The organism is Leifsonia sp. TF02-11 (genome assembly GCF_017565305.1).
Classification (GTDB): domain Bacteria; phylum Actinomycetota; class Actinomycetes; order Actinomycetales; family Microbacteriaceae; genus Leifsonia.
Map to the genome: position 1 here is coordinate 55068 of NZ_JAGEKP010000022.1, position 55688 is coordinate 110755.

A 55688-nucleotide genomic window follows, 5' to 3' on the forward strand; every position below is an offset into this window, starting at 1 on the left:
CGCTCGCGGCGACCAGGTGGCCGTGATGGATCGGGTCGAAGGTCCCGCCCATCACGCCGATGCGCGGGCGGCTCTTCTCGGTCAGCTCCATGCCGGGAGGCGGCTCAGTGCCCCTGGGTCTGGTGACCGGTGCCGTGGTGCGTGGCGCCCGGCGCACCCGCGTGCGACGCGGCGTCGGCCGCGGAGCGGTGACTGTGGCGGTTCGCCACGTCGCGGTAGCTCATGAGGACGACGAGCAGCGCCAGGAAGATGACGATGGCGATCACGCCGTAGGCCCAGGTGGGCATGGGCAGCTCGACGTGGGTCTCCGCTGCGGCGAGGATGTTCGTCACGTGGGACATCGGTGGTGTTCCTTTCGGGCGCTGTGATGAAGGCGCTGTGGCGCGTGGCCGTTGTTCAGTCTAGTGGTCGGTCACCCGCGGATCTGCCCGGACCCGCGGACGATCCACTTGGTGCTCGTCAGCTCCGGCAACCCCATCGGACCGCGTGCGTGAAGTTTCTGTGTGGAGATGCCGACCTCAGCGCCGAACCCGAACTCCCCGCCGTCGGTGAACCGCGTCGATGCATTGACCATCACGACCGCCGAATCGACCTCGGCGAGGAAGCGCTCGGCGTTGCCGAGATCGTTGGTGATGATCGCTTCGGTGTGCTGCGTGGAGTAGCGGCGGATGTGCGCGATCGCGTCGTCGAGGTCGTCGACGACGCGCACGGAGATGTCGAGGCTCATGTGCTCGGTGGCGTAGTCCTCGTCCGTCACGGGCACGCCTCCCGGTGCGTACGGCAAGGCGGTCTCGTCAGCATGGATGGTGACCCCGGCGGCCGCGAGCGAGCCGAGCACGGCGGGAAGCAGCCGCTCGGCCGCGGCCCGGTGCACGAGCAGCGTCTCGACCGCGTTGCACACGCTCGGGCGCTGGACCTTCGCATTGCGGACGATGTCCACTGCCCAGTCTTCGCGCGCGCTCTCGTCGAGGACGATGTGCACGACGCCTGCGCCGGTCTCGATGACCGGAACGCTCGACTGCGAGACGACCGCCTGGATCAGCTCGGCGCTCCCCCGCGGGATCAGGACGTCGACCAGCCCGCGCGCCCGCATCAGCTCGTTCGCGCCGTCGCGCCCGAACTCGTCGATGGTCTGCGCCGCGTCGGCCGGCAGACCGACGCTTACGAGGGCCTCCCGGACGACGTCCACGAGCACCCGGTTCGTGTTGAGAGCCGCCGTGCCGCCGCGCAGGACGACGGAGTTGCCGCTCTTGATCGCGAGCGAGGCGATGTCGATCGTCACGTTGGGCCGCGCCTCGTAGATGGCGCCGACGACGCCGAACGGCACGCGCGTCTGGGCGATCTTGACGCCGTTCGGGAGGTCGCCGCCGCGCACCACCTGTCCGACCGGGTCGGTCAGCCCGACGACCTCGTTCACCGCGTCGGCGAGCCCCTGGAGCCGCGCCGGCGTGAGCGTCAGCCGGTCGAGGAGTCCCGTCGAGAGGCCGTTCTCACGGCCGTTCGCCAGGTCGAGTTCGTTGGCGGCGAGGATGCTCTGCTGGGCGGCCAGGACGCCGGCGGCGATGGCGCGCAGGGCCGTGTTCTTCTGCTCCGTGGTCGCCGTGGCCAGCGCCAGAGAGGAGGCCTTGGCCGCGGTGAGGCGATCGGCGAGCGAGACCGGGACGGCTGTGGTCGAAGACATGGGTCAAGTCTAGGCCGTGGCGTCGGCGACGACCTCGGCGTCGTCACCGGCATCGTCCGTGCTCGGCGCCGGCGCGAACCACGTGCCGACGGTCTCGCCGCGCAGTGCGTCGGCGACGAGCGCCGTGGCCGTGAGGATGACGGCCGTGCCTCGCTCGGCCGCCTGGCGCGCGGCGGACACCTTGGTGAGCGCGCCGCCGGTGCCGACGCCGGAGAGGCCGGTCGAACCGATCTCCACCCCGGCGAGCTCGTCGCCCCAGCCGACCACGCCGATGCGCTCTGCGCCCTCCTCCTGCGGCGGCTTCGTGTAGAGCGCGTCGACGTCGGAGAGGAGCACGAGCAGGTCGGCCTCCACCAGCAGCGCCACGAGCGCCGCGAGCCGGTCGTTGTCGCCGAAACGGATCTCGTGCGTCGCGACGGTGTCGTTCTCGTTCACGATGGGAAGGATGCGCAGGTCGAGCAGCCGCTCCATCGCCCGCTTCGCATTGCTGCGGTGGGTCGGGTTCTCCATGTCCCCCGCCGTCAGGAGCACCTGCCCCGCCACGATCTCGTAGCGGTCGAGGCTGTCCTGGTAGCGGTAGATGAGGACGTTTTGGCCGACGGCCGCCGCGGCCTGCTGGGTCGCCAGGTCGGTCGGGCGACCGTCGAGCGCCAGGTACGGGATGCCGGTCGCGATGGCCCCCGACGACACCAGGATGACCTGCGTGCCGCGGCCGTGCGCCTCGGCGAGGGCGTCGACGAGCGGGCCGATCTGCCCGGCGTTCTCTCCGCTGATCGAGGAGGAGCCGACCTTGACGACGATCCGTCGGGCGGTCGGGACCTGGGCGCGCTCGTCGATCGTCATTCCCTGCCCGTCTCGCCTTCCACCTGGCTCCGCGCCGCGGAGTCCTGACCGTCGTAGTCGTCGTAGTCGTCGTAGTCGTCGTCCTGCCAGAGGCCGGCCTCCTTCTCGCGGAGCAGCTCGGCGCGGGCCTCGGCCTTGCCGTCCATCCGGTCGAAGTAGTCCTCGCGGCGCTGCGCCCTGGTGGGGCGGTGGCTCGCGTCGATGCGGGCGTCCGTGCCGCGCGGCGAGGTCATCAGCTCGGCGGTCGAGGTCAGCGTCGGCTCCCAGTCGAAGACGACGCCGTTCTCTCGGCCGATCACGACCGTGGAGCCGGCGACGGCGCCCGCCGTGAACAGGCGGTCCTCGACACCGAGCTTGGCGAGTCGGTCGGCGAGGTAGCCGACGGCTTCGTCGTTGGCGAAGTCGGTCTGCGCCACCCAGCGTTCGGGCTTCGCTCCGAGGATGCGGTAGACGGGACCGTCGGAGCCGCCCTCGACCTTCACCGTGAAGCCGGCGTCGTCGACGGCCTTGGGCCGGATCACGATGCGCGGGCGTACCTCCGCCTGCGCCGCCTCCGCCTTCCTGGCGTCCTCGACCAGCTCGCCGAGGGCGAACGACAGCGCGCGGAGGCCCTCGTGGCTGACCGTGGAGATCTCGAACACGCGATAGCCGCGCGCCTCCAGGTCCGGGCGGACGAAGTCGGCGAGCTCGCGGGCGTCCGGCACGTCGATCTTGTTCAGGGCGATGAGCTGAGGGCGGTCGAGCAGCGGGACCTGCCCCTCGGGAACCGGGTACGCCGCGAGTTCGCCGAGGATCACTTCGAGATCGCTGAGCGGGTCGCGTCCGGGCTCCAGCGTCGCGCAGTCGAGCACGTGCAGCAGGGCGGAGCAGCGCTCGACGTGCCGGAGGAACTCCAGCCCGAGGCCGCGGCCTTCGCTGGCGCCCTCGATGAGCCCGGGCACGTCGGCGACGGTGTACCGCACATCGCCCGCCTGCACGACCCCGAGGTTGGGGTGCAACGTGGTGAAGGGATAGTCGGCGATCTTCGGCTTCGCGGCGGAGAGCGCGGCGATGAGACTCGACTTGCCCGCGGAGGGGTAGCCGACGAGTGCGACGTCGGCGACGGTCTTCAGCTCGAGGAGGACGTCGCCCTCCCAGCCCGGGGTGCCCAGCAGCGCGAAGCCGGGCGCCTTGCGCTTCGGCGTCGCCAGGGCCGCGTTGCCGAGGCCGCCGAGGCCGCCGGCGGCCGCGACGAAACGCATGCCCGGTTCGGTCAGGTCCACGAGCTCTTCGCCGTCGGCGGACTTGACGACGGTGCCGACGGGCACGGGCAGCTCCAGCTCGCCTCCGGTGTGACCGCTGCGGTGGTCGCCCATCCCGAAGCCACCGTTCTCGCTGGAGCGGTGCGGGTGGCGGTGGTAGCCCAGCAGGGTCGTGACCTGCGGGTCGGCGACGAGCACGATGTCTCCGCCGTTGCCGCCGTTGCCGCCGTCGGGACCGGCGAGCGGTTTGAACTTCTCACGACGGACCGAGACACACCCGTTCCCGCCGTTGCCCGCGCGCAGGTGAAGCGTCACGCGGTCGACGAACGTTGCCATGGGTGCTCCTCAAATCGGGTGAAACGACGGATGGGCGGGCCGAAGCCCGCCCATCCGTGAAGTGCAGTCGTGGGTGAGGCTCAGGCCTCGACGGCCACGATGTTGACGACCTTGCGGCCGCCCTTGTTGCCGAACTCCACCGAGCCCGCCGCGAGGGCGAACAGGGTGTCGTCGCCACCGCGGCCGACGTTGACGCCCGGGTGGAAGTGCGTGCCGCGCTGGCGGACCAGGATCTCGCCGGCGTTGACGGTCTGGCCGCCGAAGCGCTTCACGCCGAGGCGCTGCGCGTTCGAGTCACGACCGTTGCGAGTGGAGCTCGCGCCCTTTTTGTGTGCCATGTCTTCTTCTCCTCGAGAGGTTCGCTGTCGGCTACTTGATGCCGGTGATCTTGACGCGCGTGAGCTCCTGGCGGTGGCCCTGGCGCTTCTTGTAGCCGGTCTTGTTCTTGAACTTCTGGATGACGATCTTCGGGCCGCGCAGGTCGCCGAGGACCTCGGCGGTCACCTTCACCTTGGCGAGGGACTTCGCGTCAGAGGTGATCTTGTCACCGTCGACGAGCAGGACGGCGGCCAGCTCGACGTTGCCGTCCTTGTCGGCCTTGATGCGGTCCATCGTCACGATGGTGCCGACCTCGACCTTCTCCTGCCGGCCACCGGCGCGCACAACTGCGTAAACCACTTTCACGTACCTTTTCGTCGGGGATCAGTTCCCGACCGACGCCGTGGACCTGTCCTGCTCTTGTTTGTTCAGGGAGTTACTGGTGAGCTCGCGCCCGCCGATGGCGGCGGGTGGCTCTCAGAAAACCGCGAGAGTGTACCGGCCTACCGGCACACACCAACGGTCAACTTTACCCGACGCCGCACGACCCGTCAATTCAGCGAGGGGGCATCGAGACCGTCCGGCACCGTGGTCGGGGCCGGTTCCTACAATCATTCTATGACGGTCCTGATCGATCCCCCGGCATGGCCCGCCCACGGCATGTTGTGGTCGCACCTGGTCAGCGATTCCTCACTCGACGAGCTGCACGCCTTCGCCGCCGCGGCGGACGTGCCCGCACGCGCTTTCGACCTCGACCACTACGACGTCCCCGACCGCCGCTACGACGAGCTCGTCGCCGCGGGAGCGGTGCCGGTCGACGGCAAGGAGCTGGTGACCCGGCTCATCGCGAGCGGGCTCCGCGTGCGCGCCCGCGACAGGGGCCGCCGCCACTAGACCGCGCCCGCCGCCACCGGAGTGGCGAACGGACGCGGTCGTGTGGGGAACTCAGGCGTCGCGCTGCTCGCCCGCGAGCTCGCCGCCGGTGATGACCGCGGTGCTGGCACGACGGCCGCGGCTGCGGCCCTGGCCGGCGGCCTTCGGATGCGGGAGGGCGTCGAGCACGGAGTCGAGCAGGAGCTCGGTCTCCACGGCGGACGGCGCGGGCGTCTGCGCGCGCTGCTCGGCCGGTGCGGGCAGGTCGATCAGCGGGAGGTCGACGTGCACGGCCGGCTCGGGCTCTGCGGCGGTGTCCGCAGCCACGGGCGGCTCGGAAGCGTCCACGGGCGCGTCCTGCGCCTCCTGGGCGCCGGTGCGCTGCTCGTCGCGCTGGCTTTTGCTCTTGCGCCGACGCTTCTTGGGTGCCGTCTCGGCCGCGGGGGCAGCCTGCGCGCCCTCTGCGGCTTCGGCGGCGGCGGGCTGCGTCTCACCAGCAGCCGCGCCGTCGCCCTCGTGGTGCAGATGCAGCGTGGACGCCGCGATCTGCGCGAGCGCGTTCTTGGCGTCGTCGGTGATCGCGTGCGTACCGTTGCCCGTGTGCGGAGCGCTCGACGCAGGCTGGCCTCCGCCGTTGCCGCCGCGACCGCGGCGGCGCTCGTTCTGCGGCTGCTGCTGCTGCGGCTGCCGGTGCTTCACGACCGGGTCGTGGTGCACGATGACTCCGCGTCCCGCGCACACCTCGCAGGCCTCGCTGAAGGTCTCCAGGAGGCCGAGGCCGAGCTTCTTGCGGGTCATCTGCACGAGACCGAGCGAGGTGACCTCGGCGACCTGGTGCTTGGTCCGGTCGCGGCTCAGGCACTCGATGAGCCGGCGCAGCACCAGGTCGCGGTTGGACTCCAGCACCATGTCGATGAAGTCGACCACGATGATGCCGCCGATGTCGCGCAGCCGGAGCTGGCGGACGATCTCCTCGGCGGCCTCCAGGTTGTTCTTGGTGACGGTCTCCTCGAGGTTGCCGCCGGAGCCCACGAACTTGCCCGTGTTCACGTCGACGACGGTCATCGCCTCGGTACGGTCGATCACGAGGGAACCGCCGGAGGGCAGCCAGACCTTGCGCTCCAGCGCCTTCTCGATCTGCTCGGTGATGCGGAACTCGTCGAAGGCGTCGCGGTCGCCGGTGTAGGCCTCGACGCGGTCGATCAGGTCGGGGGCGACCTGGCGCAGGTAGCTCTCGATCGTCTGGCGCGCGTCGTCTCCGGCGATGACCAGCTTCTGGAAGTCCTCGTTGAAGACGTCGCGGATGATCTTGATGAGCAGGTCCGGCTCGCTGTGCAGGAGCGCGGGCGCCTGCTGCGTCTCGACCTGGCGGCTGATGTCCGCCCACTGCGCCGTCAACCTGGTGACATCGAGGGTGAGCTGCTCCTCGGTCGCGCCCTCCGCCGCCGTGCGCACGATGACGCCGGCGTTCTCGGGGAGCACCTCCTTGAGGATCTTCTTGAGCCGCGAACGCTCGGTGTCGGGCAGCTTGCGACTGATTCCGTTCATCGAGCCGTTGGGCACGTAGACCAGGTAGCGGCCGGGCAGCGAGATCTGGCTCGTCAGCCGAGCGCCCTTGTGGCCGACCGGGTCCTTGGTGACCTGCACCAGCACGCGGTCGCCCGCCTTGAGCGCCAGCTCGATGCGACGCGGCTGGTTGCCGGTCTCGACCGCGTCCCAGTCGACTTCACCGGAGTACAGCACGGCGTTGCGGCCGCGCCCGATGTCGACGAAGGCGGCCTCCATGCTCGGGAGCACGTTCTGCACGCGACCGAGGTAGACGTTGCCGATGAGCGAGGCCTCCTGCGAGCGGGCCACGTAGTGCTCGACCAGCACCTTGTCTTCGAGGACGCCGATCTGGATGCGGCCGCTCTTCGAACGGACGACCATCTGGCGGTCGACCGACTCGCGGCGGGCGAGGAACTCGGCCTCGGTGATGACCGGGCGGCGACGCCCGGCATCGCGGCCGTCGCGGCGGCGCTGCTTCTTGGCCTCCAGCCGGGTGGAGCCCTTGACCTTCTGCGGTTCGGTGATCAGTTCCGGCTCGCGCGGGGTGCGCACCTTGACCACGGTGTTCGCGGGGTCGTTCGCCTCGTTGCGGCCGTTCTCGCCCGCACGACGCCGCGAACGGCGGCGGACAGACCCGGTCGGCTCATCGTCGGGAAGCGGCGGCAGCGGCAGGATGTCGGGCGCCTGGAACAGCAGCGTGGTCGGCGGGAGGCCGGGGACGTACGCCGGTGCGGCCTCCGCCTGCTCGCCGTGGCGCTCGGGTAGAGCGGGGGGCTCATGGCCGTCGGTTGACGCGGTAGCCGCGTCGACCGGCACGGCCGTCGTGGCAGCGCCGTCCTCCCGTACCTCCTCGGTCGGCCCGGCGACCTCCGCCTGGACGTCGACGCCGGCCGCGGCCTGCTCGACGGCGACGTGCTCCGCAGCGACCTCGCGCTCCTCGGCGAACACCGGCGTCTCCGCCGTGTCGGCGGGTCGGCTGACGCGTCTGCCGCCGAAGATGCTGCGGCGTCTGCGTCCTCCTGAGCCCTGATCGTTGCTGTTCGTGTTGTCGATATTCTCGTTTTCCACCATCGCTGGTGCACTCCTCGACCGGCGGCGGCAACCCGCTCGCCGGGTACTCTCCGTCGGAGGTGCCGCGTGCGGCCCCCTCCGTAATCCTTGATCGGGCGGCGGATGCTCGTGGCACCGTCCGTCCGGCTTTCACTTGTCTTGTGCCTGTCGTGAGCGACCGGCTGTTTCATTCGGGCGCACCTGGCGCCCTCAAGCCTTCTGTTGGAGCCGACCGACATGCTGTCGGGACGACTTATCCAATGATTATCGCATGTCGACGGCCAGAGGCCGGCGCGACCCGCGTTCACAGAAGTGCCGCGTCGCGCCATGCCATAATCCGACTGTGCCTGCCTCGAAGACTGCGCCCACTGCTCCGACGACCGACCTCGCACCCGCGCCCTACCGCCGGCCGACCGCACTCGCGATCTTCCTGATCGTCGCCGGCGCCATCGGACTGTGGGCGGCCTGGATGCTCACGCTCGACAAGATCTCGCTCCTGGAGAACGCGAACGCGCAGCTCTCCTGCAACTTCAACGTCCTCGTCGGTTGCGGCAAGAACCTCAATTCGTGGCAGGGCTCCCTGCTCGGGTTCCCGAACCCGATCCTCGGGCTCGGCGGCTGGACGGCCACCATCGCGGTCGGCGTCGGCCTGTTCGCCGCCGGACGCTTCGCTCGCTGGTACTGGATCGCCTTCAACGTCGGCGTCGTCCTCGCGCTCGCGCTCGTCATCTTCCTGATCACCCAGTCGATCACCGTGCTCAACGTGCTCTGCCCGTGGTGCATGGTCACCTGGGTCGTCACCATCCCCACGTTCTGGGCTGTCACGCTCTACAACCTGAAAGAGGGGAACATCCCGGTGCCGGAGCGCGCACGGAAGCTCTTCGGAACCCTCTACGGCTGGGTGCCGCTGATCACGATCGTCTGTTACGCCATCGTGGCGATCCTGGCGCAGATCCAGCTCGACTGGATCCACCGCGCGTTCGTCTGATCCGCCACACAGAAGGGGAAGGGCTCCCGACCGCTGGTCGGGAGCCCCTCTCTCTGTCTGCCTGCGCTCAGTCGAACCAGAGCGCGAGCTCGCGCTGCGCCGACTCGGGCGAGTCGGAGCCGTGCACCAGGTTCTGCTGCACCTTGAGGCCCCAGTCACGGGCCAGGTCGCCGCGGATCGTACCCGGGGCGGCCGTGGTCGGATCCGTCGCGCCGGCGAGCGACCGGAAGCCCTCGATGACGCGGTTGCCCGCGACCCGAAGGGCCACGATCGGCCCGGACTCCATGAACTCGACGAGGGGCTCGTAGAACGGCTTGCCCTCGTGCTCGGCGTAGTGCTTCGCGAGGAGGTCGCGGTCGGCCTGCAGCATGCGCACGTCGACGAGCGAGTACCCCTTGGCCTCGATGCGGCGCAGGATCTCGCCCGTGAGGTTGCGGGCGACTCCGTCGGGCTTGACGAGGACGAGGGTCTCTTCGACAGCGGTGGTCATCTGGTCTCCGTTCGGTTGTTCCGGTCGATGCGGGAGGCGGCGATCATGCAGTAGGTCCACATGGCCGTGAAGATCGCCCCCACGATGAAGAAGGCGGGCACGAGGAATCCGGCTGCGACGACGACGAGCTGAACGATCCAGCCCAGGACGACGCCGGCGCGGTTCCGCATCAGCCCGATGGCGGCGATCATCAGGAGGACGACCACCGCTCCCCCGCCCAGCGCGATCCACGCGGGCAGGCTCTTGAGCCCGAAGAGCACGAGGGCCCCCAGGAAGACGACGATGAGCTCGAAGCCCAGCACGATCGAGCCGAGACTCTCGCGGAGCGTCCGTCGGCGCCGGGCGCGCGGAGGGGTCGCGGGCTCGTCGGCCGCCCCGGGGGTCTGGTCGCTCACGCCGTCGCGTCCTTCCAGCCCTGCTCCTCGGCGTACGCCATGGCGGCACCGACGAGCACGATCGAGCCGGTGACGACCACAGCGCGACGCGGTTCCTCGCCCGCCCACTCGCGCGCCGCCTCCAGGGCGTCGAGCGCGTCCGTGTAGACGATGGTCGCCTCGTCACCGGCTTCGTCTCGAACGATGTCGCCGAGCTCCTCGGCCGACAGCGCACGATCGGACGCCGGCTCGGTCACGAAGAACTGCGTGGCGACCGGAACGAGCGCCCGGACGACGCCGCGCGCGTCCTTGTCGCCGAGGCTTCCGAACACGAAGGTCAGCTCGTCGAAGTCGAAGTACCGGCGCATCGCGTCGGCGAGCGTGGCCGCCCCCGCGGGATTGTGCGCCGCGTCGACCAGCACGGTCGGCTCGACGCCGATCAGTTGCAGCCGACCGGGCGAGGTCGCCGTTGCGAAGCCCTCTTCGACCAGGTCGGTCTTGAGCGGCTGGCTGCCGCGCCCCAGGAACGTCTCGACCGCCGCGACGGCCACAGCGGCGTTCTGCGCCTGGTGATCGCCGTACAGCGGGAGGAAGACGTCTTCGTAGGTCGCCGCGCGACCGCGCACCGTCACGAGCTGGCCTCCGACGGCGACGCGGGTGTCGACGACGTCGAAGTCCCGCGGCGCGGCGGCTAGCGTGGACTCGGTCAGCCGCGCCGCCTCCTCCAGCTCGGCCATGGCCTCCGGCACCTGGGCGGAGCTGACCACGTCGGCGGACGGCTTGATGATCCCCGACTTGGTGCGCGCGATTTCGCGGACCGTGTCGCCGAGCTGTCGGGTGTGGTCGAGCGAGATCGGCGTGAACACAGCGACCTGGCCGTCGCCGACGTTGGTCGAGTCCCACTCGCCGCCCATGCCGACCTCGATCACCGCGACGTCGACGGGGGCGTCGGCGAACGCGGCGAAGGCGAGAGCCGTCAACGCCTCGAAGAAGGTCAGCGGCGCGGCGCCCCGCTCCTCCAGCTCCGCATCGACGATCTCGAGGTAGGGACGCACGTCCTCCCAGTTGCGCACGAGCGCCTCGTCGGAGATCGGCTGGCCGTCGATCATGATCCGCTCGTTGAACCGCACGAGGTGCGGGCTGGTGAGCAGGCCGGTGCGCAGGCCGTACGCCCGCAGGATGCTCTCGGCGATGCGGCTGGTCGACGTCTTGCCGTTGGTGCCGGTGATGTGGATGATCGGGTAGGCCCGCTGCGGATCGCCCAACAGCTCGACCGCCCGCCGCGTGGCGTCCAGCCGGTGCTCGGGGGCACCCTCGCCGATGCGGGAGAGCAGCGCCTGATAGACGGCCTCAGCCTCGTCGTGCAGCTCGTCGGCGTCGGTCATCGCGCGTCCTCCACCTTCGTCACACCGACCGTGAACCGGCCGGCGTTCGCGAACTGTCCCGCGCCGAACTCCTTGACGAAGCCGTCGGAGTCGTCATCGAGGGCATCAGCCGTCGACACGAACGCGAATTCGAGCGCCAGCGTCTCGGCCGCGATGTCCACGGCGTCGCCCGCGAGTGCGATGGCCCGCACGTCGTCGTCGTGCTCGAAGGCGACGTTCAGCTCGATCCGGTCGCTCACGTCGAGGCCCGCCGCCTTGCGGGTGTCCTGCACGGCGCGGATCACGTCGCGGGCCAGGCCCTCGGCCTCCAGCTCGGGCGTGGTGGCGGTGTCGAGCAGCACGAAGCCGCCGCCCGGGAGCAGCGCCAGCGCCGACGAGGCCTCCTCGTCGGTCTGCGCGGTCTCCAGGACCAGCTCGTACTCGCCCTCGACCAGCTCCACGCCGCCCACGGTAACGACTCCGTCGTGCTCCGACCAGTCACCGGCGCGTGCAGCCTGGATGACCAGCTGCACCTGCTTGCCGAGCCGCGGGCCGGCCGCCCGCGCGTTGACGGTGAGCCGGCTGGTGATGCCGTAGGAGGCCGCGCTGTCGTCGGCGAGCTCGACCAGCTCGACGGCCTTGACATTGAGCTCGTCGCGCAGGATCGCCTCGAACGGACGCAGCGCCTCCGCGTCGGCGGCGACCACCGTCAGCGAGGCGAGCGGCAGCCGGACCCGGCGCCCCGACTGCTTGCGCAGCGAGAGCGTGGTCGAGCTGATCGCACGGATGCGGTCCATGGCGTCGACCAGCGCGTCGTCCGCGGGGAAGACGTCGGCCTCCGGCCAGTCGGTCAAGTGGACGCTGCGTCCACCGGTCAGGTCCTTCCAGATGCGCTCGCTGATCAGCGGCAGCAGCGGGGCGGCGACCCGCGTCACGGTCTCCAGGACCGTGTAGAGGGTGTCGAACGCCTCGGTCCCCGTGCCGTCGTCCGTCACGCCGGTCCAGAACCGGTCGCGGGAACGGCGCACGTACCAGTTGGTCAGCACGTCGGCGAAGTCCCGGAGCTTCGCGGAGGCGAGGGTCGAGTCGAGACCCTCGAGGTCGGCGGTCACCGCCTCCACCAGATCGCGGGTCTTCGCCAGCAGATAGCGGTCGAGGACGTCGGTCGAGTCCGTCGAGTGCTTCGCCTCGTAGCCTGTGGCGTTGGCGTACAGCGAGAAGAAGTACCAGGTGCTCCACAGCGGCAGCAGCACCTGGCGGACTCCCTCGCGGATGCCCTCCTCCGTCACGACCAGGTTGCCGCCTCGCAGCACAGGGCTCGACATCAGGAACCAGCGCATCGCGTCCGAGCCGTCGCGGTCGAAGACCTCGTTGACGTCGGGGTAGTTGCGCAGCGACTTCGACATCTTCTGGCCGTCGCTGCCGAGCACGATGCCGTGCGAGATCACGTTCGTGAACGCGGGCCGGTCGAACAGCGCCGTGCCGAGCGTGTGCAGCAGGTAGAACCAGCCGCGCGTCTGGCCGATGTACTCGACGATGAAGTCCGCCGGGTTGTGGCTGTCGAACCAGTCGTGGTTCTCGAACGGGTAGTGCACCTGGGCGAACGGCATCGACCCCGAGTCGAACCACACGTCGAGCACATCCGGGATGCGTCGCATCGTCGAACGGCCGGACGGGTCGTCGGGGTTCGGGCGGGTCAGCTCGTCGATGAACGGCCGGTGGAGGTCCGGGCCGCCCGCGGCGTTGACCGGCAGCCGCCCGAAGTCGCGCTCGAGCTCCTCCAGCGAACCGTAGACATCGACACGCGGGTACGCGGGATCGTCGCTCTTCCACACCGGGATCGGCGAGCCGAAGTAGCGGTTGCGCGACACGGACCAGTCGCGGGCGCCCGCGAGCCACTTTCCGAACTGGCCGTCCTTGACGTTCTCCGGCACCCAGTTGATGCCCTGGTTGAGCTCCACCATGCGGTCGCGGAACTCGGTGACACGCACGAACCAGCTCGAGACGGCCTTGTAGATCAGCGGGTTGCGGCAGCGCCAGCAGTGCGGGTACGAGTGCTCGTAGCTCGCCTGGCGCAGCAGCCGGCCCTCCTCGCGCAGCAGCGTGGTGAGCGGCTTGTTCGCCTCGAAGACCTGCAGGCCGGCCACGTCCTGCACCTCGGGGAGGAAACGCGCTCCGTCGTCGACCGAGATGATCACGGGGATGCCGGCGGCTTCACAGACCCGCTGGTCGTCCTCGCCGTAGGCGGGAGCCTGGTGGACGATGCCGGTGCCGTCTTCGGTGGTGACGTAGTCGTCGACCAGGATCTGCCAGGCGTTCTGCGTGCCGTACTTCTCGGTGTCGGCGTAGTAGTCCCAGAGCCGGTCGTAGGTCACGCCCTCCAGGTCGCGGCCGACGACGGTTCGGCTGATCGCCTCGCGGGCCGCCTCCGGCGACTCGTAACCGAGGTCCTTGGCGTAGTTGCCGACGAGGTCGACGGCCAGCAGGTACTCGCCGCTCAGCGAGTCCTCCTCCGCGAGTCCGGCGCTGTGCCGGCCACCCGTGCGTCCGTGCACGTCAGCCGCGCCGTTCGGGCCGGCGGGAACGACCGCGTACCGGATGTCGGGGCCGACCACCAGTGCGAGGTTGGTCGGCAGCGTCCACGGCGTGGTCGTCCAGGCGAGCGCGCGCACGCCCGTGAGCCCGAGAGCCTCCGCCTTCGCGCCGGTGAGCGGGAAGGTCACCGTGACCGTCTGGTCCTGGCGCATCTTGTAGACGTCGTCGTCCATGCGCAGCTCGTGGTTCGACAGCGGGGTCTGGTCGCGCCAGCAGTACGGCAGCACGCGGTGGCCCTCGTAGGCGAGGCCCTTGTCGTAGAGCTGCTTGAACGCCCAGATCACGGACTCCATGTAGGAGGTGTCCAACGTCTTGTAGTCGTTGTCGAAGTCTACCCACCGCGCCTGGCGGGTAACGTACTCCTGCCACTCGCGGGTGTAGCGAAGCACGGAGTCCTTCGCGGCCTGGTTGAAGGCCGCGAGCCCCATCTCCTCGATCTGGCTCTTGTCGGTGATGCCGAGCTGCCGCTCCGCCTCCAGCTCAGCCGGGAGGCCGTGGGTGTCCCAGCCGAAGCGCCGCTCCACCTTCTTGCCGCGCATGGTCTGGAAGCGCGGGAAGACGTCCTTCGCGTAGCCGGTGAGCAGGTGGCCGTAGTGCGGGAGGCCGTTCGCGAACGGCGGGCCGTCGTAGAAGACCCACTCGGGAGCGCCCTCGCGGTTGTCGACCGACGCGCGGAACGTGCCGTCTTCGGCCCAGAACGCCAGCACATCGGTCTCGATCTCCGGGAACACCGGCGACGGCGTGACGTCCTGACGCGGCTCGCGCCCGGGCTCGGCGGCTTCGTCCGGCGCTGATCCGTCCGGCGCTGACTTGGGGTACGGCATCTCTCTCCTGGCAGTTTTCGACTCTGCACGAGGACGCCGGATGTTCGCACACCCGCCGCGGTACCACCCCGCTTGCCCCCAGCGGCTGCGTCGCCGAAGGGAACCTCTCGTCTGCGGCTGTGACGGGCCTGCCCCGTTCGGTTCTACTGAGCGGGCGAGTGCCCGCCGTTCTTCCGAAGACTCACCGGTGATAGCCGGGTCGACGTCGTTCGCCCCAGTCTATCGGTTCGCGAGCGCGGCTGCGAAGCCCGCGCAGACCGGTTCGACAGCGTCGCGCACGACCGGCGTCAGCGGGCCCCTGCCCACTCCCGCGCGGGCCCATACCCCCGCCGCGGCGACAGCGGCGCCGACCACGGCGGTGGCCGCCGCCCGAGGCAGGAGGCCGTCCGGGTCGTCGCCCGACCTCCGGGCGATCGCGACCGCCACCTGGCGCACCACGGCCAGGAAACGCGGCAGCGCGGACGCCTGGAGCTCGTCGTCGGTGCCCATCAGCTCCACCTGGGTCACGGCGAGCGGCAGCCGCTCCGGCCCGAAGCCGTCGGCCAGCCGCAGGACGGCGGCGAGCACCGCGGCCATCGGCTCGACGTCGTCGTCGGCCGCGGCGAGCATCGCGGGGAACGCCGCCAGCGATTCGTCGACCTCCAGCCAGAGCAGGTCGCTCTTCGACGAGAAGTAGTTGAAGAAGGTCGCCCGGCTCACGCCGGCCCTGCGGGCGATGTCGTCGACCGTCGTCCCCGCGTAGGTCTGCTCGAGGAACAGCTCCCCCGCCGCCTCCGCCAGCATCCCGCGCGAGGAGGCTCTGGGCCGGCCGGATCCGCCGGTGCCGTGGCCACTGGAATGGCGCGGTGTCATCGTGCGTTGTCTCCTCACGCCTAATATTGGACCCGGTTCAGATACCCCCGTCAGAAGGACACCCGTGACCTCCACCCCCACGCTCGCCGTCAGCGAGACCGACCGCCCCGGGATCACACCGGGCACGGCCCGCCGCGTCGCCATCGCCTCGTTCGTCGGAACCTCCCTCGAATCGTACGACTTCTATCTCTACGCGTACTTCGCCGCATTCTTCGTCGGCCCGTTGTTCTTCACCCCGCTCGGCGCATTCGGGGGCGTGCTCGCCGGGTTCCTCGCGATCGCGGCCGGATTCGTCATCCGCCCGGTCGGCGCCGTGGTGTTCGGTCACCTGGGCGACCGGATCGGCCGCCGTCCCGTCCTGCTGATGACGATTCTGCTGATGGGCATCAGCACCGGCCTCGTCGGCGTGCTGCCGACCTACGCGGCGGCCGGCTGGTTCGGGGGCGTCGCTCTCGTGCTCCTCCGGCTCGTCCAGGGCCTCTCGCTCGGCGGTGAATGGGGAGGCTCGATCCTGCTCGCGACCGAGTACGCGAACCCGAAGCGCCGCGGGTTCTACGCCGCGCTCCCCCAGCTCGGCTCCCCGGTCGGCTCCATCCTGAGCGCCGTGGTCTTCATCGTGCTCACGCTCACGATGTCGCAAGCCGACATCGCCGCGTGGGGGTGGCGCATCCCGTTCCTCACCGCGTTCCCGCTGCTGCTGGTCTCGCTCTACCTGCGGTGGTCGATCGACGAGACGCCGGTGTTCCGCAAGCTCGTCGAGACCGGACGCCGCGACCGCTTCCCGGTCGTCGACGTGTTCACCAAGGCACCGACCGCCTTCGTCATCGCCATCGGCGCCGCGGTGCTCGGCATCGGCTCCTACTCGCTCATGAACACCTACATGGTCGATTACGGCACTGCCGTCCTCGGGTTCAAGTTCCAGGACCTCCTGGTCGCCACGACGATCGGCGGCCTGCTGCAGCTGGTCACCATTCCGCTGTTCGGCCTCTGGGCCGCGAAGATCGGCTCCGCCCGGGTGGTCGCCATCGGCGCCATCGGCACGCTGGTCGTCGCCTTCCCGATGTATTTCCTGCTGCAGTCGGCTTCGTTCGGCGTGCTCGTCGGCAGCATGATCATCGGTGGCATCCTCCCCACCCTGTCGTGGGCGGGACTCGGCGGACTGATGTCCGACTTGTTCCCGAGCCCGATCCGCTACAGCGCCCTCTCGGTGGCCTACAGCGTCGCGGCCCTGCTCACCTCGTTCGTGCCGGCGCTCACGCTGATCTTCGGACAGGCCGTCGGCAACGCCTGGTGGCACCCCGGCATCGTGCTCGCTGTCATGTCGATCATCACCCTGCTCGCAGCATGGGCGGCCTCCCGCCGCAAGCCCATCATCGACGACGTGTGATCCGTCGGTCATGGCCCTCCGGTAACCTTGACGGGTAAACCACACTCAGGCACCCCGTTGACACGGTGCCGCACATATCGAATCGGAGAGCCATGACCGCCGCGAACCCCGTGCCCGACAAGCCAGCACTCGAAGGCCTCGAGGCCGTCTGGGGAGACCGCTGGCAGCAGGACGGCACGTTCGTCTTCGACCGCGACGGGGCCATCGCCGCCGGACGCGACGCGATCTACTCGATCGACACCCCGCCGCCCACGGCCTCCGGCTCGCTGCACATCGGCCACGTGTTCAGCTACACGCACACCGACATCGTCGCCCGGTTCCAGCGCATGCGCGGCAAGCGCGTCTTCTACCCGATGGGCTGGGACGACAACGGCCTGCCCACCGAGCGCCGCGTGCAGAACTACTACGGCGTCCGCTGCGACCCCACGCTCCCCTACGAGCCCGGCTTCGTCCCTCCGTTCGAGGGCGGCGACAACAAGAGCACCAAGGCGGCCGACCAGAAGCCGGTCTCGCGTCGCAACTTCATCGAGCTCTGTGAGCGGCTGACGGTGGAGGACGAGAAGCAGTTCGAGGCGCTGTGGCGCACGCTCGGGCTCTCCGTCGACTGGTCGCAGACCTACCGCACCATCGGCCGCGAGGCGCTGCACACGTCGCAGCTCGCCTTCCTGCGCAACGTGGCCCGCGGCGAGGCCTACCAGGCGCTGGCCCCCACGCTGTGGGACATCACCTTCCGCACCGCCGTCGCCCAGGCCGAGCTGGAGGACCGCGAGCAGCCGAGCGCGTACCACCGGGTGGCCTTCCACGGCGCCGACGGTCCCGTCTACATCGAGACGACCCGTCCCGAGCTCCTTCCTGCGTGCGTCGCGCTCGTCGCGCACCCGGACGACGACCGCTACCAGCCGCTGTTCGGCACCACGGTGCGTACCCCGCTGTTCGACGTCGAGGTGCCGGTCGTCGCCCACCACCTGGCTCAGCCCGACAAGGGCACCGGCATCGCCATGATCTGCACCTTCGGCGACATCACCGACGTCACCTGGTGGCGCGAGCTCGACCTCCCGAACCGCGCGATCATCGGCTTCGACGGCCGCATCCTCCCCGAGCCGCCCGCGGCGATCGAGGGCGACACCGGACGCGAGGCGTACGCCCAGCTGGCCGGCAAGACCGTGTTCTCGGCGAAGCAGGCCGTCGTTGACCTGCTGCGCGCGTCCGGCGACCTCGTCGGCGAGCCGAAGCCGATCCAGCACCCCGTGAAGTTCTTCGAGAAGGGCGACAAGCCGCTCGAGATCGTCTCGACCCGCCAGTGGTACGTCAAGAACGGCGCCCGCGACGAGCAGCTCCGCGAGCGGCTCATCGAGCTGGGCCGCGGCATCGACTGGCACCCCGACTTCATGCGGGTGCGCTACGAGAACTGGGTCAACGGTCTTACCGGTGACTGGCTGATCTCGCGCCAGCGCTTCTTCGGCGTGCCGATCCCGGTCTGGTACCCGCTCGACGGCGACGGCAACCCCGTCTTCGACCAGCCCATCCTGCCGTCCGAGGAGAGCCTCCCCGTCGACCCGTCGTCCGACCCCGCACCGGGCTTCGACGAGGCACAGCGCGGACAGGCGGGCGGCTTCATCGGCGAGCACGACGTGATGGACACCTGGATGACTTCCTCGCTCACCCCGCAGCTCGCGGGCGGCTGGGTCGACGACCCGGAGCTGTTCCGCACCGTCGCACCGTTCGACCTGCGTCCGCAGGGCCAGGACATCATCCGCACCTGGCTGTTCTCGACCCTGCTGCGCTCGCAGCTCGAAGACGGTGTGGCCCCGTGGACCAACGCGGCGATCTCCGGCTTCATCGTGGACCCCGACCGCAAGAAGATGTCGAAGTCGAAGGGCAACGTCGTCACCCCCGCCGACATCCTCGAGCGCCACGGGTCCGACGCCGTGCGCTACTGGGCCGCGTCCTCCCGGCTCGGCACCGACGCCTCCTTCGACCCGCAGAACCCGACCCAGATCAAGATCGGCCGTCGCCTGGCGATCAAGCTGCTCAACGCGGCGAAGTTCATCCACGGCTTCGACGCCCCCGCCTCGCTCGATCTGGCGCAGGTGACCGCCCCGCTCGACCGCAGCATGCTCCAGCAGCTCTCTGTCGTCGTCTCCGACGCCACGGCGGCTCTGGAGGGCTACGACCACGCCCGCGCCTTGGAGATCGCCGAGACGTTCTTCTGGACGTTCTGCGACGACTACCTCGAGCTCGTGAAGGAGCGAGCGTACGGCGAGCCGGACGCCGGTCAGGTCTCGGCCGTCGTCGCCCTCCGCGTAGCGCTCTCGGCCTTCCTGCGGCTGTTCGCACCCGTTCTGCCCTTCGCCTCCGAAGAGGCCTGGAGCTGGTCGGAGTCGGGTTCGGTGCACGTCGCGCCCTGGCCGCGCCCCGACGAGGTCGCCGCCGACTGGTCGCAGGCGCACAGCGTCCTGACCGTGGTCGGCCGCGCCCTCACGGCGATCCGCGGCGCCAAGACGGCTGCGAAGGCCTCGCAGCGCACTCCCGTGGACTCCGCCGTCATCAGCGGACCGGCCGACGAGATCGCAGCCATCGAGTCGGCCGCAGCCGACCTCGCCTCGGTGGGCAGAATCGCCGAACTGCGTTTCGCATCCGCGGAAGAGCTCTCGGTGACCGATATCCTCCTCACGCAGGTGCCCAGCGAGGAGGAACGATGACGGCTGACGTCCGGCGCGTGGAGGACAACGAGTTCTTCACCTGGCTCGACCTCTACGCGGGGTACGGCGAGTTCTACGAGACGCCCATCACCGATGAGAAGGCGCTCCTCGTCTGGAGCTGGATCACCGACCCCGAGAGCGGTGTCGAGGCGTACTTCGCCGTGGACGAGGAGGGCACTCCCATCGGGATCGCGCACGTGCGCGAGTTCTGCCGTCCGCTCGACGGAAGCAAGGGCCTCTACCTCGACGACCTCTTCGTCGTACCGGACGCGCGCGGCGCCGGTGCGGGCACAGCCCTCCTCGAAGAGCTCCGCTCGATCGCGAAGGATCGCGGGCTCTCGGTCGTCCGCTGGATCACGGCGAAAGACAACCAGGAGGCCCGCAAGCTCTACGACCGCGTCGCGGAGAAGACCAAGTGGGTCACCTACGACCTCGTCCCCTGAACGGGTCCGCGATATGGTCGTTACACGTCCGGTGCTCCCAGCCGGGCAGGGAAGCCGAACGGAGGGGCTGATGTCGATCGAGATTCGACCGGTCAAGGATGGCGACTTCTTCGCCTGGCTCGATCTGTACGCGAAGTACGCGGAGTTCTACGAGACCGAGCTGACCGACCAGAGGGCGTTGGTTCTGTGGTCGTGGCTCACCGATGCCGAGCACGAGGAGCTCGGCTACGTCGCCGTCGACGGCGACCGCATCGTCGGGCTGGCCCACGTGCGCGAGTTCGCGCGGCCTCTCGAGGGCGATCGCGGCCTGTTCCTCGACGACCTCTACGTGCTGGAGGACGAGCGCGGAAAGGGCATCGGCCGCCAGCTGATCGCCGCCGTGCGATCCCTCGCCGAAGAGCGCAGGCTGGGCGTGGTCCAGTGGATCACCGCCGCCGACAACGCCGCCGCCCAACACGTGTACGACTCTGTCGCCAGCAAGACGACGTGGGTCACCTACGAGATCGACCTCGTCGCCGCCCAGGGCGAGGAGACCGCCTGATGCAGCTCGGGAGCCGCTGGGCCGTCGGCGAGACGCCTCCGTCGAAGCTTCCGGAGGTGGTGACCTACGCCGTCTCCACTGTCGAGGAGGAGCTCACGGCGACCGATGTCGACACGGCCGGCTGGCGCTGGACCCTGACCTGGCTGGAGGGCAAGCCCGTCGTCGAACTCGACGATGGCACGGTCATCCGCTACAACGACCGGGAGGACTCGGCCACGATCACGCAGACGGTCGAGACCGAGCCCTCCGACTACGACGAGGTCTGACGGGCCCCTCCGACGCCGCGCCGGTCAGCGCGGCAGCTGCGGGAGCGTGCGCGCCGCTCGGTCGCGGTGCTGCTCGACGATCGCCACAAGTTCGGCGTGACGGCTGTGGCGTGCGGGCTGACGCATCCCCCAGGCGGTGAGGGCGCGACCGAGCCGGAGTGCGGCGCGCTGGCTGAACGGCCGGCGCACGGGCACGGAGATGGCGGTCATGATGCGGTTCCTTCCGAGATGGTCTGGTTCTGGTTCTGGTCGTCGGGCGACGTGGAGTCGGCGGCCTGAGCCTGCCCGTAACGACCAGCGCTGAGCAGGAGGCGCGTCGCGATCAGTGCGAACACCACCACGATGACGCCGCCGATCACGAACGGCAGCCGCAGGTCGACGCGGGCGACGAAGCCGCCGAGGACGGTGGCGATGGGCGTGAGTCCCCAGCCGATGGTGCGGACGATGCCCATGGCGCGGCCGAGCATCGCGCCGGGGATGATGGCCTGCCGCAGCGCACCCCACGGCACGTTCCAGACGGCCACCCCGAAGGCCCCGATGGCGTAGGAGAGCACGCCGAGCACCACATTGCCGGTGAGCCCGACGCCGAGGATGCCGAAACCGCTGATGAGGATCGACACGAACATCACGCGGCCCCGCCCGAAGCGTGCGACGAACCGGCTGGAGAGCAGAGCTCCGACCAGAGCGCCCACCCCGACCCCGGCCGTGACGACACCGACCAGGGAGGCGGGCAGGGCGTAGGTCTGCAGCAGCAGAAGCACCACGCTCCCCTGCGCGAACGACAGCGCCGACGCGGTGATCGACGTGAGGATGATCATCTTCCGCAGGAACCGGTCGTCCCACAGGAAGCGGACGACCGCGCCCATGCCCGGTCGCGGAGCGGCCTCCGCGCCGGTCTGCCGCGCGCCGACCTGGTGCGCGCGAGCCGCGGCGACCGGGATGGTCAGCACCAGTAGCGCCGAGATGAGGAAGCCGCTGCCCGTGAGCCACATCGGCAAGGCGATCGCCGCAGCGAAGAGGAAGCCGGCGATCGGCGTCGCGATGAAGTTCTGTACGACGATCTCGGCCGACTGCATGCGACCGTTCGCCCGGTCGAGCTGGTCACGGCTCACGAGGCTCGGCACCACGGTGGTCGTGGCGTTGTCGAACACCGTCTCCCCGAGCCCGAACAGCAGCACGCAGCCGTAGAGGCTCCAGATCGTGAGGTCGCCCGTGGCGATCAGCAGCGCCACCAGCGCGGCGACGGCGAAGCGGAGCCCGTTGGCGACCGCCATCGCGACGCGCCGGTCGACGCGGTCGAGCAGCATGCCCGCGGGGATCCCGAACAGCAGCCACGGCAGGAACGCCACAGCAGTGAGCCCGGCGATCAGCGCCGGGTCGCGGGTCAGCGTCGTCGCGATCAGCGGCACGGCCGTGCGGCCGATGCCGTCGGCGAGGTTGCTCGCGATCGCGGCGGTCCAGAGCCGGCCGAAGCCGCCGCCGAGCGCCGCCGGCTTCGCTGCCGGCGTGCTCATCGGTGCTCCTGCTCGACCAACGGGAAGGCGTTGAACTGCACCTGGACGCGCTTGCGGTCGTCGGCGGGATCGGCCTTCCACTTCTCCTTGAGGCGGTTGAGCAGCTTGTAGTACTCCGTGGCCAGCTCACCGAGCTGCTCGCGCGACACCTCGAGGTGCGACGTGGAGAGCGCTGACGCCTCCACCCACTCCATGCCGAAGGTGTCGAGCCCGCGCCGCAGGAACGCGTTCAGACGCCGTTCGTTGTTCTGCTGCCAGTTGAGCGAGATCTGCTCGGTGATCTCCCGCCCGGCCGGTGTCTCCAGGGTCTCGGCGCCGCCGATGGTGACGCCGCCGGCGGCCATGCGCCACCAGCGTTCCCTGCCGCTCCCGCGCTCAGCGTCTTCGACGACGATGGCGTGCTTGGCGAGCTGGCGGAGGTGGTAGCTGGTCGAGCCGCTCGACTCCCCCAGCCGCTCGGCCAGCATCGACGCCGTGGCCGGCCCGAAGTCGGAGAGCTCGTTCATGATCTCCACACGCAGCGGGTGCGCCAGCGCACGCAGGGCCGGCATGCCGATGGATTCGAAGTGCGGCTCGTAGTCGTCTGTCGACTGTTCGGCGCCTGCTGGAGTGGTCTCGTCGGAGGACATGCGACCAGAGTAACCATGCAAAGACTTCTTTGCAACTGTTTCTTTGCAATAGCTTCTTTGCAAACCAGTGTTTGCAGCAACTGCCTGCTGATCCCCATCCACCCGGCGAGCCCGGGCAGCAGCAGCGCACACGTCGTGCCGCCCCAGTCCACGTCGCGAGCCGCGACCAGACACGTGAACAGTTCGGCACCCTAGGCTGGTCGCATGGCAGACACCGTGAATCCGCTCTTCTCCCCCAGCACGCTCCCCTATCAGCTTCCCCCGTTCGCGGAGATCCGCGACGAGCACTACCGCCCCGCCTTCGAACGGGGATTCGCTGAGCAGCTGGCCGAGATCGCCGCGATCACCGCCACCACGGAACCGCCGACGTTCAAGAACACGATGATCCCGCTCGAGCGATCGGGGCAGACCCTGCAGCGGGTCGCCGAGGTCTTCTTCAACAAGAGCTCGTCCGACAGCACCGACTTCACGAACGCGCTGGAGGAGGAGATCGCTCCGCTGCTGTCCGCACACCAGGACGCGATCCGCCTGGATCCTGCGCTGTACCGTCGCTTGCAGAGCCTGCACGAGCGCCGCCACGCGCTCGGACTCGATGCCGAGAGCATCTATCTGATCGAGCGCTACTTCACCGAGTTCACCCTCGCCGGAGCGGGACTCGACGACGATCAGAAGGCGACGCTGCGCGACTACAACCAGCGGCTGTCGACGCTCACCACCCGGTTCGAGAAGAACCTGCTCGCCGACACCAACGAACTGGCCGTGGTCTTCGACACCGCGGACGACCTCGCCGGACTCGGCGACGGCGAGATCTCCGCTGCCGCAGAGGCGGCGCGCGAACGCGGACTCGACGGGAAGTACGTCGTGACGCTCGTGCTGCCGACGGGGCACCCGTGGCTCGCCGGCCTCACGAACCGCCGATCGCGCGAGCGGATCATGGTCGCCTCGCGCTCCCGCGGCATCCGCGGCGGCGAACACGACAACCGCGAGCTCGTCCTCGAGATCACCCGGCTGCGCGCCCGGCGCGCCCGCCTCCTCGGCTTCGAGACGCACGCGGCCTTCGTGACCGCCGACGAGACGGCGAAGAACCCGCAGGCCGTCGCCGACATGCTGGGCCGGCTCGCGCCACCGGCCGCCCGCAACGCCCGCGCGGAGGAGGCCGACCTCCAGAGGCAGCTCGGCGACGACGAGACGGTGCAGAGCTGGGACTGGGCCGCACTCACCGAGACCGTGCGCCAGGAGAAGTTCGACGTCGACTTCGCAGCGATGCGCCCGTACTTCGAAGCGGAGCGCGTGCTGCGAGACGGCGTCTTCCACGCCGCCACCCAGCTCTACGGGATCACGTTCGAGGAGCGTCCCGACCTGGTCGCCTACCACCCCGAGGCACGGGTCTTCGAGGTGCGGGATGAGGACGGCACCGGTGTCGGGCTGTACATCCTCGACCTCTACACACGGGACTCCAAGCGCGGCGGAGCGTGGATGAACCCGCTCATCTCGCAGTCGACCCTCCTCGACAACCCCACGGTCGTCGTCAACAACCTCAACGTGCCCAAGCCGGCCGCCGGGGAGCCGACACTGCTCACGTACGACGAGACCAACACGCTCTTCCACGAGTTCGGCCACGCCCTCCACGGCCTCTTCGCGCGGGTGACCTACCCCAAGTTCGCCGGCACCAACGTGTTCCGCGACTTCGTCGAGTTCCCCAGCCAGGTGAACGAGATGTGGATGCTGTGGCCGGAGATCGTGACCAACTACGCCGTCCACCATCAGACCGGCGAGCGGATGCCGCAGGACCTCATCGACCGGCTGCAGGCCTCGGAGTCGTTCAACGAGGGCTTCGCCACCAGCGAGTACCTTGCGGCGGCGTTACTCGACCAGGCCTGGCACGCGATCACCGCCGATGACGACGTGACCGACGTCGCCGCGTTCGAAGCCGCCGCCCTCGCCGCCGTCGGACTCGACAACCCCGCCGTTCCGCCGCGCTACGCGAGCACGTACTTCGCGCACACCTTCTCCGGCGGCTACGACGCCGGTTACTACTCCTACATCTGGAGCGAGGTGCTGGACGCCGACACGGTCGAGTGGTTCAAGGAGAACGGCGGGCTGACGCGCGAGAACGGCGACCGGTTCCGCCGGCGCCTCCTCGGGGTCGGCGGATCGAAGGATCCGCTGGAGGCCTACCGCGACTTCCGCGGGCGCGACGCCGTCATCGAGCCGCTGCTGAAGCGCCGCGGGCTCGACGGCTGAGGCGGCGCGACAGCTGAGCGGGCTCTAGCCCTCTTCCCGCGGGAGGCTCTAGCCTGAGCGCAGCGCGGCGGCGCCCGGATACGTCCGGGCGCCGAACCGTCGGGAAGGGGTGGTCATGACATCCACGCAGCCGGAGCCGGAGCTCTCGGCGCCGACCGTCCGATCGCTCCTGCTGCTCTCGGTCCCCGCCGTCCTGATCGGCATCGTCAGCGCTCTCACGCTCTGGGTCGTGGACGAAGTCGCCGGGGTCGTCGACGACGGCATCTGGAAGACGCTTCCGGCCGCCCTCGGCATCAGCCCGTCCTCCGGCTGGTGGATCTTCCTGGTCCTCACCGTCACCGGTCTCGCGGTCGGTCTGACGGTCTGGCTGGTCCCCGGGCACGCCGGCCCGGACTCCGCCACCACGGACCTGGTCGCCGCTCCCCTGCGCATCGGCATCGTCCCGTCACTCGCCCTCGCGGCGGTGCTGGGGCTCGCGGGCGGCGTCAGCCTGGGGCCGGAGAACCCGATCATCGCGATCAACGTGAGCCTGCTCGTCACCCTCGCCGGCCGCCTCTGGAAGGCCGTTCCCCCGCGGCTCGTGATGTTGATGGCGGCCTCCGGAACCATCGGCGCGCTGTTCGGCACGCCGGTCGCTGCCGCCCTGGTCTTCACAGGGATCGTCGCGGCGGTCAAGGGCGGGGGCGCGCTCTGGGACAAGCTGTTCCTCCCGCTGGTCGCGGCAGCGGCCGGCTCACTCACCATGACGCTGCTCGCCCATCCGCACCTGGCCATCCCGATGCCCGCCTACACGCACGTGACCGGGTGGGATGTGCTGGCCGCTCTCATCATCGGCGCCGTCGCGACGGCTCTCGGAATCCTCGGCGCTGCGCTCTTCCCGCTGGTCCACCGCGCTTTCCACGCTCTGCGCCACCCGCTGCTCATCACGCTGGCCGGAGGTATCGTGCTCGGCGTGCTCGGCGCCGTCGGCGGCCCGATCACCCTATTCAAGGGCCTGGAGCAGATGGGCACGCTCGTCGTGAACCGCGCCGACTACTCCTCAGGCCAGCTCGTTCTGATCGTCGTGGTCAAGCTCGCCGCGCTCCTCGTCGCCGCAAGCTCCGGCTTCCGCGGCGGACGGGTCTTCCCCGCCGTCTTCATCGGCGCCGCGCTGGGAACCCTCGCGGTCGCGCTGGTGCCGGTCGTCCCGCTGCCCGTCGCCGTCGCGGCCGGCGTCATGGGCATCACGCTCGCCGTCACCCGCGACGGGTGGATCGCGATCTTCGTCGGCGTGGCGGTGACCCAGAACCTGCTGGTGCTGCCGATCCTGTCGCTGGCCGTTCTGCCGGCCTGGCTGATGGTGACGAAGGCGCCGGAGTTCCTGATCACCCCGAAGGCGATTACGCCGACTTCTCCTCGCGCCGCGGACGGTGCGGGACGATAGTCGGAGCGGCGTTCTCGAGCACGGCTTCCCTGGTGACGACCACGCGTGCGACTTCGGAGCTCGACGGCACCTCGAACATGATCGGCCCGAGCACCTCCTCCATGATCGCGCGGAGGCCGCGGGCGCCCGTCTTGCGCAGCACCGCGAGGTCGGCGATCGCCTCGAGGGCGGAGTGCTCGAACTCGAGCTGGACGCCGTCGAGCTCGAACATGCGCTGATACTGACGGACCAGGGCGTTCTTCGGCACCGTCAGAATCTGCATCAAGGCATCCTGGTCGAGCGGCGTGACCGTCGTGACGACGGGGAGGCGCCCGATGAACTCGGGGATGAGACCGAACTTGTGCAGGTCTTCCGGCAGCACCTCCGAGAAGAGGTTGATGTCGTCACCCTTGGAGTGCAGCGGGGCTCCGAAGCCGATGCCCTTCTTGCCCGCGCGCGACGAGATGATGTCTTCCAGCCCGGCGAAGGCGCCGGCGACGATGAAGAGGACGTTCGTCGTGTCGATCTGGATGAACTCCTGGTGCGGGTGCTTGCGGCCGCCCTGCGGCGGCACCGACGCGACCGTGCCCTCCAGGATCTTCAGGAGCGCCTGCTGTACGCCCTCACCCGAGACGTCGCGTGTGATCGACGGGTTCTCGGCCTTGCGGGCGATCTTGTCGACCTCGTCGATGTAGATGATGCCGGTCTCGGCGCGCTTGACGTCGTAGTCGGCGGCCTGGATGAGCTTGAGCAGGATGTTCTCGACGTCTTCGCCGACGTAGCCGGCCTCCGTCAGCGCGGTCGCGTCGGCGACGGCGAACGGCACGTTGAGCCTCCGGGCCAGCGTCTGTGCAAGGTAGGTCTTGCCGCAGCCCGTCGGGCCGATCAGCAGGATGTTCGACTTCGCGATCTCGACGTCGTCGATCGCGTCGGCCGAGGTGAGCGTCTGCTTGGCCCGCACCCGCTTGTAGTGGTTGTAGACGGCCACGGCCAGCGCGCGCTTCGCCTGCTCCTGACCGATGACGTACTCCTCGAGGAAGCCGAAGATCTCTTTCGGCTTCGGGAGGTCGAACTCGCCGGAGGCTTCTTCGCCCGCTTCGGCCAGTCGCTCCTCGATGATCTCGTTGCAGAGTTCGACGCACTCGTCGCAGATGTACACGCCAGGACCGGCGATCAGCTGCTGAACCTGCTTCTGGCTCTTGCCACAGAAGGAACACTTGAGCAGATCGGCGCTCTCCCCGATGCGTGCCATCCGTCTCCCCCTCCTTCTTCGGGTCTCCCCGTCGAGCCTAACCCGTGGCGACGACAAAGGCGCGCACCAGCGCGTATTCGACACGCGGTGACAGTGATTATGCCGACAGCAGACGTCTGCGGCGGCCCGCGTGCGGACGAACGAACGCCCCCGTCCGCGTGGGACGGGGGCGTTCCGTACGCCAGCGACCGGACGGGATCATCCCGAGGATCATCCCGACCGGTCGTTCGGACTGCTACTTGACGAGCGCGGGCAGGGTCTTCCGGCTGGTGAGGACCTGGTCGATGAGGCCGTACTCCAGCGCCTCCTCTGCCGAGAGGATCTTGTCGCGGTCGATGTCCTTGTTGACCTGCTCGACCGAACGGTTGGAGTGGCGCGCGAGCGTCTCCTCCAGCCAGGTGCGCATGCGCATGATCTCGTTGGCCTGGATCTCGATGTCGGACGCCTGGCCCTGGCCGGCCTCGCCGACGGCGGGCTGGTGGATCAGGATGCGGGCGTTCGGCAGCGCGAGGCGCTTGCCGGGCGTGCCGGCGGCGGTGAGCACGGCGGCGGCCGAGGCCGCCTGGCCGAGCACGACCGTCTGGATCTGCGGGCGGATGTACTGCATCGTGTCGTAGATCGCCGTCATCGCGGTGAACGAGCCGCCGGGCGAGTTGATGTACATGACGATGTCGCGGTCCGGGTCCTGGCTCTCGAGCACGAGGAGCTGGGCCATGATGTCGTCGGCCGAGGCGTCGTCCACCTGCACGCCGAGGAAGATGATGCGGTCCTCGAAGAGCTTGGCGTACGGGTCCTGGCGCTTGTAGCCGTAGGCGGTGCGCTCCTCGAAGCTGGGCAGGATGTAGCGGGCGCCTGGCGCCTGCACGCCGCCGAAGGCCTGACCGCCGAAGGCGGAGCCGCCGAGGCTGGAGCCGCCGAGCATGGGGGTGTTCATAGTGATGTCCTTATCCTTCCGGCGGTTCCTACTTGGTCTCCTGGTCGGTGCCGCCGCCGCCCGAGACGTCCAGCGCGGACTCCCGGATGTGGTCGACGAAGCCGTAGTCCAGTGCCTCCTGGGCGGTGAACCAGCGGTCGCGGTCGCCGTCGGCGTTGATCTGCTCGACCGACTTGCCGGTCGCCGCAGCGGTGATCTCGGCGAGGCGCTTCTTCATGTCGAGGATCAGCTGGGCCTGCGTCTGGATGTCGCTCGCGGTGCCGCCGAAGCCGCCGTGCGGCTGGTGCAGCAGTACGCGCGCGTTCGGCGTGATGTACCGCTTGCCCTTGGTGCCGGCCGTGAGGAGCAGCTGGCCCATGGAGGCCGCCATGCCGATGCCGACGGTGACGATGTCGTTCGGCACGAACTGCATCGTGTCGTAGATCGCCATGCCGGCGGTGATGGATCCGCCGGGAGAGTTGATGTAGAGGTAGATGTCTCGCTTGGGGTCTTCTGCGGCCAGGAGCAGCAGCTTCGCGGCGATCTCGTTGGCGTTCTCGTCGCGCACCTCGGAACCGAGCCAGATGATGCGGTCCTTCAGCAGTCTGTCGAAAACACTGGGCTGGATACCCATGTCGGCCATGTTCGCTCCGTTTCCTTTGTCGCTTGGCATCGAATCTATCGGAGGGCGGAGCGCAATTCCGCGCTGTTCGCCCTGGGCAGAGTGGGTGTCGCGCTGGCCGGTCGGCGGGCGCTCTCCACGCTTCTTCGGCGCCCGGTTCCTCAGTGGTCGTCGTCGAGTGCCGCCGCGTAGGCCTCCACGGCACGGCGGTACCGCGGCAGGTGCGGGGCGAGCGCGTCGAGCGCTTCCCGCAGGGCATCGGCGTGGAGGCCGCCGTCGAAGAGCGCGAGCGCCGCGAACGCCTTCGCCGCGTCGGCGAGGGGATGGCCGGGCTCGGCGAGCAGGAAGTCGCGCAGCAGCGCGAGCGACTCGTCGGCGCGGTCGAGGTTGCGCAGCGTGCTGGCCAGCTGCACGATCGCCTGACCGCGTTCCGGCTCGGCGAGGCCCTGGGCCAACGCCGCACGGTAGAGCGGCTCGGCCTCCGCCTCGCGGCCGGCGAAATCCCGGGCGCCTGCCGCTTCGAACAGGGCCTCGGGGTCGTCGGGCGCACGCTCGGCGACGAGCGAATCGATCGCGTCCACCGTGCCCTGCTCCCCCAGCTCCTCCGCCTCGGCCCACACCGCATCCAGCCGCTGCCGCCAGTCGTCCATCGTGACTCCTCCCTCGCCGCGTCCGCAGAAGGCGCAACACGCCGCTCCCCATCGTGCCAGAGCCGTTGCGCCCCCGGACTGCGGCTACGGCCTCTCGACGCCCATCGCTGCGAGATGGAGGGCGACGATCGCGCGGGCGTCCTCGTCCAGGGCGGTCGTCCAGATCGACCCCGGCTTGTGGATGCGCAGCGAAGTCAGGCCGTGCAGGGCCACCCACAACCGGGTGGCCTGGATCGCCGTAACGCCGCCCGCCTCCGGGTCGCCGCCGAGCGCTGCGGCGACGGCATCGATCATGTCCCAGCCGGGTCTGTCGTCGTGATCGTCGAGGCCGAGGCGGTCCGCGCTCTCGAAGATCAACTGGTAAGCGCCGGGATGAGCGACACCCCATTGAGCGTAGCGAACCGCGTACTCCTCCAGCCGCTCGCGAAGCGGGAGGGCCGGGTCCTCGAGCCGGGGAAGGTCGGCGCGGAGCGCGTCCAGTTGCGCCGCGACGACCGCACGGATCAGGTCCTGCTGGGAGGCGAAGTGCAGGTAGACCGCTGCAGGCGACACCGAGCACGCCCTGGCGACCGCCCGGAGCGAGGGCGCCGCGAGCGGCTGGGGCGCGAGGAGCAGCTCACTCGCCGCGGCGACGAGCTGCTCCCGCAGCCGATCGCCGTCCCCCCGCGCGTTCGCCTCTCGCTTGGTCACGATGCCTCCCTCTCGGACGAACTGGACAAATCGGTGTACAGGTGTAAAGCTACATCAGTGAACACCCGTTCATCCACTTTCTGACGCGCCCCGCGGCGCACCTTGGAGGAATCATGTCCCCTGTCGACTACCGCCGTGGAGTCGCCCTGATCACCGGGGCGAGCTCCGGCCTCGGCGAGGAGTTCGCCCGTCGGCTCGCCGCCCGCGGCGCCGACCTCGCGCTGGTCGCGCGGCGGGCGGACCGACTGGACGCGCTGGCCGGCCGGCTCCGCTCCGAGCACGGCGTCGCCGTCACCACGATCCCGCTCGACCTCGCCGCAGCCGACGCCGCAGCCACCCTCCGCGCGGAGACCGACCGGCTCGGCCTGGACGTCCACACGCTCGTCAACAATGCCGGGTTCGCGACCCACGGGCGCTTCGAGGTCGCCGACCCCGATCGCATCCGCAGCGAGATCGCCCTCAACGTCGCGACGCTCGTCGCGCTCTCCCGCGCCTACATCCCGGACCTGGTCCGCCACGGCGACGGCGCCCTCGTCAACATCGCCAGCACGGCCGCCTACCAGCCGGTGCCGTCGATGGCGGTCTACAGCGCGACGAAGGCGTTCGTGCTCAGCTTCACGGAGGCGCTCTGGCACGAGACGCGTGCGAGCGGGCTCCGCGTCCTCGCCCTCTCGCCCGGAGCCACGCGCACCGAGTTCTTCGACGTGGTCGGCTCCGAGAACGCCCGCGTCGGCCGCATGCAGACCGCGCAGCAGGTCGTGGACCTCGCGCTCACGACCCTCGACCGTCGGAACGCCCCGCCGAGCGTCATCTCGGGAACAGGCAACCGGGTGAGCGCGGCGCTCTCGCGGCTGCTCAGCAGGAGGCTGCTCGTCAACACGACCGGGCGGGTGATGGCGGCGGCCGAGGCGCGCGCGTAGCCGCGCGACGGGCCGCTGAACGCCGAAGAGCCGGGCACCTCGCGGTGCCCGGCTCTTCTGTGTGCGTGTCGGTGAGGACTACTCGGCGTCGGCGGCCTTCTTCTTGGCGGCACGCTTCTTCGGCTTCTCCTCGGCGGCCGGCTCCTCGGCGGGAGCTTCGGCAACCTCGTCCGCGGCGGACTCGTCCACAGCGTCCTCGTCCGCGGCATCCTCCGGGAGTGCGACGAACTCGGTGAGGTCGACCTTCTTGCCGTTGGTGTCGACGACCTCGGTCTTGCCGAGGATGATCGCGAGCGCCTTGTTGCGGGCGACCTCGCCGACCATCGACGGGATCTGACCGTTCTCGCTGAGGATCTTGACGAACTCGTTCGGGTCCATGCCGTACTGGGCGGCGCCCTGCACGAGGTACTGGGTGAGCTCGTCCTGGCTGACCTTGATGTTCTCGGCCTGCGCGACCTCGTCGAGGAGGATCTGCGTGCGGAAGGTCTTCTCGCTCGACTCGGTCACCTCTGCACGGTGCGTGTCGTCGTCGAGACGGTTCTCCTGCTCGAGGTGACGGTGCACCTCGTCCTCCACCAGCTGCGCCGGAACCGGGATCTCGACGAGCTCGAGGAGCTTGTCGACCAGCTGGTCGCGAGCGGCGGTGCCCTGGCCGAACGCCTTCGCGCGCTCGACCTGGGTGCGCAGGCTGGTGCGCAGTTCGCCGATGGTGTCGAACTCGCTGGCGATCTGCGCGAAGTCGTCGTCGGCCTCCGGGAGCTCGCGCTCCTTGACGGCGTTGAGGGTGACGGTGATCTGCGCGTTCTCGCCCTCGTGGTCGCCGCCCATGAGCGGGGCCTCGAAGGTGGTGGTCTCGCCGGCGGTCAGCGTGTCGAGCGCCTCGTCGATGCCGTCGATCAGCTCGCCGGAGCCGAGCTCGTACGAGATGTTCGCGGCCGTGTCGACCTCCTCGCCGCCGATGGTGGCGACCAGGTCGATCTGCGCGAAGTCACCGGTCTTGGCCGGACGGTCGACGGTGACGAGCGTGCCGAACCGGCTGCGCAGACGGTCGAGCTCCTCCTCGACGTCGTCCACGGAGACCTCCGCAGCATCGACGGTGAGGGTGATGTCGCCGAAGTCGGGCAGGGTGACCTCGGGCCGCGTGTCGACCTCGATGGTCAGCAGCAGGTCGCCGGAGAAGTCCTTCTCGTTCGGCCACTCGGTGATGTCGGCCTCCGGACGGCCGAGGGGACGCACGTCGTTCTCCTCCACCGCCTGGCGGTAGAAGGTGTCGAGCCCCTCGTTGACCGCGTGCTCAAGCACGGCGGCCTTGCCGACCCGCTGGTCGATGATGGGCGGCGGCACCTTGCCCTTGCGGAAACCGGGGATGTTCACCTGCTCGGCGATGTGCTCGTAGGCGTGCTTGATGGACGGCTGCAGCTCCTCCGGCGTCACCGAGATGGTGAGCTTGGTGCGCGTGGGGCTGAGCTTCTCGACCGTGGTCTTCACGATGTCTGGGTTCTCCTGATGTTCGAACGATGGTCTACTCGCAAGGAACGAGGTCCTCGTCGGGGCGACAGGATTCGAACCTGCGACCTCCCGCTCCCAAAGCGGGCGCTCTAGCCAAGCTGAGCTACGCCCCGGCTTCAGCGGTGCGAAAGACCGTGCGCAAGTCTACTGCACGCGAGCAGTCGCCCGCGTGTACTACGATGGTCGTCGGCCGTCCGAGCAGGACGGCCTTCGGGGATGTAGCTCAATGGTAGAGCCTCAGTCTTCCAAACTGATTACGCGGGTTCGATTCCCGTCATCCCCTCCGTTGGAAACGCTGGCCGAGCGGCCCGTCGAGAAACACGGTCGACTGCAAGTTTCGTCACGAATCTCGAGATTCGTGCCACGAATGTCGTGATTCGTGACGAAAGTCGGGCTGCTAAGTCGCATGCCAGAACGTACGGGAGCTCACCGCTCCAAAACAGCCAACACCGCCAGCACCCGCCGGTGGTCGTCCCCCGAGTCCTCCAGCCCCAGCTTCTGGAAGATGGCCGTCACGTTCTTCTCGACGGCGCCCACCCCGATAACGAGCCGCGACGCGATCGCGGCGTTCGTTCGTCCTTCCGCCATCAGCCCCAGCACGTCGCGCTCGCGCGGCGTCAGTGATGACAGCGGGTCGGTGCGGCGCACCAGCAGTTCGCGGACGACCTCGGGGTCGAGCACCGTGCCGCCCGCTGCGACCCGGGTCACCGCGTCGCGCAGCTCGTCGAGCGACGCGACGCGGTCCTTGAGCAGGTAGCCGGTGCCGCCCCGGCCGCTCGCCAGTAGTTCCTGGGCGTAGGTGCCCTCCACGTACTGGCTGAGCAGCAGCACTCCCACCCCCGGGAACGACGATCGCAGTTCCAGCGCGGCGCGGACGCCCTCGTCGCGGAACGTCGGGGGCATCCGGACGTCGAGGATCGCGATGTCGGGCTGCAGCGCGGGGAGGGCGGCGAGCAGGGACTCGGCGTCGCCGAACGCGCCGACCGTTTCGAAGCCGGCCTCGTCCAGGAGACGGACCAGGCCCTCGCGCAGCAGGACGGAGTCGTCGGCGACGACGAGACGGAGGGGGGTGGTGGCAGGCACGCCACCACCCTATGGCAGTGCGGGAGGCCCGCTCAGCCGAGCGGCAGGCGCGCGCCGATCCGGGTGGGGCCGCCCACCGGGCTGTCGACCGTCAGCTCGCCGCGGAGGCCGTGCACCCGCTCGGTCAGACCGCTCAGTCCGTGCCCGGTGACGACCGACGCGCCGCCGTTGCCGTTGTCCGTCAGCCAGACCGACAGCCACGGCCGGCCCTCCGCGTCGACCGACTCGTCGAGGACCAGCCGCGCGGCGGTCGCCCCCGAGTGCTTGGCCAGGTTCGCCGACAGTTCCGCGAGCACGTAGTACGCGTTCCGCTCCACCTCCGGGCTGAACCGTTCCCCCGCCTGCAGCGACGACTCCACCATCATCGGGATGGTGCTCCGTGCCGCGAGCGACTCCACGGCCGCCTGCAGACCGCGGTCCTGCAGGATCGGGGGCGCGAAACCGCGGGAGAGCGCCCGCAGCTCCTCGAGCGTGTCGCCGGCCTGCTTGCGGGCCTCGGCGAGCAGCGAGGCGGCGGCCTCCGGGTCGTCCGCGAGCTTGCGTTCGGCGGAGGCGATGTCCATCTGCAGGCGGATCAGGCGCTGCTGCGGGCCGTCGTGGAGGTCGCGCTCCAGGCGGCGCAGCGACTGGTCCTCCGCGGCGACAGCGGCACCGCGCTGTGCGGACAGGTCGGCGACCTCCCGCTGGAGTGCCTCCGACCGCCAGGCGCCGAGCACTCCGTGCGCGATCGCGTGGTGCAGCAGCGTGAGGCCGCGGGTCACGAACGGCAGGGTCACAGCGAAGATGACGCCGAAGATCAGGTACAGGACGCGATCGCCGGCGACGGGGTCGAACGTCGAGTGAATGCCGAAGATCGAGTCGGCCAGGACCCGGGAGAGGAAGAAGTCCCGGTTGCCGCTCGGGATGAAGCCGAGCCAGATCCAGCCCGTCAGCCCGCCCAGCGCGCCGGCCGTCCAGGTGATGGTGATGCTCCAGCTGATGACGCTGATGATCGGGTTGATGATCATTCCGTGCAGGAGGTACAGCCAGTAGTGGCCGTTCGCCCACGGGCCGAACACCGTCCGCCAGAAGGTGCGCGGACGGTCCGCCGGCTCCCACACCGGCCGCGGGACGGGAGCGGCCCCCGCCCAGTCGAGACGGGTCAGCTCGACCGTTCCGAACGCGCGCGCCACGTAGAACGCCGCGACGACGATGAAGAAGCCGACGTAGATGACGACGGTGCCGATGCCCGTCCAGAACAGCGACGAGAGCACCGACAGCCCGATGATCGCGATCGGCATCGTCAGGACGAGGAAGCCCAGCTCCCGGGGCACGCGTCGCCACAACGATGCGTAGGTCGTTCGCTCGGGGGTCGCCGGAGAGGCTGGGTGGGCGGTCACAGTGTCCAGACTGGCAGACCCGCGGGCCGCCTCGGTGCGTGCTGTCGGCAGGGCCGCAGTGCTCGAATCGTTCATGCCTCCAGCCTCCCGTCTGGGTCAGCGGCATCACATCCCGTCCGCCGCCGGATCGGTTCGGGGGTTAACCCCCACCAAGGCTCGCCTTCGTTAGTGCAGCCTCAGCTTCGTTGCGGAATTCCGAGGGCGCAGTAGCGTTGTGGTCAGGCAGAAGAAAGGACGCCACCATGACGGACATCGCTGCAAGCCAGAGCGTTTCGAACCCCGACGTCGCCGCAGGGGTCGCACAGTTCCTCACCCCCGTGGTCATCGACCTCACCGCACTCGTCGTGAACGGCAAGCAGGCGCACTGGCACGTGCGCGGCGCCAACTTCATCGGCGTGCACGAGCTGCTCGACACGATCGTCGACCACGCCCAGGAGTGGGCCGACCTCGCCGCGGAGCGCATCGTCGCCCTCGGCCTCCCGGTCGACGCGCGCCTCGGCACCGTCGCAGCCAAGACCACCACCGCGGAGCTCACCGCGGGCTTCCGGCCCTCGAACGAGACGATCGCCGAAGTGATCGCCCAGATCGACGCCGCGCTTGCGAGCGTCAACACCGCCGTTGCAGAGCTGGACGAGCTCGACCAGACCAGCCAGGACGTCGCCATCGAGATCGCCCGCGGTCTCGACAAGGACCGCTGGTTCCTGTTCGCCCACATCAGCGAGTAGGTCGCACGCAGCGAGGGGCACGTTGTTGTCCCCTTCGGCATCCGAAGGGGACAACAACGTGCCCTTCGGCGTGTTCAGAGGGTGGAGTGGGTGAAGCGACCCGCGAGGAGGGTCGCGGAAACCGGCATCGCCCGCAGCTCGTCCACCGTGGCACCGAACGGATCCCGCTCCACGAGCGCGAGGTCGGCGGGCTCGGTCACGGCGACGCGAGACCGCGTGGAGGCGTCGAGCGCGGCCGACACGGAGATCCGCTGCTCGGGATGCCACGGCTCACGACCGTCACGTGTGCGACCCACCGCTGACGCGATCGCCGCCCACGGGTCGAGCGGCGCGACGGGAGCGTCCGAGCCGAATGCAAACCGGGCGCCTGACGACAGGAGGTCGGCGAGCGGAAACGCGTCGTGGGTGCGGCCGGCCCAGAGCCGGTCCGCGACGTCGCGGTCGTCCATCGCGTGCTCCGGCTGGACACTCGCCGTGACGCCGAGCTCGGCGAACCGCGGGATGTCGGCCGGGTCGATCAGCTGCGCGTGCTCGATGCGGCCTCTCGCGCCCACGGCAGCGAACGCATCGAGGGCTCGACGGTTGGCCTCGTCGCCGATGGCGTGCACGGCGGGCTCGATGCCATTGGCGACGGCGAAGCGCAGGTCGGCCAGGAGCTCGGCCGGCGTCAGGTTGGCGACGCCATGGCCGCCGTCCGGATACGGATGCCGGCAGAGCGCCGTGCGGGTGTTCAGCGAGCCGTCGGAGATCACCTTGAACGGCCCCATGCTGAGGAGGCCGCCGGTCCCGTCGATCACGCCGCCGGTCCGCAGGCCGAGCGCCGCGGCGTCGTCCAGCCGGTCGCGGTAGACGCCAAACTCGACGCGGAGCGACTGCAACCCTGCCGTGATGCGGCGCGTCCACGTCTCCAGACTCCACCCGTACTCGAGGTCGACGATGCCGACGACACCGCGTTCGGCGGCGCGCTGCGCGGCGTCCGCCGCCCAGTGGTCGAGCGTGGTCACGTCGGTCGGTGTGAGCGCGCTGGTCAGTGCGAAACTCGCGTCCTCGCGCAGGAGCGCGCCCTCCGTACCTGGCGCGAAGCGGGCCATCGCTGCGGAGTTCAGCCACGAGCAGTGCAGGTCACCGGCGATCAGCACCACCGGTCGGTCGCCGGCCGCGGCGTCCAGCAGCTCGCGGGTCGGGAGGTCGGGCCACCGTGCGTCGTGGAACCCGAAGCCGACCAGGACGTCCGAGCCAGGATCCGCACGCGCGCGCGAACGGACCAGCTCGGCGCACTCCGCCGCCGACGCCGCGCCTGACACGTCCAGGCGTCGGGCCGTCTGCGCCCACTGCGTGAAGTGGACGTGCTGATCCCAGAGGCCCGGGATCAGCCAGCGCCCGTCGACCGGGAGGTGCTCGACGTCACGATCAGCCGATGAGCCAACCGGGCGCACGGACGTGATAACGCCGTCGCGAACGGTCACATCGACGTGGGAATCCGACCCCGCTAGCCGGGCCCCCGCGAGCACGACGCTCATCGTGCCGCGCGGCGGCGGTCGTGCACGAGCTGCATCTCGCGGAGCAGCGCCGGGCTGGCATACGGCGAGTCGCCGCCCAGCTCGGTCATGATCGAGTCGACGATGTGGCCCGGTCGGTTCTGGCTCATCTTCTGCTTGGCGACGATCTTCGTCGGCGTCAGGCGGAGGCCGACCGTGCCGGACGAGATGCGCTCGGCATAGCGCTCGTCTTCCAGCGTGCCGCGCATCTGCCGCGGGTTCGGCAGCTCGCGCTCGAAGTGGTCCACGAGCTTCTCGAGCACAAGGAGGTTCTCCTTGGCGCTGAGGATCTCCGGAACGCCCGAGAGATGGACGGCCACGAAGTTCCAGGTCGGCACCGCCGGATCGGCGTCGTACCACGACGAGGAGATGTAGCCGTGCGGGCCCTGCAGGATGACGAGCAGCTCGTGCTCCCCCAGCTCGTGCAGCTGCTCGTCGGGCCGGCCGACGTGGCTGACGATGCTGAGCTCCTCGCGCGTGTCGTCGAGGATCACCGGGTAGTGCGATGCGACCAGCCCCGCCGACGTGCTGCTGACGAAGGTTCCCCACGGGTTCTCACGGATGATCCGCTCGATCTCGGCCCGCTCGCCCAGGGCGAAGCTGGGATTCTGACGCATCGGCGCCCTCCTAGGCTTGGTCTTTCGGGCACCAGTACAGCTTGCGCCCGCCCAGCTCCTCCATGAGGATGTGCGTTCCGCACACGCGGCAGGGCAGCCCCTCGCGCTTGTACACCCAGTGCCGGTCCTCCCGCTTGGCCATCGCCTTGCGGTACGACTCGTCGTCGAGGTCGTCCATGGTCATCATCTGCCCGGTCTCGACACCGATCTGCAGCAAGTGCACCCAGTCGCGCCAGAGCGCGCGCACGGTCTCTTCGGGGACGAGCTTGCCCGGCGTGTGCGGGTTCTGCCGGGCGCGGAACAGCAGTTCGGCACGGTAGACGTTTCCGATACCGCTGACCACGCTCTGGTCCATCAGCAGCAGAGCGATCGCGGTGGGCTTCGAGCGCACCTTCGCGACGAAGGCCTCCTCGGCCTCCGGGCCGGCGTCGACCTGCGGGTCGGGGCCGAGTTTCGCGATCACCGCGTCGACCTGCGCCGGGTCGAGCACCTCGCACGCCGTCGGGCCGCGGAGGTCGGCGACGGCCGTGTCGCTGAGCAGACGGACGCGCACCTGGCCGACGGGCTCCGGCGGGAAGACGTCGATGTCGGCCTCCACCTTCTCGGACTCCGACATGCGCAGCCGCGTGCGGCGGGGAGCGCCGATCGAGTGCAGGGAGTTCTCGCCGGCCTCGTCCAGAATCGTGCCGGTCTGGTTGGTCTGCCCCATCCGCCCGTTGGCGCTCGCGATGGTGGGATCGACGCTGATGTCGCCAGCGAAATCCCAGGCGCCGTAGATGCCCAGGTGGATGCGCAGCCAGAGGTCGTTGTCGAACTCGAGGAACATCTGCTTGCCGACGGCCTTCGCCGCCACCATCGTGTGCCCGTCGATGCGCGTGGCGTCGGCGGCGAACCGGCCCTGCGGGGAGGACACGGCGATGCGGTGGCCCACGAAGTTGACGGCGAACTGCTTCGCGATGCGGTGGACGGAGTGGCCCTCGGGCATCAGCGGTCCACGTTCTTGCCCGCGATGTCGCCGGTCGCCTCGAACTCGGCGAGCTGCGCGATGCGGCGCACGTGGCGTTCCTCGAGCGAGAACGGCTCGGCGATGAAGACGTCGATGAACCGTGTCGCCTCCTCGACGGTGTGCTGCCGCGCGCCGATCGAGATGACGTTCGCGTCGTTGTGCTGGCGGGCCAGCAGCGCGGTGCTCTCGTTCCATACCAGCGCCGCACGCACGCCCAACACCTTGTTCGCCGCGATCTGCTCGCCGTTGCCGGAGCCGCCGAAGACGACGCCAAGGGCCTCCACGCCGGCCTGCTGATCGCGCACGACCGCCTTGGCCGCGTTGATGCAGAACGCCGGGTAGTCGTCGAGCGGGTCGTACTCCGTCGGGCCGTGGTCGACGACCTCGTGACCGGCCTGCGACAGGTGCTGCTGGAGGTGCGTGCTGAACTCGAGACCGGCGTGATCGGTGGCGATGTGGATGCGCATGCTCACAGTCTAGGGAAGGCCTCCGACGCCGCCGGCGCAGCCGACGCGCGACCTCACTAAGGTGGATCGGGTGGACACGATCCACAGCCCATCCGCTTTTCCAAGGAGACAGCGTTGCCCGGAGAAAACCTCACCCGCATCGAAGCCCAGGAGCGCGCGTCGCTCGTCCGCACCCACAGCTACGACGTGGCCCTCGACCTGACCACGGGTCCGGAGACCTTCCGCAGCACCACGACCGTGCGGTTCTCCGCGACGCCGGGCGCCTCCACCTTCATCGACGCCATCACCCGCACGGTCCACTCCGTCGTGCTGAACGGCGTGGAGCTCGACCCGGCCGTCGTCGCCGATGGGGTGCGCATCCAGCTGGACGGACTGCAGGCCGAGAACGAGCTGACGGTCGATGCCGACGCGATCTACACCAACACCGGTGAGGGCCTGCACCGCTTCGTTGACCCGGTCGATGGCGAGGTGTACCTCTATTCGCAGTTCGAGGTGCCGGACTCGCGCCGCATGTTCGCCGTGTTCGAGCAGCCCGACCTGAAGGCCGAGTTCACCTTCACGGTGACGGCTCCCGCGCACTGGGCGGTCGTGAGCAACTCCCCCACGCCGGAGCCGGTGGACGCCGGCGAGGGCGCGAAGACCTGGTCGTTCGCCCCGACCCCGGTGATCTCCTCCTACATCACAGCGCTGATCGCCGGTCCCTACGAGTCCGTGCACAGCGAGCTGACCAGCCGCGACGGGCGCACCATCCCGCTCGGCGTCTACGCCCGCAAGAGCCTCGCCGAGTACCTGGACGCCGACTACATCTTCGAGAAGACCCGCGAAGGTTTCGCCTTCTACGAGGAGAAGTTCGACTACGCCTACCCGTTCGAGAAGTACGACCAGCTGTTCGTACCGGAGTTCAACGCCGGCGCGATGGAGAACGCGGGCGCCGTGACGTTCACGGAGACCTACGTCTTCCGCTCCAAGGTCACCGACGCGATCAAGGAGCGCCGCGTCGTCACGATCCTGCACGAACTCGCGCACATGTGGTTCGGCGACCTGGTCACCATGAAGTGGTGGAACGACCTGTGGCTCAACGAATCGTTCGCCGAGTACGCCTCCACCCTCGCCACCGCCGAGGCGACCGAGTGGTCGGAGGCATGGACGACCTTCGCCGCGATGGAGAAGAGCTGGGCGTACAAGCAGGACCAACTGCCCTCCACGCACCCCATCGTCGCCACGATCAACGACCTGGAGGACGTTCAGGTCAACTTCGACGGCATCACCTACGCGAAGGGCGCCTCGGTGCTCAAGCAGCTGGTGGCCTGGGTCGGCCAGGAGGACTTCCTCGCCGGCGTCGCGCAGTACTTCACGAAGCACCAGCACGGCAACACCGAGCTGACCGACCTGCTGGTCGAGCTGGAGGCCACCAGCGGACGCGACCTCACGGAATGGTCGAAGAAGTGGCTGGAGACCGCGGGCGTCAACACGCTGCGCCCGGAGATCGCAGTGGACGCCGACGGGACGATCACGGCCTTCGCCATCCTGCAGTCCGCAGCGGCCGACTACCCGACCATCCGCCCGCACCGCCTCGCCGTCGGCTTCTACGACCTGGTCGACGGACGTCTCGTGCGCACCTCCCGGGTGGAGCTGGACGTCGACGGCGACCGCACAGAGGTGGCCGAACTCGTCGGCCGGAAGCGTCCGGCGCTCGTCCTCCTCAACGACGACGACCTGGCCTACGCCAAGATCCGCCTCGACGAGGAGTCGCACCGGGTCGCCCTCGAGCACCTGTCGTCGATCGAGAGCCCGCTCGCCCGCTCGCTGGTCTGGGGCGCGGTCTGGGACGCCACCCGCGACGCGGAGTCCAGCGCGAGCGACTACGTGCGCCTGGTGCTCGGCAACATCGCCTCCGAGACCGAGTCCACCACGCTGCGCACCACGCTCAACCAGCTGGTGCTCGCGGCGGGCAGCTATGTGGCGCCCGAGCGTCAGAAGCAGACGAGCGAGGAGGCCGCCTCCGCGCTGTGGACGCTCGCGCAGCAGGCCGAGGCCGGCAGCGACGCGCAGTTCCAGTTCGTCAAGTTCTTCGCCGCACTGGCCTCCACCCCGGAGCAGCTCGCCACCGTGGCGCAGCTGCGCGACGGCACCCTGACGCTGGACGGCCTCACCGTGGACACCGACCTGGGCTGGGAGCTGCTCGTCGCCCTGGTCGCGGGCGGAGCAGCAGGCAACGCCGAGGTGGATGCAGCGCTCGCCGCCGACAACACCGCGAATGGTGCCCAGTTCGCGGCGCAGGCCCGGGCGTCCATCCCGACGCTCGAGGGCAAGCAGGCGGCCTGGGACTCGGTGTTCGCCTCGGACAGCCTGCCGAACACGATCGTGCGGTTCACCGGCCTCGGCTTCCAGCGCGCCGCCGACCACGAGGTGCTCGCCGCGTTCGTCGAGCCGTACTTCGCGGCCCTGCAGAGCATCTGGACCTCGCGCACCTACAAGATCGCGGAGTACCTGGTCGCAGGGATGTACCCGGCTCCGCTCGCGAACACCGCGCTCCGCGACGCGACGCGCGCGTGGCTCGACGCCAACCCCGAGCCGGCCGCGCTGCGTCGACTCGTGGTGGAGAACCTGGCCGGTGTCGAGCGCGCGCTGGCCGCACAGGCACGCGACGCGAGCTGATCCCCACCGCACCGACCGAACAGGGTCGCGGCTCGAAGCGAGCCGCGACCCTGTTCCGTACCGGGCCGGGCTTCGAACCGCCGGGCCATACAGTCCATCCGCAGGTGGTACCCGGGTTCGATGACGCGGACCCCCGCGCGGCCCTAGTCTCGATCTCATGATCCAACTCGACAACCTCACCAAGACGTTCGGCAGCAAAACCGCTGTCGATGGGATCTCGGCGACGATCCAGCCGGGCAAAGTCACCGGCTTCCTCGGCCCCAACGGCGCGGGCAAGTCCACCACCATGCGCATGATCATGGGCCTCGACCGACCGACCCGCGGCAGCGCGACCATCAACGGCAAGCGCTACGCCGAGCTGCGCTCTCCTCTCGGGGAGGTGGGCGCCCTGTTGGACGCGAAGGCGGTGCACACCGGTCGGACCGCGTACAACCACCTCCTGGCCATGGCCGCCACCCACGGCATCTCGAAGCGCCGGGTGCACGAGGTCATCGGCCTCACCGGGCTGGAGACCGTGGCCTCCAAGCGGGTCGGCGGGTTCTCGCTCGGCATGGGCCAGCGGCTCGGGATCGCCGCCGCCATGCTCGGCGACCCCGCCACGCTCATCCTCGACGAGCCGGTCAACGGTCTCGACCCGGAGGGCGTGCTCTGGGTGCGCCAGTTCGCCCGGCACCTCGCCGGCCAGGGCCGCACCGTCTTCCTCTCCTCGCACCTGATGAGCGAGATGGCCCAGACCGCCGACCACATCATCGTGCTCGGCCGCGGCCGCATCCTCGCCGACGCCCCCGTCGACGAGATCCTCGCGGGTGCCACCCGGAGTGCCGTTCGCGTGCGCACCCCCGAGGTGGAGCGACTGGTCAACGCGATCAACTCCCCCGACATCACGATCACCGGCGTCGAGGCGCAACTGCTCGAGATCAGCGGCATCAGCGCCGCCCAGATCGGCGACGCCGCTGCAGCGGCCGGCATCGCCCTCCACGAGCTCACCCCGCTCAGCGCCTCCCTCGAAGAGGCCTACCTCGAACTCACCCAGGACGAAGTCGAATACCACTCGGAGGTCGCCCGATGAGCACCGCAACCGCCACCACGACCACCGCACCGCACCAGCACTCGGAGATCGGCCGGCTGAGCTTCCCCCGCGTGCTGCGCTCGGAGTGGATCAAGCTGCGATCGCTGCGATCCACGTTCTGGACGCTGATCAGCGTCGTCGTGCTCGTCGTCGGCTTCGCCGCCCTGCTGAGCTTCTCCATCCCCTCGGCGACCACTCTCGTGTCCGAATCCGGCCCGCGTGGCGCCGGGCTCGACCTGAGCAGCATCGTCGCCACGGCAGCCACTTTCGGCCTGCGGTTCGCCCAGCTGGTCGTCGCGGTGCTCGGCGTGCTCGTGATCAGCGGCGAGTTCTCCACCGGGATGATCCGCTCGTCCTTCGCCGCCGTCCCGCACCGCTTCCCGGTGCTCGCTGCCAAGGCGATCGTGCTGTTCGCCGTCTCCTTCGTCATCGGGCTGGTGAGCCTCGCGGCCTCCTGGTCGATCGCCATCGGAGTGATGAGCGGCAAGGGCTACCACCGCGAGCTCTTCGAGGCGTCCACCCTCTGGTCGATCCTCGGGGGTGCCGTCTACGTCGGCCTGGTGGCGGTGTTCGCCCTCGGGCTCGGGACCATCATCAAAGCGAGCGCCGGCGGCATCTCCGCGGTCGTCGGTGTGCTGTTCCTGCTCCCGATCCTGGTGCAGGTCGCCGTCGGCCTGCTCCCGAAGGTCACCTGGCTGGCCGACTGGTCGCACTATCTGCTCAGCAACAACGGCGACGGCATGGCCGGGCTCGCGAACGGCACCCTCGAGCCCTGGCAGAACGTCCTCACCGTGGTGATCTGGACCGCTGTCTCCTTCATCGGCGGCGCGATCCTCCTGCAGCGACGGGACGCGTGACCCCGCAGGTGACCGCTCCCGACACCGCCCCGGCCGACCTCGAGCTTCCGAGGCCGCCCGGGGCGGTGCGGCGCTTCTTCGGCGCGCATCCGCTGCTGGTGGATTCGCTCGTCGCCGGCGTCTACCTCGTTCCTGCCCTTGCGGAGGGGCTCTTCCACCTGGTCGTAGGGCCGAGCTGGACGACGGCGCTCGCGCTCCTCCTCGCGATGATCGCCGGAGCAGCGCTCTTCGCGCGCCGCCGTCACCCGCGCGCGGTCTTCGCGATCGCGCTCGCGGTGCTCGTGCTGAGCGTGTTCGTCGGCCGGAACGTCGACTTCGTGCCCACCGTCTTCGCCCTCTACGCGCTCGCGGTCTACCGGTCGGCTCGCTCGGCCTGGATCGCCTACGGCGTGACAGCGGTCGCGACGATCGGCGTGCTCGTGGTCACTGAAATCGTCGTCGCCGCCCACGTCTTCGGGCCGTTGTCGACGGAGGCGACGCCCTCGGGCTTTGCCGCGCTCTCGTTCTGCACCGTCGCCGTGCTCGTCGGCACGAACGTCGGCAACCGGCGCCGCTATCTCGACGCCCTGATCGACCGCGCACGCCAGCTGGCCCGCGAGCGCGACCAGCAGGCGGAGATCGCCACGGCCGCCGAGCGCAGTCGCGTAGCCCGCGAGATGCACGACATCGTCTCGCACAGCCTGACCGTCATGATCGCGCTCGCGGACGGGTCGGCCGGGCTCGTCTCCACTGCACCCGAGCGCTCGGCCGACGCGATGCGGCTCGTCGCAGAGACCGGTCGCGGAGCGCTCGGCGACATGCGCCGACTGCTCGGCGTGCTGCGAGCGGGCGACGAGGAGGCCGCGCACGCACCGCAGCCCGGTCTCGGCGAGCTCGGCGAGCTCGTCGAACGTTTCCGTGCGGCCGGCCTCCCGGTGCGGATCACCGTCTCGGGGCCGGCGCCGGCCGACGTCGGCCAGCAGCTCACCGTCTTCCGCGTGGTGCAGGAGGCTCTGACCAACGCCCTCCGGCACGCGGCGCTGGCGACCGCCGTCACCGTGACGATCGAGTTCGGCGCCGCGCGCATCCGCATCGTGGTGGAGGACGATGCGACCGTGCACACCGGCTCCGTCCACGGCTCGGGCAGCGGGCTCCTCGGACTGCGCGAACGCGTCGCCCTGTACGGCGGCACCCTCGAGACCGGGCCGCGCCGCGGGGGCGGCTGGCGACTGGTCGCGGACTTCCCGACGGTCGCCGCCGCGCAGGACGCGCACGCCGCACCCGCACCGACGACCGCGACCCTCTCCCCCGAGACCGCCGCGGGCTCCGCCCCGGCCCCAGATCCCGAGCCCAGGAGGCCCGAATGACCGACCCCCAGTCCGTTCCCGACCGCCCGCTGCGCATTCTCCTCGTCGACGACCAGGCCCTCGTGCGCCTCGGCTTCCGGATGGTGCTGGAGGCCGAGCCCGATCTCCAGGTCGTCGGGGAGGCCGCAGACGGCGCGCAGGCGATCCGACTGTCGGTCGAGACGCGACCCGATGTGATCCTGATGGACGTGCGCATGCCGACCCTCGACGGCATCGAAGCGACCAGGCGGATCGTCGCGGCCAACCCGGCGGCGCGCATCATCATCCTCACCACCTTCGACCTCGACGAGTACGCCTTCGGCGGCCTGCGCGCCGGCGCCAGCGGCTTCCTGCTCAAGGACGCCCGGCCGTCCGAGCTGACCGCCGCGATCCGCGCCGTCGCGACCGGGGACGCCGCCGTCAGCGGCCGGGTCACCCGGGCGATGCTCGAGCTCTTCGCCGACCGGCTCCCGGCCTCTGGGGCGACACCGGCCGGCGTCGACCCCGCTGGAGCTCTGACCCCGCGTGAGCGCGAGATCCTCCTGGCGATGGCCGACGGCCTCACGAACGGCGAGATCGGGGCCAAGTTCTTCCTCACCGAGTCGACCGTGAAGACCCACGTCGGCCGCGTCCTCTCGAAGCTCCAGCTGCGCGACCGCGTGCACGCGGTGATCTTCGCCTACGACAACGGGCTCGTCGAACGGTGACCTCCCGGCCCGGTCCAGGGGATGCCAAGGCCCCACTCGGTAGGATTCCGAGCGTATGGGAATTCTGAAAGCGAACTTCTGGACCGAAGTCGGCGTGTGGCTGACCACGGCGGGTTGGAACCTCCTGCACGCCGCCCTGATCGTCGTCGGAGCCTTCGTGCTCAGCTGGATCCTGCGGGTGCTGATCCGGCGGGTGGTCAGGCAGATCGTCAGCGGTGTGAAGAAGGGCCAGAGCGTCACCGATACGCAGGCCCTCGTTGCCTCGCCGCTCGCGGCCGTCCGCGTGGTTCAGCGCACGCGCACGCTGGGATCGGTGCTCAGCAATATCGTCAACGTCACGATCGGGATCATCACGATCATCTTGGTCATCCAGGTGTTCGCGCCCGACGCACTCACCTCGTTCGCCCTTCTCACCGCTGCGATCGGCGCCGGCCTCGGTTTCGGTGCGCAGAACATCGTGAAAGACGTGCTGAACGGTCTCTTCATGGTCATGGAGGATCAGCTCGGCGTCGGCGACGTCGTCGACCTCGGGTCGGCGACCGGCGTCGTGGAGGCGGTCGGTATCCGGATCACCCAGGTGCGCGACGTCAACGGCACGCTCTGGTTCGTCCGCAACGGCGAGATCCTGCGCGTCGGGAACATGTCGCAGGGCTGGTCGCGCGTGATCGTCGACCTCGCCGTGCCCTACGACACCGACATCGAGGCCGTCCAGTCGGCGATGATGGAGGCCGCGACCGCTCTCGCGACGAGCCCCAAGTGGCGTTCGCGGGTCCTCGACAAGCCCGAGCTGTGGGGCTTGGAGTCCGTTTCCGCCGACGCCATGGTCATCCGAATCGTGCTCAAGACGCGCACCACGGCGAAGGACGACGTCTCGCGCGAGCTCCGACTCCGTCTCAAGCAGGCCACCGACGGGCTGGGCATCAAGCTGCCCTCCCTCGAGGCGGTCGTGCTCAGCGGCTTCGACAGCGCGGGCAGCGTGAACGGCGCCAAGCCGCCGCGCACCCGGCCGACCCCCGTCGTGCCCGAGAAGCCGGTCAGCGGACGCAAGGCGCGCGCGGCCGCCAAGCGCGCCCCGAAGGCGGTGGCCGACCCCGGAGCCATCCGCATCCGGCCCGCGATCGAGAGCGCGGCGGATGCCGCAGCCCCGCGCACCGGGACCCCGGCCTCGCCGGCGGCTCCGCGCGCGCCGCGGAGCCCGAAGCAGCCGCCGGCGCAGCCTCCGACCACCCCACCGCCGACAACCCCACCGCCGACAACGGAGTGAGATGACGACCATCCCTGTCGGGCCGCCGACCGGCCCGTCCTTCTTCGAGCAGCTCGGCGGACACGACACGTTCGTCCGGCTGGTCGACACGTTCTACCGCGGTGTCGCCGACGATCCCGTGCTGCGGCCGATGTACCCGGAGGAGGACCTCGGTCCCGCCCGCGAGCGTCTCACGCTCTTCCTCGAGCAGTACTGGGGCGGCCCGACCACCTACAGCGAGCAGCGCGGACATCCGCGCCTGCGGATGCGGCACAACCCGTTCCGGGTCAATCCCGACGCGCGCGACCGCTGGCTGGCGCACATGCGCGTCGCGGTCGACGAGCTCGGCCTGCCTCCGCTGCAGGAGGAGACCCTCTGGAGCTATCTGGAGCGTGCGGCGTTCGCTATGGTCAACACATTCGAGGAGTGATCCCGTCTCGAGGAGCGGCCCGGCTCCTCTCCCGTCGTGCCGAAGGAGACACGCCATGACAGAACCCGACTGCATCGTGGTGGGTGCCGGCCTCGCCGGACTGGTCGCCGCGAGCGAGCTGCTCGACGCCGGCAAGACCGTCACGATCGTCGATCAGGAGCCCGCGGCCTCCCTCGGCGGGCAGGCGTTCTGGTCGTTCGGCGGTCTGTTCCTGGTCGACTCGCCGGAGCAGCGCAGGATGGGCGTGCACGACTCGCTGGCCCTCGCCCGGCAGGACTGGTTCGGCAGTGCGGCGTTCGACCGCGACGAGGACCACTGGCCCCGGCGATGGGCCGAGGCCTACCTCCAGTTCGCCGCCGGCGAGAAGCGCGCGTGGCTGCACGAGAAGGGGGTGCGGTTCTTCCCCGTCGTCGGCTGGGCGGAGCGCGGTGACGGCACCCCGGGCGGGCACGGCAACTCCGTCCCGCGCTTCCACATCACCTGGGGCACCGGGCCCGGCGTGGTGGAACCGTTCGTGCGTCGCGTCCAGGAGGGCGCGAGGACCGGGCAGGCACGACTGCTGCACCGTCACAGGGTCGACGAGCTCATCGTCGAGGCCGGGCGGGTCACGGGGGTGCGCGGCGAGATCCTCAAGCCGGACGCCGCGCGTCGCGGTGCCCCGAGCAACCGCGAGCGGATCGGCGACTTCGAGCTCCACGCCCCAGCCGTGGTGGTCGCCAGCGGCGGGATCGGCGGCAACCACGAGCTGGTGCGCGCCGCCTGGCCCGAGCGGCTCGGCACTCCCCCGGACTTCATGCTCTCCGGGGTGCCCGCCCACGTCGACGGCCGGATGCTCGGCATCGCGGAGAGGGCCGGCGCCCACCTCATCAACGGCGACCGGATGTGGCACTACACCGAGGGCATCCAGAACTGGGACCCGATCTGGCAGCGCCACGGAATCCGCATCCTCCCCGGGCCGTCGTCGCTCTGGTTGGACGCCCGCGGTGACCGCCTCCCCGCTCCGCTGTTCCCCGGCTTCGACACGCTCGGCACGCTGGAGCACCTGCGGCGCACGGGCTCCGACTACAGCTGGTTCATCCTCACCCAGAAGATCATCGAGAAGGAGTTCGCGCTCTCCGGCAGCGAGCAGAATCCCGACCTGACCGGCAAGGACTTCGGACTGCTCGCGAAGCGGGTGGGGCCGGGCGCGCCCGGCCCGGTCGAGGCGTTCAAAGAGAAGGGTGCGGATTTCGTCGTGGCGGACACCCTCGACGAGCTGCTGGCCGGGATGCAGCGCCTCTCGGAGGTGCCGCTCGACCTCGACCTCGTCACGCGCCACGTGCGCGAGCGAGACCGGGAGCTCGACAACGATTTCGGCAAGGACCTGCAGCTGGCTGCGGTCCGTGCCGCCCGCGCCTACCGCGGCGACAAGCTCATCCGGGTCGCGGCCCCGCACAAGCTCACCGATCCGAAGGCCGGCCCGATGATCGCAGTGAAGCTGCACATCCTGACCCGCAAGAGCCTCGGCGGCATCGAGACGGATCTGGACGGCCGGGTGCTCTCCGCCGACGGCACGGCGGTGCCCGGGCTGTACGCCGCCGGCGAGGCGAGTGGCTTCGGCGGCGGCGGCGTCCACGGCTACCGGGCGCTGGAGGGCACCTTCCTCGGCGGCTGTCTGTTCTCCGGCCGCCAGGCAGGACGCGCCATCGCGCGCGCCATCTGATGGGGTGGGAGATTCGTCACGAATGTCGTGATTCGTGGCACGAACCACGGCATTCGTGACGAATGTCGTCAGCCGCGGAGGCTCCACGCCTGGCGGCGGATGAGCGTGTGGCCGCGGCGCGTCGTGAGACGGGTCCACGGGCCGGTCTCGAGGATCGTGACCGGCTCGCCCTCGGCGAGGAAGCCGAGGCTCTCGGCGGCGAAGGCGGCGCCGGCCGGAACGTACTCGAGGGCATCGATCGGGCGGCCCCACACCTCGGCGCGCACGCGCTGCACCAGCTGCTCCCCCGTGCCCGTCGGCACGGCGTCGGCGACCTCGGCGATCCCGGCGGCCGCCGTCGACTGCAGCAGCTCGTAGGAGGTCTCCCCGACCTGACGCCAGCCGCCGCGGGGCGGCGAGATGCCCGCCCAGGTGACGGACGGCGCCTCCATCGGCAGGCGCACCTCCAGCGGAGCGCTCTCGACAGCACCGTCGACCGCGCCGCTCTCATCGCCGTCGCGGCCCTCCTCTTCGACCGCGCCCTGCTCGGAGGCCGCTGCAGCGCTCTCGGCCGCCTCGCGCACCCGCGCCAGCCGGTCGAGCAGTGAGCGGATCGGCACCACCACGTCGAACGTGACGTCGGGCGCCGTGAGGAACGTGCGCAGCCCGAGCACCGTGGGGGTCTGATCGAGCAGCCCCCGCGGATAGAGGATGGCGGTGTACACGGCCAGCACACCCGATCCGGCGATCAGGCGCACCGACCCCTCCTCGACGCGGGCGGCCCGAGACAGGTAGGTCTGCAGATCGGCGGCGGCGAGGGAATCCTGGAGAGAAAACGACTGGCTCATCTGCACTCTAAGCTACTAGAGACATCGGACGGAGACACTGTGACAGAGCCCCTCGAATCGCTGCTCGCCGCGCTCGACCTCACCGACACGGGAGCCAGGACGAACGAGGACATCTTCACGGGCCCCTCCCAGTGGATGCCGCTGGGCCGCGTGTTCGGCGGCCAGGTGCTGGCGCAGTCGATCGTCGCGGCCACACGCACCGTCGCGGACGACCGCAGCATCCACTCGATGCACGGCTACTTCCTGCGGCCGGGCGACGTCAATTTCCCGATCACCTTCTCGGTCGATCGCATCCACGACGGCCGGTCGTTCTCCACCCGGCGCACCCAGGCCTACCAGAACGGCCTGCCCATCCTGTCGATGATCGCGTCGTTCCAGACCGCGGACGAGGGTGTCGAGCACCAAGTGGCCATGCCGCAAGGCCTCCCCGACCCGGAGTCGCTGCCGAACTCCGCCGCGACACTCGAAGACGTCGAGCACCCCGTTGCGCAGTACTGGGCGAGCCAGCGGCCGTTCGACATGCGCCATGTGCCGTCGCCGATCTACCTCTCGGTCGAAGGCCCGCACGTCGCGCACCAGGCGGTCTGGTTCCGCGCGATCGGAACGCTGCCGGACGACCCGGCCCTCCACCGCGCCGCGCTCGCCTACGCGAGCGACTACACGATCATGGAGTCCGTGATGCGCCGCCACGGCGTCGCGTGGGCGACGCCCGGACTCAAAGCGGCCAGCCTCGACCACGCGATGTGGTGGCACCGCCCTGCCCGCGTCGACGAGTGGCTGCTCTACGTGCAGGAGTCCCCGAGCGCCGGGGGCGGACGCGGGCTGTCGCTGGGCCGGATCTTCAGCCGCGACGGGCGCCTGGTCGCCAGCGTCGCCCAGGAGGCGACCATCCGGGTACCGGACGACGCGGCGCGCGACTGAGACGGACCGGCCGGACAGCGGCGCCGAACTGCGTCGCCGCCTAGCCGAATGTGCTTCGCAACAGCACTGTGCCGTTGGCCGCGGCCCGGATGTCGACGGACGCGATGTCGGCGAGCGGGACGCTCGTCGTCGCGATGGGCGCGACGGTGCTGCCCTCCGCCGCCGACCAGGTCGAGATCTGGGTCTGGTGCCCCGAGCGGTCGGTGACCACCATCGCATAGGTCCACGTGCGGCCGCCGTCGTCTCCTCCGACCTTCGCATAGGTGCATCGGGAGTCGATCCGGGTGCCCCACGGCTCGGAGGTGAGCCGGAGGTCGGCGGAGAGTGCACTCGGCTCGACCTGCTCCATCGCGACGCTGGATCCGGGCGCAGAGGTGGGAATCACGGCAGGGATGGCGATCGCCAGCACTCCGACGAGCACGGCAGCGGCGACGGCGGCCAGGCCGCCGACCAGCCAGCGCGACCTCCATCGGCGTCTCCTGGCCTGATCGAGCAGGGACGGCAGCACCTCGGCGCCCAGCCCCGCGTCGCTCGGCGCCTCCTCGTCGAGGAGGGCGAACGCCTGCTCCCGCGGCACCCGGCTGAGGAGTCCCGGCATCCCGGCGAGCTCGGCGACCGCCGCCGAGCAGCTGTCGCACGCGTGCAGGTGCTCCTCGAACTGCTTCCGTTCGCCAGGCGAAAGGGAGCCGAGCACGTAGGCGGCGTCCCAGGTGGCGAACTCGTCGTGGATCATCGTTCGGTCACCCCTCGCTCCTGCAGCGACAACCGCATGGCGCGCAGGCCGTAGTGCAGCCGGGACTTGACCGTGCCTTCCGGGATCTCCAGCTCGCGCGAGATCTCGGCGATGGAACGGCCGCCGTAGTAGGCGTGGACGATCACCGCGCGGTGCTCGTCGGAGAGCTCGGCCAGCGCGTCGGAGACCAGCCACGCGTCGAGGACGGCATCGGCGCCGTCGTCGGCGGACGGCCGCTCCGGCAGGGTGTCGGTGCCGAACTCGTGCTGGCTGTGCGCGCTGCGCTTGTCGTCGATCACGATGTTGCGCGCGACCGTGAACAGCCAGGCGCGCGCCGACTGCTGGGACTGATCCAGCACCGCCGGCCTCCGCCAGGCACGCAGCAGGGTCTCCTGCACGACATCGTCCGCCATCGCCCGATCGCCGGTGAGGTGGACGACATAGCGCCACACGGCCTGCGCGTGCTGGTCGTGCAGTTCGCGCAGCAGGCGTGCGTCCTCATCCGGCATGGTCACCTCCCGACATTAAGCACGGAACGGGCGATGGAAAAGTTCAGAACTCCATGAGTGAACCCGAGCGTCGATCGTCTCGTGCTTACGCTAGGAGAAAGCACCGCCGACCGGGAGGTTCCACGATGACCGATTCCACACCGCTCACGCGACGGACCCTCGTCCAGCTCGGCGGGGCGAGCGCGGCGGGTGCAGGGGTGCTGCTGCTCGCGGCGTGCACACCGGGAGGGTCCGGCGCGACCGGTGGATCGGGGAACGACGGCACGGCCACCGTGGATCTCTCGTCCATCCCCGTCGGCGGCGCGGTCTCCGCCTCGCTCGGCTCGACGCCGATCGTGGTGTCGCAGCCCAAGGCGGGCGACGTGGTGGCGTTCAGCGCCGTCTGCACGCACCAGGGCTGCACGGTCGCACCGCAGGGTTCGGAGTTCGATTGCCCCTGCCACGGCTCGCGGTTCGACGGGACGACCGGCGACGTGCTGCAGGGCCCCGCGAGCAAGCCGCTCACCAAGCTCACGGCGTCCGTCGCCGGCGGGAAGGTCACGATCACCTCGTGACACGACCGCGTGCCCCTCGGCGTCAGCGTGGGAGGGTCAACGCGGGAGGGTCAGCGCGGGAGGTCAGCGCTTCGTGAACGTGACGGGGTCGTCGAGGTAGGGCGTCCAGGCCGCGCGCTCGCGGTCGTTGATGCGGCGCGGGCGCTGGCTCGTGGCGTCGATCAGCACGATCGTCGTCGCCGCCCGCGAGAACATCGTCCGCGGCTCGACACCGTCGGGCGACCAGACCTCGTAGTTGACCTCGAGGCTGGCGCCGCCGAGGCGCCCGAGCCAGAGCTGCACGTCGAGCGGCTGCCGGAGGTACGGGATCGGGGCGAGGTACTCGATCTCCTGGCGCGCGATCAGCGTCAGGGTGTCGGCCCCCGGCCGGCCGTCGAGCACGGCCGTCGAGCCGCCGACGGCCTCCCCGCTGCCCTGACCCGAGTCGTCCGGCGCCCAGAACGCCTCGATGCGCGCCTCCTCGAGGAGGCGCAGCATCTCGGCGTTGTTCACGTGCCCGTACGCGTCGAGATCGCTCCAGCGGAGCTTGATCGGGACGTGCAATCGCATCGGGAGGGCCTCAGTCGCGGGTGAGCTTGCGGTAGGCCGAGCGGTGCGGCTTGGCCGCGTCCGGACCGAGTCGCTGCACCTTGTTCTCTTCGTAGGCCTCGAAGTTGCCTTCGAACCAGTACCAGTCGGACGGGTTCTCCTCGGTGCCTTCGTAGGCGAGGATGTGGGTCGCGATGCGGTCGAGGAACCACCGGTCGTGGGTGATGACCACAGCGCAGCCGGGGAACTCGAGCAGCGCGTTCTCGAGGCTGGACAGCGTCTCGACGTCGAGGTCGTTGGTCGGCTCGTCGAGCAGGAGCAGGTTTCCGCCCTGCTTGAGCGTCAGCGCGAGGTTCAGACGGTTGCGCTCACCACCCGACAGCACGCCGGACTTCTTCTGCTGGTCAGGACCCTTGAACCCGAACGTGGAGACGTAGGCCCGCGACGGCACCTCGGTCTTGCCCACCTGGATGTAGTCGAGGCCGTCGGAGACGACCTCCCACACGTTCTTGTTCGGGTCGATTCCACCGCGCGTCTGGTCGACGTAGGAGATCTTGACGGTCTCGCCGACCTTGAGGTCACCGCCGTCGAGCGGCTCCAACCCGACGATCGTCTTGAACAGCGTGGTCTTGCCGACGCCGTTCGGTCCGATCACGCCGACGATGCCGTTGCGCGGCAGCGTGAAGGTCAGACCGTCGATGAGCACGCGGTCGCCGAACCCCTTCTGGAGGTTCTTCGCCTCGATCACGATCTGGCCGAGGCGCGGCCCCGGCGGGATCTGGATCTCTTCGAAGTCGAGCTTCCTGGTGCGCTCCGCCTCTGCCGCCATCTCCTCGTAGCGCGCCAGACGCGCCTTCGACTTGGCCTGACGGCCCTTTGCGTTGCTGCGCACCCAGTCGAGCTCGTCGGACAGGCGCTTGGCGAGCTTGGCGTCCTTCTTGCCCTGGACCTCCAGACGCTCGCGCTTCTTCTCGAGGTAGGTCGAGTAGTTGCCCTCGTAGGGGTAGAGGTGACCACGGTCGACCTCGGCGATCCACTCGGCCACGTGGTCGAGGAAGTACCGGTCGTGAGTGACGGCGAGCACAGCGCCGTGGTACTTGGCGAGGTGCTGCTCGAGCCAGAGCACGCTCTCGGCGTCGAGGTGGTTGGTCGGCTCGTCGAGCAGCAGGAGGTCGGGCTTCTGCAGCAGCAGCTTGCAGAGGGCGACGCGGCGCTTCTCACCGCCCGAGAGGGTGTTCACGGGCCAGTCGCCCGGGGGGCAGCGCAGCGCGTCCATCGCCTGCTCGAGCTGGGAGTCGAGGTCCCAGGCGTCGGCTGCGTCGATCTGTTCCTGGAGTGTGCCCATCTCGGCGAGCAGCGTGTCGAAGTCGGCGTCGGGGTCGGCGAGGAGGCCGGAGATCTCGTTGAAGCGGTCGACCTTGTCCTTGATCTCGCCGACGCCCTCCTGCACGTTCTCGAGGACGGTCTTGTTCTCGTCCAGCAGCGGCTCCTGCATCAGGATGCCGACGGTGTAGCCGGGCGACAGCTTGGCCTCGCCGTTGGAAGGGGTGTCGAGCCCGGCCATGATCTTCAGGATGGTCGACTTACCTGCGCCGTTCGGGCCGACAACGCCGATCTTGGCCCCCGGGAGGAACGCCATCGTGACGTCGTCCAGGATCACCTTGTCGCCGACCGCCTTGCGGGCCCTGACCATCGAGTAAATGTATTCGGCCACTCTTCTTCCTAAACTCCCTGTCCTGGACTCGCACA

Annotated in this window: 54 protein-coding genes and 2 tRNA genes (1 of these 56 only partly in view); 22 read left to right on the top strand and 34 right to left on the bottom strand. The window is 69.7% G+C overall.

All coding sequences use genetic code 11. The annotated features are described in order from the left end of the window. The 7 genes from nadD to rplU form a co-directional block, all read right to left on the bottom strand. Positions 1–91 carry the beginning of a nicotinate-nucleotide adenylyltransferase gene (nadD, locus tag JNB50_RS20590; protein ID WP_208042015.1) on the bottom strand. Its footprint begins 512 nt before the window's first position, so 91 of the gene's 603 nt are visible here — the first part of the coding sequence; its start codon is at positions 89–91; its stop codon lies beyond the left edge, outside the window. A 13-nt stretch (positions 92–104) separates the two neighbouring features. Then, a complete protein-coding gene (locus JNB50_RS20595) occupies positions 105–341 on the bottom strand; it encodes a hypothetical protein (RefSeq protein WP_208042016.1) in 237 nt (78 codons plus the stop codon). A gap of 71 nt (positions 342–412) precedes the next feature. Next, positions 413–1681, bottom strand: a complete 1269-nt coding sequence (locus JNB50_RS20600; RefSeq protein ID WP_208042017.1) for a glutamate-5-semialdehyde dehydrogenase — start codon at positions 1679–1681, stop codon at positions 413–415. 9 nt (positions 1682–1690) lie between these two features. Beyond that, positions 1691–2524 carry a glutamate 5-kinase gene (proB, locus tag JNB50_RS20605; protein ID WP_208042018.1) on the bottom strand — a complete coding sequence of 278 codons (834 nt, stop codon included), beginning with the start codon at positions 2522–2524 and terminating at the stop codon, positions 1691–1693. After that, positions 2521–4101: a GTPase ObgE gene (gene obgE, locus JNB50_RS20610; RefSeq protein ID WP_243768764.1), complete on the bottom strand. Its 1581-nt coding sequence runs from the start codon at positions 4099–4101 to the stop codon at positions 2521–2523. Before obgE ends, proB begins: the two co-directional genes overlap by 4 nt. Before the next feature lie 80 nt (positions 4102–4181). Next, positions 4182–4439, bottom strand: coding sequence for a 50S ribosomal protein L27 (gene rpmA, locus JNB50_RS20615; RefSeq protein ID WP_055916380.1), 258 nt, complete (start codon positions 4437–4439; stop codon positions 4182–4184). A gap of 31 nt (positions 4440–4470) precedes the next feature. Continuing rightward, positions 4471–4779: a 50S ribosomal protein L21 gene (gene rplU / locus JNB50_RS20620; protein ID WP_055916382.1), complete on the bottom strand. Its 309-nt coding sequence runs from the start codon at positions 4777–4779 to the stop codon at positions 4471–4473. Between the two features lie 258 nt (positions 4780–5037). Between rplU and JNB50_RS20625 the strand changes: the two genes are divergently transcribed. Beyond that, the gene (locus JNB50_RS20625; RefSeq protein ID WP_208042019.1) at positions 5038–5313 is read left to right on the top strand and encodes a DUF4031 domain-containing protein; all 276 of its coding nucleotides are present in this window, start codon (positions 5038–5040) and stop codon (positions 5311–5313) included. Between the two features lie 51 nt (positions 5314–5364). Here the strand turns inward: JNB50_RS20625 and JNB50_RS20630 are convergent, their stop codons facing one another. Continuing rightward, positions 5365–7911 (bottom strand): Rne/Rng family ribonuclease, encoded by a 2547-nt coding sequence (locus JNB50_RS20630; RefSeq protein WP_208042020.1) that lies wholly within the window; start codon positions 7909–7911, stop codon positions 5365–5367. 322 nt (positions 7912–8233) lie between these two features. Between JNB50_RS20630 and JNB50_RS20635 the strand changes: the two genes are divergently transcribed. After that, positions 8234–8878 (top strand): vitamin K epoxide reductase family protein, encoded by a 645-nt coding sequence (locus tag JNB50_RS20635; protein WP_307794817.1) that lies wholly within the window; start codon positions 8234–8236, stop codon positions 8876–8878. 67 nt (positions 8879–8945) lie between these two features. On the opposite strand, the gene ndk is transcribed toward JNB50_RS20635, so the two are convergent. The 5 genes from ndk to JNB50_RS20660 all read right to left on the bottom strand — a co-directional run bounded on the left by ndk (position 8946) and on the right by JNB50_RS20660 (position 15377). Continuing rightward, positions 8946–9368 carry a nucleoside-diphosphate kinase gene (gene ndk, locus JNB50_RS20640; protein WP_208042022.1) on the bottom strand — a complete coding sequence of 141 codons (423 nt, stop codon included), beginning with the start codon at positions 9366–9368 and terminating at the stop codon, positions 8946–8948. Further along, on the bottom strand, positions 9365–9763 hold the full coding sequence (locus JNB50_RS20645) for a DUF4233 domain-containing protein (RefSeq protein ID WP_208042023.1): 399 nt from the start codon (positions 9761–9763) through the stop codon (positions 9365–9367). Before JNB50_RS20645 ends, ndk begins: the two co-directional genes overlap by 4 nt. Then, positions 9760–11127 (bottom strand): folylpolyglutamate synthase/dihydrofolate synthase family protein, encoded by a 1368-nt coding sequence (locus JNB50_RS20650; protein WP_208042024.1) that lies wholly within the window; start codon positions 11125–11127, stop codon positions 9760–9762. The genes JNB50_RS20645 and JNB50_RS20650 overlap by 4 nt, the downstream gene beginning before the upstream one ends. Further along, complete coding sequence (gene ileS, locus JNB50_RS20655; RefSeq protein WP_208042025.1) at positions 11124–14525, bottom strand: isoleucine--tRNA ligase; 3402 nt, start codon at positions 14523–14525, stop codon at positions 11124–11126. The genes JNB50_RS20650 and ileS overlap by 4 nt, the downstream gene beginning before the upstream one ends. A 219-nt stretch (positions 14526–14744) precedes the next feature. Next, on the bottom strand, positions 14745–15377 hold the full coding sequence (locus JNB50_RS20660; protein WP_208042026.1) for a TetR/AcrR family transcriptional regulator: 633 nt from the start codon (positions 15375–15377) through the stop codon (positions 14745–14747). 64 nt (positions 15378–15441) lie between these two features. Between JNB50_RS20660 and JNB50_RS20665 the strand changes: the two genes are divergently transcribed. The 5 genes from JNB50_RS20665 (at position 15442) to JNB50_RS20685 (ending at position 20716) form a co-directional block, all read left to right on the top strand. Next, positions 15442–16764 (top strand): MFS transporter, encoded by a 1323-nt coding sequence (locus JNB50_RS20665; RefSeq protein ID WP_208042027.1) that lies wholly within the window; start codon positions 15442–15444, stop codon positions 16762–16764. A gap of 92 nt (positions 16765–16856) precedes the next feature. Beyond that, positions 16857–19466, top strand: coding sequence for a valine--tRNA ligase (valS, locus tag JNB50_RS20670; RefSeq protein WP_208042028.1), 2610 nt, complete (start codon positions 16857–16859; stop codon positions 19464–19466). Further along, positions 19463–19909: a GNAT family N-acetyltransferase gene (locus tag JNB50_RS20675; protein WP_208042029.1), complete on the top strand. Its 447-nt coding sequence runs from the start codon at positions 19463–19465 to the stop codon at positions 19907–19909. The genes valS and JNB50_RS20675 overlap by 4 nt, the downstream gene beginning before the upstream one ends. Positions 19910–19979: 70 nt before the next feature. Further along, the gene (locus JNB50_RS20680) at positions 19980–20450 is read left to right on the top strand and encodes a GNAT family N-acetyltransferase (protein WP_208042030.1); all 471 of its coding nucleotides are present in this window, start codon (positions 19980–19982) and stop codon (positions 20448–20450) included. Continuing rightward, positions 20450–20716 (top strand): hypothetical protein, encoded by a 267-nt coding sequence (locus JNB50_RS20685; protein WP_208042031.1) that lies wholly within the window; start codon positions 20450–20452, stop codon positions 20714–20716. Before JNB50_RS20680 ends, JNB50_RS20685 begins: the two co-directional genes overlap by 1 nt. A 24-nt stretch (positions 20717–20740) precedes the next feature. Here the strand turns inward: JNB50_RS20685 and JNB50_RS20690 are convergent, their stop codons facing one another. Genes JNB50_RS20690 through JNB50_RS20700 form a run of 3 tightly spaced genes read right to left on the bottom strand, consistent with a single transcriptional unit; the run spans position 20741 to position 22859 of the window. Beyond that, positions 20741–20926: a hypothetical protein gene (locus tag JNB50_RS20690; protein WP_208042032.1), complete on the bottom strand. Its 186-nt coding sequence runs from the start codon at positions 20924–20926 to the stop codon at positions 20741–20743. Then, on the bottom strand, positions 20923–22230 hold the full coding sequence (locus JNB50_RS20695) for an MFS transporter (RefSeq protein WP_208042033.1): 1308 nt from the start codon (positions 22228–22230) through the stop codon (positions 20923–20925). The genes JNB50_RS20690 and JNB50_RS20695 overlap by 4 nt, the downstream gene beginning before the upstream one ends. Next, positions 22227–22859 carry a winged helix-turn-helix domain-containing protein gene (locus JNB50_RS20700; RefSeq protein ID WP_208042034.1) on the bottom strand — a complete coding sequence of 211 codons (633 nt, stop codon included), beginning with the start codon at positions 22857–22859 and terminating at the stop codon, positions 22227–22229. Before JNB50_RS20700 ends, JNB50_RS20695 begins: the two co-directional genes overlap by 4 nt. Positions 22860–23063: 204 nt before the next feature. Between JNB50_RS20700 and JNB50_RS20705 the strand changes: the two genes are divergently transcribed. Both JNB50_RS20705 and JNB50_RS20710 read left to right on the top strand, forming a co-directional pair. Then, a complete protein-coding gene (locus JNB50_RS20705) occupies positions 23064–25103 on the top strand; it encodes a M3 family metallopeptidase (RefSeq protein WP_208042035.1) in 2040 nt (679 codons plus the stop codon). 115 nt (positions 25104–25218) lie between these two features. Then, positions 25219–26526 carry an ion channel protein gene (locus tag JNB50_RS20710; RefSeq protein ID WP_208042036.1) on the top strand — a complete coding sequence of 436 codons (1308 nt, stop codon included), beginning with the start codon at positions 25219–25221 and terminating at the stop codon, positions 26524–26526. Here JNB50_RS20710 and clpX read toward each other — a convergent pair. The 5 genes from clpX to JNB50_RS20735 form a co-directional block, all read right to left on the bottom strand. Further along, positions 26483–27757, bottom strand: coding sequence for an ATP-dependent Clp protease ATP-binding subunit ClpX (gene clpX, locus JNB50_RS20715; RefSeq protein WP_208042037.1), 1275 nt, complete (start codon positions 27755–27757; stop codon positions 26483–26485). The genes JNB50_RS20710 and clpX overlap by 44 nt on opposite strands. Before the next feature lie 235 nt (positions 27758–27992). Beyond that, on the bottom strand, positions 27993–28691 hold the full coding sequence (locus JNB50_RS20720; protein WP_243768765.1) for an ATP-dependent Clp protease proteolytic subunit: 699 nt from the start codon (positions 28689–28691) through the stop codon (positions 27993–27995). A gap of 28 nt (positions 28692–28719) precedes the next feature. Then, positions 28720–29313 (bottom strand): ATP-dependent Clp protease proteolytic subunit, encoded by a 594-nt coding sequence (locus JNB50_RS20725; protein WP_208042038.1) that lies wholly within the window; start codon positions 29311–29313, stop codon positions 28720–28722. Positions 29314–29453: 140 nt separating this feature from the next. Continuing rightward, positions 29454–29942 (bottom strand): tetratricopeptide repeat protein, encoded by a 489-nt coding sequence (locus JNB50_RS20730; RefSeq protein WP_208042039.1) that lies wholly within the window; start codon positions 29940–29942, stop codon positions 29454–29456. An 84-nt stretch (positions 29943–30026) separates the two neighbouring features. Beyond that, positions 30027–30632: a TetR/AcrR family transcriptional regulator gene (locus JNB50_RS20735; RefSeq protein WP_208042040.1), complete on the bottom strand. Its 606-nt coding sequence runs from the start codon at positions 30630–30632 to the stop codon at positions 30027–30029. 113 nt (positions 30633–30745) lie between these two features. Between JNB50_RS20735 and JNB50_RS20740 the strand changes: the two genes are divergently transcribed. Then, a complete protein-coding gene (locus tag JNB50_RS20740) occupies positions 30746–31552 on the top strand; it encodes an SDR family oxidoreductase (RefSeq protein ID WP_208042041.1) in 807 nt (268 codons plus the stop codon). A 78-nt stretch (positions 31553–31630) separates the two neighbouring features. On the opposite strand, the gene tig is transcribed toward JNB50_RS20740, so the two are convergent. Together tig and JNB50_RS20750 are read right to left on the bottom strand one after the other, a co-directional pair. Then, the gene (gene tig, locus JNB50_RS20745; RefSeq protein ID WP_208042042.1) at positions 31631–33040 is read right to left on the bottom strand and encodes a trigger factor; all 1410 of its coding nucleotides are present in this window, start codon (positions 33038–33040) and stop codon (positions 31631–31633) included. A gap of 59 nt (positions 33041–33099) precedes the next feature. Beyond that, positions 33100–33174: transfer RNA gene (locus JNB50_RS20750), tRNA-Pro, on the bottom strand. A 99-nt stretch (positions 33175–33273) separates the two neighbouring features. On the opposite strand from JNB50_RS20750, the gene JNB50_RS20755 reads away from it, so the two are divergent. Continuing rightward, positions 33274–33344: transfer RNA gene (locus JNB50_RS20755), tRNA-Gly, on the top strand. A 143-nt stretch (positions 33345–33487) separates the two neighbouring features. On the opposite strand, the gene JNB50_RS20760 is transcribed toward JNB50_RS20755, so the two are convergent. Both JNB50_RS20760 and JNB50_RS20765 read right to left on the bottom strand, forming a co-directional pair. Beyond that, on the bottom strand, positions 33488–34144 hold the full coding sequence (locus tag JNB50_RS20760; RefSeq protein ID WP_208042043.1) for a response regulator transcription factor: 657 nt from the start codon (positions 34142–34144) through the stop codon (positions 33488–33490). Positions 34145–34176: 32 nt separating this feature from the next. Next, positions 34177–35457, bottom strand: coding sequence for a sensor domain-containing protein (locus tag JNB50_RS20765; protein ID WP_307794818.1), 1281 nt, complete (start codon positions 35455–35457; stop codon positions 34177–34179). Between the two features lie 308 nt (positions 35458–35765). On the opposite strand from JNB50_RS20765, the gene JNB50_RS20770 reads away from it, so the two are divergent. Further along, positions 35766–36248 carry a Dps family protein gene (locus JNB50_RS20770; protein ID WP_208042045.1) on the top strand — a complete coding sequence of 161 codons (483 nt, stop codon included), beginning with the start codon at positions 35766–35768 and terminating at the stop codon, positions 36246–36248. A gap of 74 nt (positions 36249–36322) precedes the next feature. Here JNB50_RS20770 and JNB50_RS20775 read toward each other — a convergent pair whose 3' ends face one another. Genes JNB50_RS20775 through JNB50_RS20790 form a run of 4 tightly spaced genes read right to left on the bottom strand, consistent with a single transcriptional unit; the run spans position 36323 to position 39876 of the window. Continuing rightward, the gene (locus JNB50_RS20775) at positions 36323–37714 is read right to left on the bottom strand and encodes an amidohydrolase (protein ID WP_307794819.1); all 1392 of its coding nucleotides are present in this window, start codon (positions 37712–37714) and stop codon (positions 36323–36325) included. 50 nt (positions 37715–37764) lie between these two features. Next, the gene (locus tag JNB50_RS20780) at positions 37765–38403 is read right to left on the bottom strand and encodes an FMN-binding negative transcriptional regulator (RefSeq protein ID WP_208042047.1); all 639 of its coding nucleotides are present in this window, start codon (positions 38401–38403) and stop codon (positions 37765–37767) included. A 10-nt stretch (positions 38404–38413) separates the two neighbouring features. Continuing rightward, on the bottom strand, positions 38414–39388 hold the full coding sequence (locus JNB50_RS20785; RefSeq protein ID WP_208042048.1) for an Fpg/Nei family DNA glycosylase: 975 nt from the start codon (positions 39386–39388) through the stop codon (positions 38414–38416). Beyond that, complete coding sequence (locus JNB50_RS20790; protein WP_208042049.1) at positions 39388–39876, bottom strand: ribose-5-phosphate isomerase; 489 nt, start codon at positions 39874–39876, stop codon at positions 39388–39390. Before JNB50_RS20790 ends, JNB50_RS20785 begins: the two co-directional genes overlap by 1 nt. A gap of 114 nt (positions 39877–39990) precedes the next feature. Between JNB50_RS20790 and pepN the strand changes: the two genes are divergently transcribed. The 8 genes from pepN (at position 39991) to JNB50_RS20830 (ending at position 49867) form a co-directional block, all read left to right on the top strand. Further along, positions 39991–42534 (top strand): aminopeptidase N, encoded by a 2544-nt coding sequence (gene pepN / locus JNB50_RS20795; protein WP_208042050.1) that lies wholly within the window; start codon positions 39991–39993, stop codon positions 42532–42534. 157 nt (positions 42535–42691) lie between these two features. Then, positions 42692–43603 carry an ABC transporter ATP-binding protein gene (locus JNB50_RS20800; protein WP_208042051.1) on the top strand — a complete coding sequence of 304 codons (912 nt, stop codon included), beginning with the start codon at positions 42692–42694 and terminating at the stop codon, positions 43601–43603. Continuing rightward, the gene (locus JNB50_RS20805; protein ID WP_208042052.1) at positions 43600–44460 is read left to right on the top strand and encodes an ABC transporter permease subunit; all 861 of its coding nucleotides are present in this window, start codon (positions 43600–43602) and stop codon (positions 44458–44460) included. Before JNB50_RS20800 ends, JNB50_RS20805 begins: the two co-directional genes overlap by 4 nt. Further along, positions 44457–45806 carry a histidine kinase gene (locus JNB50_RS20810; protein WP_307794820.1) on the top strand — a complete coding sequence of 450 codons (1350 nt, stop codon included), beginning with the start codon at positions 44457–44459 and terminating at the stop codon, positions 45804–45806. The genes JNB50_RS20805 and JNB50_RS20810 overlap by 4 nt, the downstream gene beginning before the upstream one ends. Beyond that, positions 45803–46492: a response regulator transcription factor gene (locus JNB50_RS20815; protein ID WP_208042053.1), complete on the top strand. Its 690-nt coding sequence runs from the start codon at positions 45803–45805 to the stop codon at positions 46490–46492. The genes JNB50_RS20810 and JNB50_RS20815 overlap by 4 nt, the downstream gene beginning before the upstream one ends. Before the next feature lie 55 nt (positions 46493–46547). Next, positions 46548–47756 carry a mechanosensitive ion channel family protein gene (locus tag JNB50_RS20820; RefSeq protein WP_208042054.1) on the top strand — a complete coding sequence of 403 codons (1209 nt, stop codon included), beginning with the start codon at positions 46548–46550 and terminating at the stop codon, positions 47754–47756. A gap of 1 nt (position 47757) precedes the next feature. Beyond that, positions 47758–48165 (top strand): globin, encoded by a 408-nt coding sequence (locus JNB50_RS20825; protein WP_208042055.1) that lies wholly within the window; start codon positions 47758–47760, stop codon positions 48163–48165. A gap of 55 nt (positions 48166–48220) precedes the next feature. Beyond that, positions 48221–49867: an FAD-binding dehydrogenase gene (locus tag JNB50_RS20830; RefSeq protein ID WP_208042056.1), complete on the top strand. Its 1647-nt coding sequence runs from the start codon at positions 48221–48223 to the stop codon at positions 49865–49867. A 68-nt stretch (positions 49868–49935) separates the two neighbouring features. Here the strand turns inward: JNB50_RS20830 and JNB50_RS20835 are convergent, their stop codons facing one another. Further along, entirely contained in the window at positions 49936–50694 is a 759-nt protein-coding gene (locus JNB50_RS20835; RefSeq protein ID WP_208042057.1) for a hypothetical protein, read from the bottom strand. A 39-nt stretch (positions 50695–50733) separates the two neighbouring features. On the opposite strand from JNB50_RS20835, the gene JNB50_RS20840 reads away from it, so the two are divergent. Continuing rightward, on the top strand, positions 50734–51615 hold the full coding sequence (locus JNB50_RS20840) for an acyl-CoA thioesterase II (RefSeq protein WP_208042058.1): 882 nt from the start codon (positions 50734–50736) through the stop codon (positions 51613–51615). Positions 51616–51655: 40 nt separating this feature from the next. On the opposite strand, the gene JNB50_RS20845 is transcribed toward JNB50_RS20840, so the two are convergent. Then, positions 51656–52348 (bottom strand): anti-sigma factor, encoded by a 693-nt coding sequence (locus JNB50_RS20845; RefSeq protein WP_208042059.1) that lies wholly within the window; start codon positions 52346–52348, stop codon positions 51656–51658. Continuing rightward, the gene (locus JNB50_RS20850) at positions 52345–52857 is read right to left on the bottom strand and encodes a sigma-70 family RNA polymerase sigma factor (RefSeq protein WP_208042078.1); all 513 of its coding nucleotides are present in this window, start codon (positions 52855–52857) and stop codon (positions 52345–52347) included. Before JNB50_RS20850 ends, JNB50_RS20845 begins: the two co-directional genes overlap by 4 nt. 125 nt (positions 52858–52982) lie before the next feature. Between JNB50_RS20850 and JNB50_RS20855 the strand changes: the two genes are divergently transcribed. Then, on the top strand, positions 52983–53411 hold the full coding sequence (locus tag JNB50_RS20855) for a ubiquinol-cytochrome c reductase iron-sulfur subunit (RefSeq protein ID WP_208042060.1): 429 nt from the start codon (positions 52983–52985) through the stop codon (positions 53409–53411). A 63-nt stretch (positions 53412–53474) separates the two neighbouring features. Here JNB50_RS20855 and JNB50_RS20860 read toward each other — a convergent pair whose 3' ends face one another. Together JNB50_RS20860 and ettA are read right to left on the bottom strand one after the other, a co-directional pair. Further along, on the bottom strand, positions 53475–53960 hold the full coding sequence (locus JNB50_RS20860) for a thioesterase family protein (RefSeq protein ID WP_208042061.1): 486 nt from the start codon (positions 53958–53960) through the stop codon (positions 53475–53477). Positions 53961–53970: 10 nt separating this feature from the next. Continuing rightward, a complete protein-coding gene (gene ettA / locus JNB50_RS20865) occupies positions 53971–55653 on the bottom strand; it encodes an energy-dependent translational throttle protein EttA (RefSeq protein WP_208042062.1) in 1683 nt (560 codons plus the stop codon). Positions 55654–55688: the final 35 nt, after the last annotated feature.

Coding starts and splice junctions, on each gene's coding strand:
- JNB50_RS20595 (WP_208042016.1), bottom strand. CDS start 341: ATGTCCCACGTGACGAACATCCTCGCCGCAGCGGAGACCCACGTCGAG.
- JNB50_RS20600 (WP_208042017.1), bottom strand. CDS start 1,681: ATGTCTTCGACCACAGCCGTCCCGGTCTCGCTCGCCGATCGCCTCACC.
- proB (WP_208042018.1), bottom strand. CDS start 2,524: ATGACGATCGACGAGCGCGCCCAGGTCCCGACCGCCCGACGGATCGTC.
- obgE (WP_243768764.1), bottom strand. CDS start 4,101: ATGGCAACGTTCGTCGACCGCGTGACGCTTCACCTGCGCGCGGGCAAC.
- rpmA (WP_055916380.1), bottom strand. CDS start 4,439: ATGGCACACAAAAAGGGCGCGAGCTCCACTCGCAACGGTCGTGACTCG.
- JNB50_RS20625 (WP_208042019.1), top strand. CDS start 5,038: ATGACGGTCCTGATCGATCCCCCGGCATGGCCCGCCCACGGCATGTTG.
- JNB50_RS20630 (WP_208042020.1), bottom strand. CDS start 7,911: ATGGTGGAAAACGAGAATATCGACAACACGAACAGCAACGATCAGGGC.
- ndk (WP_208042022.1), bottom strand. CDS start 9,368: ATGACCACCGCTGTCGAAGAGACCCTCGTCCTCGTCAAGCCCGACGGA.
- JNB50_RS20650 (WP_208042024.1), bottom strand. CDS start 11,127: ATGACCGACGCCGACGAGCTGCACGACGAGGCTGAGGCCGTCTATCAG.
- ileS (WP_208042025.1), bottom strand. CDS start 14,525: ATGCCGTACCCCAAGTCAGCGCCGGACGGATCAGCGCCGGACGAAGCC.
- JNB50_RS20660 (WP_208042026.1), bottom strand. CDS start 15,377: ATGACACCGCGCCATTCCAGTGGCCACGGCACCGGCGGATCCGGCCGG.
- valS (WP_208042028.1), top strand. CDS start 16,857: ATGACCGCCGCGAACCCCGTGCCCGACAAGCCAGCACTCGAAGGCCTC.
- JNB50_RS20675 (WP_208042029.1), top strand. CDS start 19,463: ATGACGGCTGACGTCCGGCGCGTGGAGGACAACGAGTTCTTCACCTGG.
- JNB50_RS20680 (WP_208042030.1), top strand. CDS start 19,980: ATGTCGATCGAGATTCGACCGGTCAAGGATGGCGACTTCTTCGCCTGG.
- JNB50_RS20685 (WP_208042031.1), top strand. CDS start 20,450: ATGCAGCTCGGGAGCCGCTGGGCCGTCGGCGAGACGCCTCCGTCGAAG.
- JNB50_RS20690 (WP_208042032.1), bottom strand. CDS start 20,926: ATGACCGCCATCTCCGTGCCCGTGCGCCGGCCGTTCAGCCAGCGCGCC.
- JNB50_RS20695 (WP_208042033.1), bottom strand. CDS start 22,230: ATGAGCACGCCGGCAGCGAAGCCGGCGGCGCTCGGCGGCGGCTTCGGC.
- JNB50_RS20700 (WP_208042034.1), bottom strand. CDS start 22,859: ATGTCCTCCGACGAGACCACTCCAGCAGGCGCCGAACAGTCGACAGAC.
- JNB50_RS20705 (WP_208042035.1), top strand. CDS start 23,064: ATGGCAGACACCGTGAATCCGCTCTTCTCCCCCAGCACGCTCCCCTAT.
- JNB50_RS20710 (WP_208042036.1), top strand. CDS start 25,219: ATGACATCCACGCAGCCGGAGCCGGAGCTCTCGGCGCCGACCGTCCGA.
- clpX (WP_208042037.1), bottom strand. CDS start 27,757: ATGGCACGCATCGGGGAGAGCGCCGATCTGCTCAAGTGTTCCTTCTGT.
- JNB50_RS20720 (WP_243768765.1), bottom strand. CDS start 28,691: ATGAACACCCCCATGCTCGGCGGCTCCAGCCTCGGCGGCTCCGCCTTC.
- JNB50_RS20725 (WP_208042038.1), bottom strand. CDS start 29,313: ATGGCCGACATGGGTATCCAGCCCAGTGTTTTCGACAGACTGCTGAAG.
- JNB50_RS20730 (WP_208042039.1), bottom strand. CDS start 29,942: ATGGACGACTGGCGGCAGCGGCTGGATGCGGTGTGGGCCGAGGCGGAG.
- JNB50_RS20740 (WP_208042041.1), top strand. CDS start 30,746: ATGTCCCCTGTCGACTACCGCCGTGGAGTCGCCCTGATCACCGGGGCG.
- JNB50_RS20770 (WP_208042045.1), top strand. CDS start 35,766: ATGACGGACATCGCTGCAAGCCAGAGCGTTTCGAACCCCGACGTCGCC.
- JNB50_RS20780 (WP_208042047.1), bottom strand. CDS start 38,403: ATGCGTCAGAATCCCAGCTTCGCCCTGGGCGAGCGGGCCGAGATCGAG.
- JNB50_RS20785 (WP_208042048.1), bottom strand. CDS start 39,388: ATGCCCGAGGGCCACTCCGTCCACCGCATCGCGAAGCAGTTCGCCGTC.
- JNB50_RS20790 (WP_208042049.1), bottom strand. CDS start 39,876: ATGCGCATCCACATCGCCACCGATCACGCCGGTCTCGAGTTCAGCACG.
- JNB50_RS20800 (WP_208042051.1), top strand. CDS start 42,692: ATGATCCAACTCGACAACCTCACCAAGACGTTCGGCAGCAAAACCGCT.
- JNB50_RS20805 (WP_208042052.1), top strand. CDS start 43,600: ATGAGCACCGCAACCGCCACCACGACCACCGCACCGCACCAGCACTCG.
- JNB50_RS20815 (WP_208042053.1), top strand. CDS start 45,803: ATGACCGACCCCCAGTCCGTTCCCGACCGCCCGCTGCGCATTCTCCTC.
- JNB50_RS20820 (WP_208042054.1), top strand. CDS start 46,548: ATGGGAATTCTGAAAGCGAACTTCTGGACCGAAGTCGGCGTGTGGCTG.
- JNB50_RS20825 (WP_208042055.1), top strand. CDS start 47,758: ATGACGACCATCCCTGTCGGGCCGCCGACCGGCCCGTCCTTCTTCGAG.
- JNB50_RS20830 (WP_208042056.1), top strand. CDS start 48,221: ATGACAGAACCCGACTGCATCGTGGTGGGTGCCGGCCTCGCCGGACTG.
- JNB50_RS20835 (WP_208042057.1), bottom strand. CDS start 50,694: ATGAGCCAGTCGTTTTCTCTCCAGGATTCCCTCGCCGCCGCCGATCTG.
- JNB50_RS20845 (WP_208042059.1), bottom strand. CDS start 52,348: ATGATCCACGACGAGTTCGCCACCTGGGACGCCGCCTACGTGCTCGGC.
- JNB50_RS20850 (WP_208042078.1), bottom strand. CDS start 52,857: ATGCCGGATGAGGACGCACGCCTGCTGCGCGAACTGCACGACCAGCAC.
- JNB50_RS20855 (WP_208042060.1), top strand. CDS start 52,983: ATGACCGATTCCACACCGCTCACGCGACGGACCCTCGTCCAGCTCGGC.
- JNB50_RS20860 (WP_208042061.1), bottom strand. CDS start 53,960: ATGCGATTGCACGTCCCGATCAAGCTCCGCTGGAGCGATCTCGACGCG.